51 protein-coding genes (1 of these 51 running past the window's edge) are annotated in these 56,478 nt (G+C 66.3%); 28 read left to right on the top strand and 23 right to left on the bottom strand.

What is annotated here, in order from left to right; all coding sequences use genetic code 11:
- On the bottom strand, positions 1 to 1,051 hold the 5' portion of the coding sequence (locus AC07NB_RS13325) for a hybrid sensor histidine kinase/response regulator (RefSeq protein WP_494571332.1). Its footprint begins 1,004 nt before the window's first position; only the first 1,051 of its 2,055 coding nucleotides appear in the window; the start codon lies at positions 1,049 to 1,051; its stop codon lies beyond the left edge, outside the window.
- Between the two features lie 503 nt (positions 1,052 to 1,554).
- On the opposite strand from AC07NB_RS13325, the gene AC07NB_RS13320 reads away from it, so the two are divergent.
- The 4 genes from AC07NB_RS13320 (at position 1,555) to AC07NB_RS13305 (ending at position 3,435) form a co-directional block, all read left to right on the top strand.
- Complete coding sequence (locus tag AC07NB_RS13320) at positions 1,555 to 1,818, top strand: DksA/TraR family C4-type zinc finger protein (RefSeq protein WP_494571333.1); 264 nt, start codon at positions 1,555 to 1,557, stop codon at positions 1,816 to 1,818.
- A 4-nt stretch (positions 1,819 to 1,822) separates the two neighbouring features.
- Positions 1,823 to 2,404: an alpha-ketoglutarate-dependent dioxygenase AlkB gene (locus AC07NB_RS13315; RefSeq protein WP_494571334.1), complete on the top strand. Its 582-nt coding sequence runs from the start codon at positions 1,823 to 1,825 to the stop codon at positions 2,402 to 2,404.
- 278 nt (positions 2,405 to 2,682) lie between these two features.
- Positions 2,683 to 2,901, top strand: coding sequence for a hypothetical protein (locus tag AC07NB_RS13310; RefSeq protein WP_494571335.1), 219 nt, complete (start codon positions 2,683 to 2,685; stop codon positions 2,899 to 2,901).
- A gap of 273 nt (positions 2,902 to 3,174) precedes the next feature.
- Positions 3,175 to 3,435 carry a thermonuclease family protein gene (locus AC07NB_RS13305; protein ID WP_494572585.1) on the top strand — a complete coding sequence of 87 codons (261 nt, stop codon included), beginning with the start codon at positions 3,175 to 3,177 and terminating at the stop codon, positions 3,433 to 3,435.
- 190 nt (positions 3,436 to 3,625) lie between these two features.
- On the opposite strand, the gene AC07NB_RS13300 is transcribed toward AC07NB_RS13305, so the two are convergent.
- The gene (locus tag AC07NB_RS13300) at positions 3,626 to 3,895 is read right to left on the bottom strand and encodes a hypothetical protein (RefSeq protein ID WP_494571336.1); all 270 of its coding nucleotides are present in this window, start codon (positions 3,893 to 3,895) and stop codon (positions 3,626 to 3,628) included.
- Between the two features lie 264 nt (positions 3,896 to 4,159).
- Here AC07NB_RS13300 and AC07NB_RS13295 point away from each other — a divergent pair, with 264 nt between their 5' ends.
- Positions 4,160 to 4,318: a hypothetical protein gene (locus AC07NB_RS13295; protein ID WP_494571337.1), complete on the top strand. Its 159-nt coding sequence runs from the start codon at positions 4,160 to 4,162 to the stop codon at positions 4,316 to 4,318.
- Between the two features lie 124 nt (positions 4,319 to 4,442).
- Here the strand turns inward: AC07NB_RS13295 and AC07NB_RS13290 are convergent, their stop codons facing one another.
- Positions 4,443 to 4,904, bottom strand: a complete 462-nt coding sequence (locus AC07NB_RS13290; RefSeq protein ID WP_494571338.1) for a hypothetical protein — start codon at positions 4,902 to 4,904, stop codon at positions 4,443 to 4,445.
- Between the two features lie 325 nt (positions 4,905 to 5,229).
- Here AC07NB_RS13290 and AC07NB_RS13285 point away from each other — a divergent pair, with 325 nt between their 5' ends.
- The 9 genes from AC07NB_RS13285 to AC07NB_RS13245 all read left to right on the top strand — a co-directional run bounded on the left by AC07NB_RS13285 (position 5,230) and on the right by AC07NB_RS13245 (position 12,632).
- On the top strand, positions 5,230 to 5,421 hold the full coding sequence (locus AC07NB_RS13285; protein WP_494571339.1) for a hypothetical protein: 192 nt from the start codon (positions 5,230 to 5,232) through the stop codon (positions 5,419 to 5,421).
- 243 nt (positions 5,422 to 5,664) lie between these two features.
- On the top strand, positions 5,665 to 6,069 hold the full coding sequence (locus AC07NB_RS13280; protein ID WP_494572583.1) for a hypothetical protein: 405 nt from the start codon (positions 5,665 to 5,667) through the stop codon (positions 6,067 to 6,069).
- Between the two features lie 175 nt (positions 6,070 to 6,244).
- Complete coding sequence (locus tag AC07NB_RS13275) at positions 6,245 to 6,949, top strand: hypothetical protein (RefSeq protein ID WP_494571341.1); 705 nt, start codon at positions 6,245 to 6,247, stop codon at positions 6,947 to 6,949.
- A gap of 263 nt (positions 6,950 to 7,212) precedes the next feature.
- Positions 7,213 to 7,620, top strand: a complete 408-nt coding sequence (locus tag AC07NB_RS13270; protein WP_494571342.1) for a BLUF domain-containing protein — start codon at positions 7,213 to 7,215, stop codon at positions 7,618 to 7,620.
- Positions 7,621 to 7,725: 105 nt separating this feature from the next.
- Positions 7,726 to 8,127, top strand: a complete 402-nt coding sequence (locus AC07NB_RS13265) for a response regulator (RefSeq protein ID WP_494571343.1) — start codon at positions 7,726 to 7,728, stop codon at positions 8,125 to 8,127.
- A gap of 62 nt (positions 8,128 to 8,189) precedes the next feature.
- Positions 8,190 to 8,405 carry a hypothetical protein gene (locus AC07NB_RS13260; RefSeq protein WP_494571344.1) on the top strand — a complete coding sequence of 72 codons (216 nt, stop codon included), beginning with the start codon at positions 8,190 to 8,192 and terminating at the stop codon, positions 8,403 to 8,405.
- 612 nt (positions 8,406 to 9,017) lie between these two features.
- Positions 9,018 to 9,632 carry a hypothetical protein gene (locus AC07NB_RS13255; RefSeq protein WP_494571345.1) on the top strand — a complete coding sequence of 205 codons (615 nt, stop codon included), beginning with the start codon at positions 9,018 to 9,020 and terminating at the stop codon, positions 9,630 to 9,632.
- A gap of 153 nt (positions 9,633 to 9,785) precedes the next feature.
- The gene (locus AC07NB_RS13250; RefSeq protein ID WP_494571346.1) at positions 9,786 to 10,889 is read left to right on the top strand and encodes a helix-turn-helix domain-containing protein; all 1,104 of its coding nucleotides are present in this window, start codon (positions 9,786 to 9,788) and stop codon (positions 10,887 to 10,889) included.
- Between the two features lie 60 nt (positions 10,890 to 10,949).
- Positions 10,950 to 12,632: a serine hydrolase domain-containing protein gene (locus AC07NB_RS13245; protein ID WP_494571347.1), complete on the top strand. Its 1,683-nt coding sequence runs from the start codon at positions 10,950 to 10,952 to the stop codon at positions 12,630 to 12,632.
- A gap of 210 nt (positions 12,633 to 12,842) precedes the next feature.
- Here AC07NB_RS13245 and AC07NB_RS13240 read toward each other — a convergent pair whose 3' ends face one another.
- The 4 genes from AC07NB_RS13240 to hxsB form a co-directional block, all read right to left on the bottom strand.
- The gene (locus AC07NB_RS13240) at positions 12,843 to 13,193 is read right to left on the bottom strand and encodes an ethanolamine utilization protein (RefSeq protein ID WP_494571348.1); all 351 of its coding nucleotides are present in this window, start codon (positions 13,191 to 13,193) and stop codon (positions 12,843 to 12,845) included.
- A gap of 250 nt (positions 13,194 to 13,443) precedes the next feature.
- The gene (gene hxsA / locus AC07NB_RS13235) at positions 13,444 to 14,436 is read right to left on the bottom strand and encodes a His-Xaa-Ser repeat protein HxsA (RefSeq protein ID WP_494571349.1); all 993 of its coding nucleotides are present in this window, start codon (positions 14,434 to 14,436) and stop codon (positions 13,444 to 13,446) included.
- Positions 14,433 to 15,584, bottom strand: a complete 1,152-nt coding sequence (gene hxsC / locus AC07NB_RS13230; RefSeq protein WP_494571350.1) for a His-Xaa-Ser system radical SAM maturase HxsC — start codon at positions 15,582 to 15,584, stop codon at positions 14,433 to 14,435. Before hxsC ends, hxsA begins: the two co-directional genes overlap by 4 nt.
- Positions 15,581 to 17,026 (bottom strand): His-Xaa-Ser system radical SAM maturase HxsB, encoded by a 1,446-nt coding sequence (gene hxsB, locus AC07NB_RS13225; RefSeq protein ID WP_494571351.1) that lies wholly within the window; start codon positions 17,024 to 17,026, stop codon positions 15,581 to 15,583. Before hxsB ends, hxsC begins: the two co-directional genes overlap by 4 nt.
- Positions 17,027 to 17,213: 187 nt before the next feature.
- Between hxsB and AC07NB_RS13220 the strand changes: the two genes are divergently transcribed.
- Positions 17,214 to 17,906: a potassium channel family protein gene (locus tag AC07NB_RS13220; protein ID WP_494572584.1), complete on the top strand. Its 693-nt coding sequence runs from the start codon at positions 17,214 to 17,216 to the stop codon at positions 17,904 to 17,906.
- 220 nt (positions 17,907 to 18,126) lie between these two features.
- Here AC07NB_RS13220 and AC07NB_RS13215 read toward each other — a convergent pair whose 3' ends face one another.
- Positions 18,127 to 22,965: a PAS domain S-box protein gene (locus AC07NB_RS13215; RefSeq protein ID WP_494571353.1), complete on the bottom strand. Its 4,839-nt coding sequence runs from the start codon at positions 22,963 to 22,965 to the stop codon at positions 18,127 to 18,129.
- Positions 22,966 to 23,315: 350 nt separating this feature from the next.
- Between AC07NB_RS13215 and AC07NB_RS13210 the strand changes: the two genes are divergently transcribed.
- Positions 23,316 to 24,209, top strand: a complete 894-nt coding sequence (locus AC07NB_RS13210) for an SDR family oxidoreductase (protein WP_494571354.1) — start codon at positions 23,316 to 23,318, stop codon at positions 24,207 to 24,209.
- Between the two features lie 679 nt (positions 24,210 to 24,888).
- Here AC07NB_RS13210 and AC07NB_RS13205 read toward each other — a convergent pair.
- Positions 24,889 to 25,185 carry an immunity 53 family protein gene (locus AC07NB_RS13205; protein ID WP_494571355.1) on the bottom strand — a complete coding sequence of 99 codons (297 nt, stop codon included), beginning with the start codon at positions 25,183 to 25,185 and terminating at the stop codon, positions 24,889 to 24,891.
- A 496-nt stretch (positions 25,186 to 25,681) separates the two neighbouring features.
- Between AC07NB_RS13205 and AC07NB_RS13200 the strand changes: the two genes are divergently transcribed.
- The 3 genes from AC07NB_RS13200 (at position 25,682) to AC07NB_RS13190 (ending at position 30,988) form a co-directional block, all read left to right on the top strand.
- Positions 25,682 to 26,596 (top strand): hypothetical protein, encoded by a 915-nt coding sequence (locus AC07NB_RS13200; RefSeq protein ID WP_494571356.1) that lies wholly within the window; start codon positions 25,682 to 25,684, stop codon positions 26,594 to 26,596.
- A 191-nt stretch (positions 26,597 to 26,787) separates the two neighbouring features.
- Positions 26,788 to 27,561: a Hachiman antiphage defense system protein HamA gene (locus AC07NB_RS13195; protein ID WP_494571357.1), complete on the top strand. Its 774-nt coding sequence runs from the start codon at positions 26,788 to 26,790 to the stop codon at positions 27,559 to 27,561.
- Positions 27,562 to 28,252: 691 nt separating this feature from the next.
- Positions 28,253 to 30,988 carry a DEAD/DEAH box helicase gene (locus tag AC07NB_RS13190; protein ID WP_494571486.1) on the top strand — a complete coding sequence of 912 codons (2,736 nt, stop codon included), beginning with the start codon at positions 28,253 to 28,255 and terminating at the stop codon, positions 30,986 to 30,988.
- Between the two features lie 489 nt (positions 30,989 to 31,477).
- On the opposite strand, the gene AC07NB_RS13185 is transcribed toward AC07NB_RS13190, so the two are convergent.
- On the bottom strand, positions 31,478 to 32,965 hold the full coding sequence (locus AC07NB_RS13185; RefSeq protein WP_494571358.1) for a hypothetical protein: 1,488 nt from the start codon (positions 32,963 to 32,965) through the stop codon (positions 31,478 to 31,480).
- 643 nt (positions 32,966 to 33,608) lie between these two features.
- On the opposite strand from AC07NB_RS13185, the gene AC07NB_RS13180 reads away from it, so the two are divergent.
- The 4 genes from AC07NB_RS13180 to AC07NB_RS13165 all read left to right on the top strand — a co-directional run bounded on the left by AC07NB_RS13180 (position 33,609) and on the right by AC07NB_RS13165 (position 37,538).
- Positions 33,609 to 34,733, top strand: a complete 1,125-nt coding sequence (locus AC07NB_RS13180) for an adenine-specific methyltransferase EcoRI family protein (protein WP_494571359.1) — start codon at positions 33,609 to 33,611, stop codon at positions 34,731 to 34,733.
- Positions 34,730 to 35,827, top strand: coding sequence for a GmrSD restriction endonuclease domain-containing protein (locus AC07NB_RS13175; RefSeq protein ID WP_494571360.1), 1,098 nt, complete (start codon positions 34,730 to 34,732; stop codon positions 35,825 to 35,827). The genes AC07NB_RS13180 and AC07NB_RS13175 overlap by 4 nt, the downstream gene beginning before the upstream one ends.
- 430 nt (positions 35,828 to 36,257) lie before the next feature.
- A complete protein-coding gene (locus AC07NB_RS13170; RefSeq protein ID WP_494571361.1) occupies positions 36,258 to 37,169 on the top strand; it encodes a HEPN domain-containing protein in 912 nt (303 codons plus the stop codon).
- 147 nt (positions 37,170 to 37,316) lie between these two features.
- Positions 37,317 to 37,538: a hypothetical protein gene (locus tag AC07NB_RS13165; protein ID WP_494571362.1), complete on the top strand. Its 222-nt coding sequence runs from the start codon at positions 37,317 to 37,319 to the stop codon at positions 37,536 to 37,538.
- A 212-nt stretch (positions 37,539 to 37,750) separates the two neighbouring features.
- Here AC07NB_RS13165 and AC07NB_RS13160 read toward each other — a convergent pair whose 3' ends face one another.
- Positions 37,751 to 39,793, bottom strand: a complete 2,043-nt coding sequence (locus AC07NB_RS13160) for a ParB/RepB/Spo0J family partition protein (RefSeq protein ID WP_494571363.1) — start codon at positions 39,791 to 39,793, stop codon at positions 37,751 to 37,753.
- A gap of 342 nt (positions 39,794 to 40,135) precedes the next feature.
- Here AC07NB_RS13160 and AC07NB_RS13155 point away from each other — a divergent pair, with 342 nt between their 5' ends.
- The gene (locus AC07NB_RS13155) at positions 40,136 to 40,366 is read left to right on the top strand and encodes a hypothetical protein (protein WP_494571364.1); all 231 of its coding nucleotides are present in this window, start codon (positions 40,136 to 40,138) and stop codon (positions 40,364 to 40,366) included.
- A 633-nt stretch (positions 40,367 to 40,999) separates the two neighbouring features.
- Here the strand turns inward: AC07NB_RS13155 and AC07NB_RS13150 are convergent.
- From AC07NB_RS13150 to AC07NB_RS13135, 4 genes are all read right to left on the bottom strand, one after another.
- Entirely contained in the window at positions 41,000 to 41,605 is a 606-nt protein-coding gene (locus AC07NB_RS13150; RefSeq protein ID WP_494571365.1) for a cysteine hydrolase family protein, read from the bottom strand.
- Positions 41,606 to 41,610: 5 nt separating this feature from the next.
- Positions 41,611 to 42,114, bottom strand: coding sequence for a YciE/YciF ferroxidase family protein (locus AC07NB_RS13145; protein ID WP_494571366.1), 504 nt, complete (start codon positions 42,112 to 42,114; stop codon positions 41,611 to 41,613).
- A gap of 152 nt (positions 42,115 to 42,266) precedes the next feature.
- On the bottom strand, positions 42,267 to 42,434 hold the full coding sequence (locus AC07NB_RS13140; protein ID WP_494571367.1) for a hypothetical protein: 168 nt from the start codon (positions 42,432 to 42,434) through the stop codon (positions 42,267 to 42,269).
- Between the two features lie 75 nt (positions 42,435 to 42,509).
- Complete coding sequence (locus tag AC07NB_RS13135) at positions 42,510 to 43,106, bottom strand: DUF4142 domain-containing protein (protein ID WP_494571368.1); 597 nt, start codon at positions 43,104 to 43,106, stop codon at positions 42,510 to 42,512.
- Positions 43,107 to 43,354: 248 nt separating this feature from the next.
- Here AC07NB_RS13135 and AC07NB_RS13130 point away from each other — a divergent pair, with 248 nt between their 5' ends.
- Positions 43,355 to 44,167 (top strand): TIGR02587 family membrane protein, encoded by an 813-nt coding sequence (locus AC07NB_RS13130; protein WP_494571369.1) that lies wholly within the window; start codon positions 43,355 to 43,357, stop codon positions 44,165 to 44,167.
- Entirely contained in the window at positions 44,167 to 44,550 is a 384-nt protein-coding gene (locus AC07NB_RS13125) for a hypothetical protein (protein ID WP_494571370.1), read from the top strand. Before AC07NB_RS13130 ends, AC07NB_RS13125 begins: the two co-directional genes overlap by 1 nt.
- Before the next feature lie 605 nt (positions 44,551 to 45,155).
- Here AC07NB_RS13125 and amaB read toward each other — a convergent pair.
- From amaB to AC07NB_RS13090, 7 genes are all read right to left on the bottom strand, one after another.
- The gene (amaB, locus tag AC07NB_RS13120) at positions 45,156 to 46,700 is read right to left on the bottom strand and encodes an L-piperidine-6-carboxylate dehydrogenase (protein WP_494571371.1); all 1,545 of its coding nucleotides are present in this window, start codon (positions 46,698 to 46,700) and stop codon (positions 45,156 to 45,158) included.
- Between the two features lie 125 nt (positions 46,701 to 46,825).
- Entirely contained in the window at positions 46,826 to 49,669 is a 2,844-nt protein-coding gene (locus AC07NB_RS13115) for a TonB-dependent receptor plug domain-containing protein (RefSeq protein ID WP_494571372.1), read from the bottom strand.
- Positions 49,670 to 49,765: 96 nt separating this feature from the next.
- Entirely contained in the window at positions 49,766 to 50,758 is a 993-nt protein-coding gene (locus AC07NB_RS13110) for a tetratricopeptide repeat protein (RefSeq protein ID WP_494571373.1), read from the bottom strand.
- Positions 50,759 to 51,318: 560 nt separating this feature from the next.
- Positions 51,319 to 51,765 carry an Lrp/AsnC family transcriptional regulator gene (locus tag AC07NB_RS13105; protein WP_494572582.1) on the bottom strand — a complete coding sequence of 149 codons (447 nt, stop codon included), beginning with the start codon at positions 51,763 to 51,765 and terminating at the stop codon, positions 51,319 to 51,321.
- Positions 51,766 to 52,365: 600 nt separating this feature from the next.
- Positions 52,366 to 52,641 carry a hypothetical protein gene (locus AC07NB_RS13100; protein WP_494571374.1) on the bottom strand — a complete coding sequence of 92 codons (276 nt, stop codon included), beginning with the start codon at positions 52,639 to 52,641 and terminating at the stop codon, positions 52,366 to 52,368.
- A gap of 109 nt (positions 52,642 to 52,750) precedes the next feature.
- Positions 52,751 to 53,080 carry a hypothetical protein gene (locus AC07NB_RS13095; protein WP_494571375.1) on the bottom strand — a complete coding sequence of 110 codons (330 nt, stop codon included), beginning with the start codon at positions 53,078 to 53,080 and terminating at the stop codon, positions 52,751 to 52,753.
- Positions 53,077 to 53,268 (bottom strand): hypothetical protein, encoded by a 192-nt coding sequence (locus AC07NB_RS13090; RefSeq protein WP_494571376.1) that lies wholly within the window; start codon positions 53,266 to 53,268, stop codon positions 53,077 to 53,079. Before AC07NB_RS13090 ends, AC07NB_RS13095 begins: the two co-directional genes overlap by 4 nt.
- 131 nt (positions 53,269 to 53,399) lie before the next feature.
- On the opposite strand from AC07NB_RS13090, the gene AC07NB_RS13085 reads away from it, so the two are divergent.
- Both AC07NB_RS13085 and AC07NB_RS13080 read left to right on the top strand, forming a co-directional pair.
- Positions 53,400 to 53,876 carry a thermonuclease family protein gene (locus AC07NB_RS13085; protein ID WP_494571377.1) on the top strand — a complete coding sequence of 159 codons (477 nt, stop codon included), beginning with the start codon at positions 53,400 to 53,402 and terminating at the stop codon, positions 53,874 to 53,876.
- Positions 53,873 to 54,091, top strand: a complete 219-nt coding sequence (locus AC07NB_RS13080) for a hypothetical protein (protein ID WP_494571378.1) — start codon at positions 53,873 to 53,875, stop codon at positions 54,089 to 54,091. Before AC07NB_RS13085 ends, AC07NB_RS13080 begins: the two co-directional genes overlap by 4 nt.
- A gap of 410 nt (positions 54,092 to 54,501) precedes the next feature.
- Here AC07NB_RS13080 and AC07NB_RS13075 read toward each other — a convergent pair whose 3' ends face one another.
- Positions 54,502 to 56,010, bottom strand: coding sequence for an integrase arm-type DNA-binding domain-containing protein (locus AC07NB_RS13075; protein ID WP_494571379.1), 1,509 nt, complete (start codon positions 56,008 to 56,010; stop codon positions 54,502 to 54,504).
- Between the last annotated feature and the right edge of the window lie 468 nt (positions 56,011 to 56,478).

Raw genomic sequence — 56,478 nt, 5'->3', positions numbered from 1 at the left:
GTCCCAGTTGATCGCCGGCGTCAGAAATGATCTGAACCAGACGAGCCTGATCCGCTGTGAGCGGAGAGGAAGCCAGCAAGCCGGAACAGGCGGTGACTCCATTCAGGGGAGTCCGCAACTCGTGGCTCATATTGGCCAGGAAGGCGGTCTTCGCCCGGCTGGACTCCTCGGCGCGCGCAACGGCTTCGGCGAGTTCACGCGCCTGATTGCGCCGCTCGGAGATGTCACGAATATGTCCATGCACCCGAGGCTCGCCCTCGTCGTGCGACACTGACATCCACAACTCGATATCGAGATCCGTGCCGTCTCGCCGCTTGGCCGGCAGTTCCAGCCGTCGGCCAAGGCGCGCGGCGCCGCTTTCGCGCCACCGCCGCATGCCGTGCCGGTGAGCCGTCCGATGCTCCTCCGGAATGATCAATGCGATGTCCCTGCCCAAGGCTTCAGCTTGGCTGAATCCGAAGAGCCGCTCCGCGCCCTCGGACCAGGTCCGGACGAGACCATCCGCGTCGCAATCCACGAGTGCGTCGGCCGACGCCGTCAGCGCCTGACGCAGCGCGCCCGTGCGATGGCGTTCGGCCAGTTCCGCCGCACAGGCCTTCCCGATCAGTTTCAGGCGATCGGAGAGAATATCGTCGAACGGCTTCGGTTCCTTGTCGAAAACACACAGCGACCCCACCATGCAGCCGTTCACACACAACGGGATATGCGCATAGAAGCGGATGAACGGCGCTTCGACGACATATCGGCTGCCTTCGAACCGCGGGTCCAGACGAGCGTCCGCGACCCAGAGAATGTCATCGGGCCTAAGGAGGGCGTAGCTGGTGAACGCGTCCCAACGATCGATCTCGACCGCCGCGACGCCCACCCCTCCCGCGACCCTGATGCGGTCGCTGTCGATCAGGCCGACAAAACCCGTCGGCGTGCCGGCGATATTGGCCGCGACTTCCGCCAGCGCCTTCAGACTCCGGTCCGGCTCATCGTCGGCGAGCCCAAATGACTGGAGCATGGCGATGCGGCGATGTTCGTGGTTTGGACCCGGAAAATCAGTCATTGGATGCTCCAACCGCAGCATGCGCTGAGCAGTGTTAAGAGATTGACCTGTGGTTGTGCGTCCATCCTCGGCTCGGGCCGTTCAACCCGCCGGGCGAAGGACAGAATTCGAACCGCGGCAGGATATCCTGCTCTCGGACTCTCGCCCCGGGCTCAGCGCCGGACGGCGGCCTTGTCGCCACCAGCCAGGGCATCGACCTCATCCTCGCTGACATTGGCGTTGTCGCCGGGCGTGGTCATGGCCACCGCTCAGGGCGCGAGGTCGATCCCGGGGCAGACCGGCGCCGCACCTATTCTCCTGGGTCAGGCCGAAGCCGTGCGTCACGGAGCGTCAACGACAGCGCCGCCCGCGCCGCAAGCTTCGGCCGTCCGGCCACAATCAGGCAAGCGCCGCTCCCGGTGATCGAGCCATGAGAAGCGCGGAACCCTGTACGGCCGCGCTTGGATTTCGGAACGAAATTCCCATCTCTCCCTCTGACACCCAGCGCTTTGATGGAGCTTTCGATGGCCGGGGGATGGACCCGCGACGGAGCCGTTCTGGATCAGATCGACGACACCGTCCTGGACGGCGTGCTCACCGCCCGCGCGCGCATGCCTTCCGGCGCGGGGACCGAGGACTGCATCGAATGCGGCGACCTCATTCCCGCGGCGCGCCGCCAGGCCCTGCCCGGCGTGACCACCTGCGTGCCCTGCCAGTCCGGACGCGACGCCCGCGTCGCCGTCGCCGGCGTCAACCGGCGCGGCAACAAGGACAGCCAGTTGCGCTGACGGCATGACCGCCTCCCTGTCGTTGTTTCCCGATCTGGGCCCTTCGCCCGCAGACGCCGTTCCGACGGGCCTGCGCTACGCGGACGGTATTCTCCCGGCGGATATGCAAGCCGAGTTGATCGACCGCGCCCGCACCCTCGCCTTCGCCCCCTTCGACTTTCGGGGCTTCAAGGGCCATCGTCAGATCGTCGCCTTCGGCTCGCGCTACGACTTCACCCATGGTCGGATCGGACCGGCCGATCCAATGCCTGACTGGCTGCGGCCCCTGCGCGCCAGGGCGGCGGCCTTCGCCGAAATTCCCGAGACCGATCTCGTCCAGGCCCTCATCACCGAATACGCCCCCGGCGCCGGGATCGGCTGGCATCGCGACCGGCCCGAGTATGGGAAGATCATCGGTCTGTCCTTCGCCTCGGACTGCGTTCTGCGCTTCCGCCGACCCGAGGCCGGCGGCTGGCGGCGCGCGTCGCAACCCCTGTATCCCGGCTCGGCCTATCTGCTCGACGGCCCCGCTCGAGAGGTCTGGCAACACAGCATCAGCCCCGGCGATCGCCTGCGCTATTCGGTGACCTTCCGTTCGATACGATAGGACGCGGGCCGGCGGAAAGGGCGCGAGCCGAGTGAGCCGGCTTCCAATCGCGTAAGCGGTCAGCCGCGACGACGCCCCGGCCGTCCCTCCCGCCACCCCGGCTCATTGGCGGATCCCTGGGTTTCGGACGGTCAGCCGAGGGGGCCGGCGACCGGCTTCGCCCCGTTGCGGAATTTCGCTCGACGGAGTTCGCTTAAGCATGGTTCCGTCGCTCAATGACGAGAGGCGAACGACGCTCAGGCAAGGTCCAGCGCGCCCTGCTGATCGCGGGGGGCTGTTTGGTCGCCGCGTTCGTCGTCAGCGCGACGCTCATCCTCCCCGGAATGATGTCATTGTCGCCGGGCGGTCTCGGCGTGGTCGCCACGGTCTGCATGGCGCTGCTCATCCGCCGAGGCCTGACGTCGCGGCGCTATGTCCGTGCATGGCTTGCCGTCGGGGCTACGCCGCTCCTCGCCGTCACCGGTTTCGCTGCCGCCTACGCATGGTCGTTTCTGTAACGCTGCGTCCGCTATCCGCTCATAGCGGAACGTCACCCCCGACCGCCCGGCGGCGTCGATGGGTTCTGCATGCTGTGGCCGCCAGCCAAGCACTCCGCCAAGGACTTGGGCGCAACTCCATCCGGCGCGCGACCCCACCCTGGGAACCCGGGTCCTGAACGCCGGCCACAGCCACAGCAACAGATTCGGTCCGCCTTGTTCACGCCTTGTGGATTGTCGGACGGCGGATAGGGTGACGGATGCTCTCCGCCCCTTCCTCCCGATCCGCCGGCCATCATCGGTCGCGCGGCGGCCGTCGACGGCGACACCCTGGAGATCCACAGCCAACGGATCCGGCTCTGGGGCGTAGATGCGCCCGAGAGCCGGCAGACCTGCACCCGGGGCGGCGCGGCCTACCGCTGCGGGCGGGAGGCGGCGACCAATCTTGATCGGCTGACGCGCGATCAAACCGTCACCTGCGAGCCCAAGGGGCGACCGGACCGCTATAGACGGATCGTCGCGCGGTGCACCACAGCGACACGGGCCGGTGGCTGATCGTCGATCTCGCCGCGGCGCAGGTCCGGGAGGGTCATGCTCTCGATTATCGACGCTACAGCGCTGGAGCCTATGCCGAGGCCGAAGCCACCGGACGGAATGCCGGGGCGGGCCTCTGGGCCGGGACGTTTCAGCGGCCTTGGGAGTGGAGGGCGAGGTAGGTTCGCCGGCCTCCACCCCGGCGTCGACGTCAGGCCGGCGCCAGCTCCCGGCTCACATTGAGCATGAGAGGGCGGTCTTGGTGCTCCACCGGGGCAAGAACGACGAAGCGGGCCGCCCGCTCGCCGCCGCGAAGGCGCAGCTCAAGTTCAACATCAGAGCCGTTCGCCGCCAACCGAAGCGCCAGGTCGCGCGCCGCATCCTCCGCCGCTCGACCGCTGGCGAACATCATGGGGTTGTCGATGGTCTCGACATTCACCGTCCAACCCCCGTCAACGGGCTCAACGATGACCTTCTGCATGGTTCTCCCTCATATCGCCGAAGGACCCCTCGTCCTCCGGAGGCGCGATTTGGGAACGGCCCCACGGGGGTCAAGGGGCCGTGGCGTGAAAAGACGAGCTGACCGATCGGCATGACGGGGCGGATCGAACCGCTGGAAGGCGCCGCGGGGGTCAGTCGCCTTCGCGCCAGAGTCGACGCCGGCGCCCGGGATTCAAAGCCGCGTGAGCGCGGAACAGCGGCGCGCCTTGCGCAGTTGCTTCAGGGTGTAACGGAGGAGCCGGCCATGACCGACGCGACCAACCATCCCGATCCAGTCCCCACCGATGACGACACCGCCTGGCCGGAGACCCGCGACCCCACCCGGCGCCCAGAGAACGATGAGGAGGAGGCGCTTGTTGACGACAACCTCGCCATAAACGGCGTCCCAACGCCGCCGGACTGACGGCGATGCGATCCTCACCTGCGCTTTGCGCGGACGGCCCCTGAGGGCATGAGCGGCGCCTCCATACCCAGGGAGCGCCGCTTCCTTTTGCCCCCGACCCTGCGTCGGCGCGGACACGAGCCCGTCAGCCGCCGGTCGCCTTGCGCGCGCTGGACAGCTTCCGGCGCAGCGTCGCGCGAGCACGCTCATGCCGATCAGAAGCCCGCCGGGCCTTGCGCTCCAGCAGGACCCGCGCCTCGTCCAGCTTCGTCTCCTCCGCCTGCCAGGCCAGGTCCAGTGCGGCGAGCTCAGCCTCCAGCCGCTTGACCTTCGCCCTCTGCGCCGCCGTCGGGCCGGTCGGCTGGCGGGATTTGCGGGCTGGGCTGACCTTGCCGACGTCGATGGTTTCCCCCCGGCGCATGACCTCGCCTGGAGCGGCCATCGCAGCCTCATAGTCGGGGCCCGCGGTCACCTCGCGCGCATATCCGGATTTGAACAGGTCCTGCTCCACGCCCCAGGCCGCCAGCGCCTTGGCGCGCGAACTGACCGCCACCGGATGGGCGTGGAAACCATCCGACCAGGTGAAGACCTTCAATCGCGGGGCCATTAGACGACCTTGAGCCAATTCTCGCCCCACCCCAAACCCGGTCCCGATCGGGTCCGTTCCAGATCCTGGAGCGCCATGACGACCCAGCGGTAGGCGAGCCGGCAGTTCCGGCATCGGCCGCGATCGCGTCTCACAGTCCTCTTCAATGCGGTTCCAGGGAAGGGCGGACGTTCGCTGATGCGATTGTCGTTGGGGTCAGACGGATTTTGCGATCCAGCGTCAGCATGGAACGGCGGCGGAGCGCCGAGATCTGACACCGACGAGGGCGGCAAACGGACCTTCGCGCCTGGCTTGCCCCCGTGAAAGCGCACGGTATCTTCCGCAGATGACCGACGCCGAACGCATTGAAGCCCTTTTGGACATTGTGGACGAAACGCGGTCGGAGGTCCGCGCTCGAAGTGAAAAGCTCGTCGTTCTCGGTTATGCGGAACGCCGGGGCAGGCAGGGTTTCTGGCCGAGCAATGCAGGCTGGAACCTGTTAGGCGACCGGGGACGTCCTTTCGGCATGAGCGCCTAGCCGCTTCGCGCCGGAAGGAGATGGGTTCGATGGCGACATACGAAGGTTCGAAGGGAGACGGCGGCCCGATCCCCTGAAAGCGTGTTTCACTGCCTAAGGTCAGGTTTGGCGAGGTGCGTTGAGGCTTCCGGAGGCTATGCTTGGAGGATGATCCCCGCACTTGTTCTCGCCGCCGCCATTCAGGTCGTTCCAATACCTCCCGCCTTGCCCGAGGATCCCGGGCCTGAGCGGAGAGCGGCGGCCGTGGCTCTTTTTCCCCGGGAGCCGTACATTTCGGAGTACAGCTGGGGCATCAACATTGCGGCCAGTCGGCTTTCTGGCGAGGTCCTGACCCAGCGAGGCGTCAACCTTTACGATCGGGACTTCCTTCTGTCGGATCGACTGATCGCCAAAGCCAAGGCGGCGCCTGACGGGATCATCGACGAGGCCATCAAGTGCGTTGCCGAACCCCTCGCCCAGCGTCTGTACGTCCCGGACCTCGTGGCCCTGAAGGCTTACGCCGCAAGCCCGGAGGGTCGAAATTTCTGGTCCTACTACCTCAGCACCCTGCCTTGGCGCGCCTGCATCGATGGACCCGTGAGGGCCTATCTTGAGCCATACGTTGAAGCGGACTTGGCGGCGGTGATCGCCGAGACGCCCGTCCGTTGATCGACCGCAACAGCGGGAGGCACGAGCAGCGTCTCCGCCCTGCGCCGTCGGTCTCGCCCGCCGCCGGCGCGGCATTATCGCATCCGCAAGCAACCCCTGACGCACCGACTGCCCTGGTCCATTGCGGAATGGCGGGGGCGCCCGCAATCTGGTCCGCAGCATAGAAAGTTCGCCATTGCGCATCCCAGCTTTGATCTTTGCGACCGCCGTGTCGGGCTGCGCCTCGGCAGGCCTTCACCCCGGCGCCGATACGGTCGCTCGCATCGAGACCGGCTTGGCCCTCATTCAGGATGTGCAGGAAGTGGGGGTGAGCGAGAGCAGCGGGATGACCAGGATGGCCCGCACGAGCGTGCGCAATCTTCAGTGCACAGCCCGCGAGCCCGCGATGGCCGATTGCACCTACGACGTCCGCCGTACGGCGTCCCCATCGCCATGGGAGGCGCGTCGGCGGACCTTCGTCAGATCGGACGGACTCGCCTCCGGCGCCGCGCAGGCGGACGGCTGGGTGTCGGCGTCCGAAAACGACTCTCTGGGACGGGGGCCAGCGTCCATTGACCTCGGTCTGTGGGATCCGCCGGACGGCCCCCAGATTCGGGTTGCGAATATCCCTCCGCCGATGGAGGAGCCGGGAGTAGAGACGCTGATCGCGCAAATGGCGCCCTCCGAATGGGCGAAGGCGCTCTCGTCTTCATCAGGCCGCGTCGTGCCGGCTGAGGCCATCAGGCGCGTTGAGTGCGTGGGTCTTGAAACGTCCTACATGCTTTGCGGGTGGGAGCAGCAATTCGGGAACGCCTGGCGACAGCGATCGCAGTACGCGGACATCAGCCAGATGGATGGCATCCCCATCCGGCTGATCGGCCAACCGGAGCCCGAATTGTAGCGGCGGCGCCGACGGCGGCCGACCATGAAGGTCACGAGCGGCCATTGGGCGAGCGCTGGGGCACGGATCTTCCGCGCACTGGCGAATTGAAGGACGGCGTCGGCCCCCGTGGCGGATGTCGTTCCGGCAGGCGAAAGCTCGTCCAGCGCCAGGGAGGTCTTGCCGACCAGGCGACCTTCGGGTCCTCGGTTCGGGCTGACCGGGTCATCAACCTTTAAGGTCCCATACTAGGCTTTGGGAATCACGCCCGTTTTGGAACCGCCATGTCGTTAGACCTAGACCGCGTTATCTATCTCAGCCGCGCGACGGGCAGTACGGGCTCTCTGCTCAACATGGTCGCGATTCTGGCCGAGTCCCAGCGCAACAACGCGCGTGATGGCCTGACCGGAGCCTTGGCCGCTCACGACGAGCGCTTCATCCAGGTATTGGAAGGGTCCCGTCAGACATTGGATGGCCTGCTGCGCCGGCTCGCCAAAGATCCGCGTCATAAGGACATCACCATCATCGACCGCCGACCAGTCAAAGAACGGCTGTTTACCGGGTGGGCGATGGCGAATGCCCGGTTCAGCCCGGACAAGGCGCGAGGCCTGAGCAAGCTGGTGGAAGCGCCGGGCGCACCGCCTGCGGAGATTTTGAGGTTGATGCGCGACGCGGTCGGCCCGCAGACTTGATGAACGACGGAGCAACGGCCGAGCCGGAAGAGATGAACCAAGATTAATCGGAATGTCGGCAACCGTACCGGGCGGCAGATGTTAAACTGGCGCTTGGAGAATGCGATGTCGGACACTGTCTGCGTCTTCGTCGTCGATGACGAAGCCCTAATCCTTCTCACCATCGAGCATGCGCTGGAGGATGGCGGTTTCGATCATCGCTCCGCGACCTCCGCCGCCGAAGCCAATAGTCTCTTCGAACAACACGGCGACAAATGCCGCGCCTTGATCACGGATGTGAATCTAGGCGGCGGCCAGACGGGCTGGGATGTGGCGCGTAGGGCCCGAGAGCGATTTCCGGCCTTGCCCGTCATCTATGTCACGGGCGACTCCGCTCATGACTGGGCTGCGCATGGCGTTCCGAACAGTATCCTCGTCAGCAAGCCCTTCGTCGCCGCGCAGATCATCAACGCGGTGGCGACACTGCTCAATGCGGAACCGTCGGGACCGCAGTTCGCCCCGCTGTAACAGACTAAGGCTTCGGAACGGCTACGCTAGACTTCGCATTGGGTTGGTGTTCATTTTCATGAATGCGTCGGCTGCTCGACAGATTTAGCCGGGATGATCCGGCCTTCCGCCTAGAGGCCGAAGGCGCCGGCGTCGTTCTCATCCGGCAGGACGGTCAGGCCGAACCTTTCAATGCGATCGCCCGAGATCTGATCAATGAGGCGGGAAACGACTTCCTCGTCTTTCCGACGACGGACGGAGCCGCCGGCTACGAGCGGGTCTTCATTCTTCCTCTTTAGCCGGAGCTGGGCCCCCAAGGCGTGCGCGTGAACGCTGTCCCTCCCGGCTGGATCATGACCGAGGGTACCGACGTCTTCCTCAACGGATCCAGGACGCCAACGGGGGTACGATCGAGGACGCGCGTCAGCTGGTTCTGGCCGGCCTCGGCGGGATATCCATCGGTCGCGGCGCCGAGCCCTTCGAGGTCGCCGAAGCCATCGCTTTCCTGGCCTGGATCGCGCCAGCTCGATCCACGGGTCAGAGATCGTCGTTGACGGTGGAACGGCGCCAACGGTGTAGCTCGAACACGTGGAGGACTCTCAGCAAGGGCGGGATCAGCCTTTCGGCGCCCGGCCTTCGCCCAAGCTCCCGTAAATGGCGTCCCGCAGCCTCTTCATGCGCGCGTTGGGATCGCCGAGTTCGGCAGGCGAGGCTCCAGAATGTTCAAGCAGGGCCTCGGCCAGGCAGCCCGCCCTGGCCTCGAGGGCGCGTACAGCGGGCGACAGAGCGATCAGCACCTGACGCTCGTTATCCGGATACTGCGGGATAGCGTTCCGATTGTTTCGCCGCTGCAATCCGGGTGAAAGACGGAAGCGGCAATCGCGTCCCGTTTCCCAGCATCGGAGATTCTCGTGCGCCTGATCCTGCCGGCCCTCGCCGCAACCGCCGTTCTGTTGATCTCCGGACCGGGACTGGCGCAGGATCTACGTCCGGCCGACAACCCCGAGATGGCCGAAATGCTGGCCGCCGACCAGGCGGTGCGTCACAGCGTGACGGCGGAGAGTCTCCGGGACCGGACCTTTCTGCAGACCATGATCGCCGGGGACGCCGAGCGCCGGCGACGCACCCGCGCGCTTCTCGAAGCCGGCAGCCTGCAGACCGCGGAGGACTATCGCGCCGCAGCCTTCGTCTTCCAGCACGGCTCCACGCCCGAGGACTACCTGCTGGCTCACAGCCTCGCGGTCGCGGCGTTAGCCAAGGGTGACGCCGAAAGCGCATGGATCGCCGCGGCGACGCTTGACCGCTATCTCCAGATGACAGGCAAGGCGCAAATCTACGGCACCCAGACCCGAAAGGCTCCGGATGGACCCGCCACGCTCGATCCCTATGACCGCGACTTGGTTCCTGATACGCTTCGCACCGCGCTGGACGTCCCCACGCGGGCCGATCAGGACGCGCGGCTCGCGGCGCTGAACGCGGCTGCAGCCGCCTCGACCGGGAACGCAACCGGCCCAGGCGGTTCTTGAATGCAATGGCGGCGATGCGCCGGAAGCGGACATAGCCGCCGATCCCAAGACGAGACGTCGGCGCACACGCATTTCACCCGGCCCTTTGGATCGGTGGCCGTTGACCCGCCATTGGACCAACGTCACGCTACGAGCTCGTGGCGAAGATCGTAAATGTGGACTGATCTGTTCTTGACCGCGGTCGGCGTGCTGACCGTAACGCTCAGCGTTATCCTGGCGACAGCCCTGCTTCTGGCCCGCCCGGCGGCGCACATGGCAGACCGGTTCCTGGCGGGTTTCCTGCTGGTGTCAGCCGTCGACCTACTGGGCTGGACCGCGCCGCTGATGCCGAGCGTAATCCCGCCATTGCTCGTCTTTCGTCTGCCCCTCGCCTTCCTGCAGATGCCCTTCCTGCTGGCCTATGTGCTGACCTTGAGCTCTGGCCTTTCCAAACACCGGTTCCATTTGTGGGCGGGGACGGTGTTGGTGATCGTCTCGGCGCTTAGCCTGACGCCACGCGCCTTGGCTATGGCGGACATTGATCCGGGCCTGCCGGCTTCGAAGGGAATTGACCTCCTTTGGAACGAAGCCGCGCTCCATCTGCAGTTCTATATCTACGCCGGCCTGATCGGCTTTACGGTCTTCTCTCGCGTCAACCCGATCATCGATCCGGGCGTCCGGCGGTGGCTGAAGGTTTTGCTGCTCGTGTCGCTCCTGGCCCACACGCTCGTCCTGGCCAAGACCGTGGCCGCCGTCGCTGGGGCACGGCACGTCTACGCCGTATTGAATGTCGCCGTCGGTGCGAACGCCGCGGCGTTGCTGGTGTCCCTGTTGATGCTGGTCCTGCTGAGAGGGGCCCTCGCGAAGCCGGCGGCGCCGGTCCGACCGCTGCGGGTCCGGACCGTTTCGGATGAGAATGAGATGGTCCGCATCCGGGAGATCATGGCGCGGTTGCAACTCCATCGTGATCCGCAGTTGAGCTTGAAGGCTCTCGCCCGTCGGGTCGGTTTGTCCGCGCGGGAGGTGTCGCGCCTCATCAACGACGTCGAGGGGCTTCACTTCTTCGACTTCGTGAACGAGTACCGCACCCAAAGAGCGGCCGATCTGCTGACCGATCCGGCCTGGGCCGATCGCTCCATCCTGGAGATCGCCTACGACGCGGGCTTCAACTCCAAATCCTCGTTCAACGCCGCCTTTCGCAAGCATCAGGGCGTGACGCCATCGTCCGTCCGTCGCGCCGCGATCGGCGATGGCGTTCCGGCGACCGACTTCGCGTAATCGGTCGAGACGACACTGCGGACGGGGCAGCGTGAGCGCTCCTGATCCACCGGATACGCCATGCGCCTGCTGTTGTTGCCCGCCGTTATCGGCCTCGTGTTCATGCTTGCCCCGGCCCCCGAGGCGCACGCCCGATCGGGACAGGACCGCGCGACGGCGGTCGAAGCCCTGGTCCATTCCGCCGCCAAACCCGACGAACCCGGGCTGGCGGTGGCGGTCCTGGTCGACGGAAGGGTGGCCGCCCGCGCGGTCGCGGGCCAGGCTGACCTCGAACACAGCGCGCCTGTCGAGGACGCCACGGTGTTCCAGGCCGCCTCCCTGTCCAAACAGGTCACAGCCTTCGCCATTCTCCTGCTGGAGCAGCAGGGCAAGCTGTCCATCGACGACCCCGTCTCGGCCTATCTGCCGGAAGCCAGGCGGTGGCCGCCGATCACGCTGCGGCGCCTGATGGACCATACCAACGGCCTAAGGGATGTCGGGGCTCTGTTGTCCATGGCCGGCTGGCGCGATGAAGACCTGGTCACGGATCAGCAGGCGCTGGACATGGTGTTGGCTCAGGACGGCCTGAACTTCGCGCCCGGCGCCGGCTTCCAGTACAACAACTCCGACTACGTCCTGCTGGCCGAGGTCGTGCGCCGCGTGTCCGGCCACAGCTTGGCCGACTTCAGCCAGACGAGGATCTTCGGGCCGCTGGGCATGACGCATACGCGGTTCCAGACCGAACTGACCACGGTCCGCCGGGGAGAGGCGCAGTCCTATGCGCCGGGGGCTGACGGCTTTGAGCGGCAAGTCCTGAACCACCTCCACACGGGATCCACCGGCCTTCACACCACGGCGGAGGACCTGCTCCTCTGGGCAGAGAATTTCGAGAGCGGAGAGGTCGGTGGTCCGGCCGTGTTCCGGCGGATGGAAGCCGTAGGTCGTCTGAACGACGGCGCCGAGAGCTTCTACCCCTATGCCCTGGGTCAGGAGCGGCGCGTCTACAACGGACGCCAGGTCTGGAGCCACGGCGGAAGAACCGGCGGCTTTCGCAGCTTCCTGCTTCGCATTCCGGGCGAGCGGCTGGCGATTTCGGTGCTGTCGAACCGCAGCGACCTGGACGCCTCCGCCATGGCCTACCGCATCGCGGACATCTATTCGCCCGCGACCGCGCCCGCGCCGCCAGAGCCCAGAACGGAACCCACGCCAGGCGATCTGGCCGCCTACGCCGGTGACTATGAACTGTTCCCCGCCGTGTTCCTGACCTTCACCACGGACGGCGAACGGCTGTTCCTCGCCGTCCGGGGGCAGCCCCCCGCCCCCTTGCTCGCTCTCTCGCCACGCACCTTCGAGCTGAACCCCAGAACCGGTCTATCGGTGACGTTCGACGAGGTGGTCGCCGGCCGGAGCCGAGGCCTGAAATACGTCATCGGTCGGAACGGCGCCCTGTCGGCGACGCGTACTGACCTGCTTCCCTTTGACCCCGCCTCTGTCCGGCCGGAAGACTATGCCGGACGATATCGCAGCGTGGAGCTGCGCACGGAGTATGTCTTCCAGGCGGTCGACGGCGATCTGGTCGCCCGCCACCCCCGCTGGCCTCCGATGCGAATGCGGGCCTATCTACCGGATGTCTTCGCCGGAGACGAAGGGCCGCTGTCGCGTGTGCGCTTCAAGCGGGACGCCGACGGTCGCGTCATTGGCTTCGAACTGTCTGGACCGGTGGCGGAGGGGATCGTTTTCGTCCGTGAGCCGCTTCAGGACTAATGCAGATCGGCGTCCCCGGCGAAGGGCCACATCCCTGCCCGCTTGGGACGGGGGGATTGGGGCGACAGCTGGTCCAACCCTGACACAGAGGTTCTGCTCCCAAAGGTCTCGAATGCGGCCGCAGCGGACTTTCGGGTCTGGCAGCTAGGTCGCGCGCACTGAGAGAACTGAAACAATGAGCCGCTTGCGCTTACGCGCCCGACGGAGTTGTTAGTCGCGCGCTGTGCGCCAATGCGGGTGAGTGACATAGGCCGTCACCGCGCCCTCTTTCCCAGCCTCTATCGTCACGGCCACGCCCTTCGGCATATGGACGATGCTTCCCGGACGGGCGGACACCACCTCGCCCTCCGAGGATACGGTCAGTTCCCCCTCCAGGACGATCATCACGTCGTCAACAGCCATGGTCTCGCTGAGGCTCGTGTTGGATCCCCAACGACCGTAGCCAATGGTGATCGGCGCCGCGTCCCTCTCGTCGACAAGGTTGCCGGTGAAGATCTCGCCCTCCTGATCTGGAGACCGTTCGAATTGAGCGTCGGCAAACGTGAAGCCCTGCATCCTCATGATCGTTTCCCAAAGGCGATTGGCTGCGGCCTTCCTGCTTAGTTCCAATCCCGTCCGTCAGTTCCCGGCGAGCTCCGCGGGCCGACTCCTGTCGTTGATCCACCACCGGCGCGCTTCAGGAGCGCAACGAACTGAACAACCCAGCGGATCACGTCCGAAGCGTCGGCCACGCGCCAGTAGCGGACATCGATTCCCTTGCCGGAAGACGTCATTCCGCAGGACATGATGACGACCGGTTACTCCCCTCCAGCTATATACTCGGCCAACTGACGATGATCTCGACCTCACGGCCCGCATAGGCGGCGTACTCGCCATCGACGCGCATCCGGTAGAGAGCAGCGGCCCGGACACCGGCCTGGCCATACCGGCTCCCCGGCGGGGTCTCGGACAGAGACTCGCAAGCGGTCAGGGTCCCATCGTCCAGCACAGAGCATTTCACGAAGGCATGGCCCGCTCGGCGATTGGCTGCACGGGGCCGAAGGCGTTCGAGATCTGCGGAGGTGGGCTGATCGAGCCATTCCGGCTCGGCCGGGATTGCGACAGGCTGTGGTGATTCAAGGGGGGCCGGGGATTGAACGACGACCGGGCCGGGAACAGCGGCTGACGGCGAAGCGCCGAGGGACGGCTCCGTTGTCGTCACCCCGAGGGCGTCCAGCGTCTCGAGGTCAAGGTAGCCGGTGACGCGCAGACGGTTGGCGGCCTGGAAAGATCGGAGGGCGGTCTGCGTATTGGACCCGAGCAAGCCGTCGACGCCGCCCGTGTCATAACCACGGACCGTGAGGGCGGTCTGGACCCGCCGAACGACCGTGCGAATCTCGCCCTGCGAGAAAGCGCGGCCGGACATCCGGTCGCTGGGGGCCGATAATCCGGAGGAGACAAACGGATGGCTGGTCGCCGGCGCCGGCGCCTGCGCTGGAGCGGGCGCCGCCGGCCGGTGCGGGGCCGGTCGCGAGTAAAGCGGCGCAGGGGACGTGTAACGCGGCGCGCGATAGCCGCCGCTGCCGGAATAGTGCGACCGGTGGGAACTGTGGCTGCGATGGCTGGAATGGCTGCGGTGTTGAGCCAGCTCGAGGAGCCGCTTGGTCTGGGCGGGATCGCGCCAGTAGGTCGCGGCGCGCACCAGATCGCTAGGATTCCGGTCAACGGTCTCCCCTGCACTGCCGGGTTGGGCGAGCGCCGGCTCGGCGGCGGCGAAAGGACTGGCGGCACCGAGCAACAGAACGAGATGATCACGCCATTTCATGCGGCGGTCTCCAGGGCTTTGAGGGGGCGGACGCCGCGGCTGCGCCAGGTCGGGCCGGCCGAGGCGAAGAAACCGCTGCAGGATCCGGCCAGCTCGCAGCCAGCGCATTCGGGCGCGAAGTCGTTCTTCCAATCGGAGATCGACTGGCGCGCATAGGGCCACAGCGCTTCCGGTAGGACACAGAGCGGCAGGTTGTAGATCGACACCGGCAGGCCGCGATGGGCCAGGTGGAAGACTGCGTCCGAAAGCTGGGGGATGTAGTCCAGCGGATCGATCCAGAGGCGGTCTCGGTTGGTCTTGGCGTAGCCCATGGGCTCGAGCCCCATCAGCGCCACATGCTCCACGAACGGCAGCCGCCGGTAGATGTAGGAGGCGAGCTGAGGCAGGCGATCGACGGTCATCCTGTGCAAGACCACACGGATCTCGACCTTGGCGCCGAGCCGACCCAGCTCGTACAGCCCCTGAAGGGTCTCTTCGAACGCGCCGGGCGCATCGACCACCTCATCATGCAGGTCCGCGACATCGCTGTAGAGCGGAACCGCCCAGGTCACCGCCGGATGACCACGGCGAGCCAGGCTTTCGGCGACGAGGCGATCGGCGAAGGTGCGGCCGTTGGTGAGGATGTGGAGGCTGGTGGCTGGCAGGTGCAGGGCGCAGGCGTCGATCAGAGCGCCGAGCGCCTCTCCGAGCAGGGTCGGCTCGCCTCCGCTGACGCCGAGCTGGGCCTCGTCCTTGTCGATCAATTCAACGAGCTTGAGCAACTCCGCGACGCGCCAGGAATCATCTTCATTCCTCGGCGGCTGAGAACACATCAGGCAGCGGCTGTTGCACTGTTCCGTGGCGAACAGGGTGTTGGCGCGCGAGTCGCGGCGGTAGAGCACCGAGACAAGATTGCTGCCGGGTCGGACGCGGATGACATCGCCGGGCTGGATGACCGCCGGGTCACGGGGATCGACGATCTCGACACCCGCCGCTCGGATCGGCGCCGCCGAGAGCGAGCCGACAAAGCCCGGCGCCTGAGCCTCCCATAGGATGACATCGGACCAAGCGAACACGCCCGACGCGGCTTCAGCCGGCGTGAGGACCTTGTAGAGACCGACCTCCTCGACGCCGGAGACCCGGGCGTGGGTATGGAGCGGCAGGCTCATCGGTCCACCCAGCCGGGCTGCAGGACCTCATGGCGCGGCTTGCGCAGCGCCCAGGCGGTGAAGGTCGCGAGGGTGTCGACATCGGCGTCGGCCAGCCGATTGAACAGCAGGGTGAACAGGGACGTGTGCTTGCGACAGAAGTCACTGGTGGCGCGGTCGCCGATCGGGTCGCCCTGGACGGTCGCATGATAGACGGGGTCGCTCCCGCAGAAGGGCACGAAGGCGCAGGTCGAACAGCCCGGCAGAGCCTCGGCGACGGCGCCGGTGGCGAGCCAGCGCATGGCCGGCGAGGTCATCAGGGTCTCGAAGGAATCGGTCACCCGACCGAGCGAGAAGCGGTCGTCTCCGGTTCGGGCGGCCATCCGGGCCTCATCGGCGGGATACACTTCCCCGTCGTAGTTGTAGACGAGCACGCCCAGTCCCGCCCCTGCCGGCGACCGAAGATCGACATAGCCCGAGTGGAACGGGGTCATGATGTGGCGCAGTAGGATGGAGGCGTAGGTTTCCTCGAACGTCTCGCCCGCCGCGTTGAGCTCGAGAATGTAGTCGAGCGCCTGCTCATAGAAGGCGGTGAATTCGGCGATGTCGTAGCCGATCGCCCGGCGGGTCTTGAGCGCGAAGCCGTAGGGGCTGATCGGCCGCAGGAAGATCGAGGGAAAGCCGAGCGCGCGGTAATGGTCGATCAGTCGCCGGGGGTCTCTGAGCGCGGCGCGGGTCAGGGTCGGCAGAGCGCTGACGCCGTCCTCGCCGAGAATGTCCTGGGCCCGACGCAGGGCGTCGATGGTCCGCGCCCAGCTGTCCCGGGTCGGATTGGGTCGGTGAGCGTCGTGCAGGTCGGCGGGCCCGTCGATCGAGGTCGATAAGCGGATCTGGTTGTCGCGGCAGAACACCAGGTCCGCGTCAGACAGATGGTGCAGCGTCGAGACCATGGAAAAGCCGAGGCGACGCCCCTCGGTCTCGTTGCGCCGCTGAGCCAACTCTACGATTTCCCGGACGAGGTCGAAGCGAAGCGCCGGCTCGCCGCCCTGGAATTCGATGGTCAGGTCCCGCGAGGGAGACTCGAACACCCGGTCGATCGCCGCCGCGGCATCGCGGCTCGACATGTCGAAGCCCGCCGCCCCGACGCCGGCCCGCGAGACCTGGCAGTATTGGCAACTATGGTCGCACCGCAGGGTGACGACGAAGATATGCAGCGACGGCCCCTCCAGAAGGAAGGCCTTGCGGGTGGCGTGGGCCGCGCGCTCAAGGTCGCTCCAGGCCTCTGGGCCTTGGTCCGCCAGCAGGCTCCTGGCTTCCAGGTCGCGATAGCGCTCGCCCAAAGCGTCAAGGCGCCCGTCCAGGAGCCGGGCGTGCGTGTCCGCATCGAGCACGGCGTAGTCGCCGAAGTCGTTGCTGACGAGCACACGCGCGCCGTTCGAGTCGAGATGGGTCGATCGTCGCAACAAGACCTCCCCTTCCCGTCACAGTTGCGACAGAACGCCGTTTCAGATTTAGGTGCAAGATCAATCTCTGCTGGACATGCATTCGGCAGGCGGGGGTGTGGAACCGATGAGCGACACGGCTGCGACGACGCTCCGGGCGCGGCTGCATAAAGCGTTGGATCCGCGCGCCCGGACCACGGGCTTGTCGATGCTGAACCGGTTGCTGGTCGGTTTCATCCTGGCGGCCGGCGTCCTCGCCGTTCTCGAAACCGAACCGACCCTGCGAGCCTATCAGCGGGCCTTCACTGGCCTCGAGACGGGGTTCGGTCTGGTCTTCGCGCTCGAATACGCCGCGCGCGTGTGGACTGCGCCGGAACAGGACCCGGCCCGTCCAGCCTGGTCGCAACGTCTGGGATTCATGGTCTCGCTCGCCGGCCTCGCCGATCTGCTCGCGATAGTCTCCTCGTTCGCCTTCGTCGGCGGCTCCGGCGCCTTGCTTCTTCGCGTCGTGCGGCTGGCGCGTCTGCTGCGCCTCGCGAAACTCGGGCGGATGTCGCGCGCCCTGGATCATATGATGGAGGCCGTCTCCTCCCGGCGGGACGAACTGTTCCTCAGCTTGGCCGCAGGCCTGGTCCTGATGGTCGCGGCCGCGACCGCCCTTTATCTGGCGGAAGGCGCCATCCAGCCCGACAAGTTCGGCAGCATCCCGAGGGCGCTGTGGTGGTCCGTGGCGACCATGACGACGATCGGCTACGGCGATGTCTATCCGGTCACGGCCCTGGGCAAATGCCTCGCCACGGCGGTCGCTCTGATCAGCATCGGCGTGATCGCGATGCCGACCGGGATACTGGCCGCCGCCTTCAGCGACGCCATGCAGAGGCGCCGCCGAAGCCCAAGTTGAGCTCAGGTCCAATCGGAGAAGCCAGACGGCGCCGGCGGCCTCTAATGACCGAAATCCCGGTCCCGAGCTCTGTCAGGACCCATAAGCGCGAAAGCGTCTCGCCGCCCGGAGTCCGAGAATAGTCGCAGCCTCATCTTGGAAGCCCCCCGGACGACAAGTCAGCAATGCGCCAGAAGCGGACATCGGCTCGCCGGCAGAAAGCGGACACCCGAAGAGTGCCCTATGCCTCAATCATCTCATGTGCCTTCAAAGCCAGATCGCTCATGACAAACGGCTTGGTGAGCACCTCCATCCCAGGTGCTAGCAAGCCATTGCCCACCGCCGCATTCTCGGCATAGCCGGTGATGAACAGCACCTTCAGGTCCGGCCGGGTCTCTCGCGCCGCGTCGGCAACCTGCCGCCCGTTCATTCCGCCGGGCAGGCCGACGTCCGAGATCAACAGGTCGATACGCCGGTCCGAGCGCAGGATCTCCAAGCCCGACGGCCCATCGGGCGCCTCGATCACGCGATAGCCGGCGTCGCCCAGCACCTCGGCGACCAGCATGCGCACGGTCTCCTCGTCGTCGATGATCAGGACCGTCTCGCCGTGCCCGCCCTCGGCCACGGGCTGATCGATCGGCGCGTCGCCGGCTTCCACATCCCCCAGGTGGCGGGGCAGATAAAGGCACATGGTCGTGCCCTTGCCGACCTCGGAATAGACTCTGACCTGACCGCCCGATTGTCGCACGAAGCCGTGGATCATCGACAGGCCCAGCCCGGTTCCGTGGCCCATCGGCTTGGTGGTGAAGAAGGGGTCGAACACCTGGGCCTGGATTTCTGGCGTCATGCCCGTGCCCGTGTCGGTGACGCACAGCGACACATACTGGCCCGGCGGCAGGTCGCGGTCGCGCGAGGCCCGGTCGTCCAGCCATTTGTTCGAGGTCTCGATCGTCAGCCGCCCCCCGTCCGGCGCCATGGCGTCGCGGGCGTTGATGCACAGGTTCAGCAGGGCGTTCTCCAGCTGCGACGGATCGACCTTGGTCATCCAGAGGCCGCCGGCGCCCACCACTTCAAGGTCCACGTCTGGCCCGATGCTGCGCCGGATCAGATCATCCATGCCGTTGATCAGCCGGTTCACGTCGGTCGGCTTGGGGTCGAGCGTCTGGCGGCGCGAGAACGCCAACAGGCGCTGGGTCAGCGACGCGGCGCGCTGGGCCGAGCCCTGGGCGGCGTCGATATAGCGCTCCATGCCGTTCAAGCGGCCTTCGGACAGTCGCTTGGACAACAGCTCCAGACTGCCCGAGATGCCGGCAAGCAGGTTGTTGAAGTCGTGGGCAATACCGCCGGTCAGCTGGCCCACCGCCTCCATCTTCTGGCTCTGGCGCAGGGCCTCCTCGGTCTCGCGCAGACGCGCCTGTTCGTTCAGCCGTTCGGTCACGTCATAGGCGAACTTGAAGGCGCCGATGATCCCGCCGTCGGCGTCGCGCAGCGGATACAGCCGGATTTCGTGCGGGCTCCGGGCCCGGGCCGGATCGCCGACCTCCATCACCTCGTTGACCGTGGCGCCGCCCATGGCGCGGCCCCACAGGGTCTGGAATCGGGCCACCTCCTCCGGCAAGTGCTCCAGGACTTCGAGCAGGGACTCGCCGACTTCGGGCCGCCGTCCGAAGACACGTTCGAATTCGTCGGCGGCGGCGCGGTTGACGGCCACCCAGCGGAAGTCCGGCCCGATCACCTGAACGAAGGCGTCAACCGACTCGACCACGTCGGCCAGCACCTTGCGCTCCGCCAAGGTCTCGGCGACCCGCTCCTCCAAGGTCGCGTTCAGTTCGCTTAGCTGGGTTTCGCGGGCGCGCAGGGCGTCCTCGATTTCGCGCCGTTCGTCGATATCGATGACCGAGCCGACATAGCCCAGGTACTCGCCGCTAGCGTCGAAGCGGGGACTGGCCGCGTCGATAGCCCAGCGATAGACCCCGTCGGCCCGCCGAAGACGATACTCGACCTTGAACGGCGCCTTGGCGGCGTTCGCCGTGACGAAGGCGTCCTCGGCCCGCGCCTTGTCGTCAGGGTGGGTGACGTCCAGCCACCCGTATCCCTCGGCCTCGCCCTCGGTCTGGCCGGTGAACTCGTACCAGGTCTTGTTCAGATAGGTGCAGTAGCCCGTCGGGTCGGTGACCCACATCATCATCGGCGTGTTGTCGGCCATGTTGCGGAAGCGGGCCTCGCTCTCGCGCAACTCGGCCTCGGCCCGCACCCGTTCGACGTGGGCCCAGGACCGCTCGGTGACCTCGCGGAGGGTGTCCAGCTCCTCCTCGGTCCAACGGTGCGGCCCGCGGTGATGCACCGCCATTAGCGCGGTCAGCCGGCCCTCCTTGACCAGGGGCATGCAGATGGTGGCGCCGATGCCGATGGCCTGGAAGGTCGCGGCCTCCTCCGGCGCGATCTCGGTCAGGTTGTCGTTGATGATCAGCGGCCGCCGGGCGCCCAGCTCCTGCACCGCCAGCTTGCCGAAGTCGGCCAGGCTGTAGTGACCGACAATGCTGGCCATGCCCGGCTCGGCCCAGTCGCCGCGAATGGTGAAGCCGTCCTGGTCCGCGTCCATGTCGGCATAGGCGCAGTTGGCCACGCCAAGATGCTGAGCGGTCATGCGCGTGGTGACGGCCAGGACCTCGTCGGCCTCGGTGACCTTGGCGACCTCCACGTTCAGGGCGTCCAGGAAGCGCAGGCGCTCGGCGTTGCGGCGCAGCGCCACGGTGGCGCGGGCGCGCTCCGTCGCTGTTCGCACACGCTCGGCTACTTCGCGGACCAGGGCGAGGTCGTCCGCGGACCAGTGGCGCGGCGCGGCGTTGTTGACGAACAGCAGGGCCACGACCTTGCCGCGCTCAATCAGCGGCAGGTTGATCAGGGCTCGAGCGCTGATGGTGTCCAGGGCCACGCCGCCGTCGGTCACCCGCGGGTCGCTGCCGGCGTCGTCGAACACCACCACGTCGCCGCGCGCCAGGTCTTCGATGTAATCGCCAAAGTCGCGGAAATGGATGACCCCGGCGATGCTCTGGACGCCCGGGGCATTGTAGTCCCGCTCGATGGTGACTGTCTCGGCGACAGTGTCCATCACGCCATAACCGACCCGACTGACCTTCAGGGCCTCGGCCAGGATGCGCGCGGACGCCTGGGCGATCTCGGCGGGGTCGGTCAGGTCGCGGATGGCGTCGTTCAGGTCCAGCAGCACCTGCTGGCGCAGCTCCAGACCCTTGCGGCCGGTGATGTCGTTGAACAGGATCGCGACGCGTCGATCCTCGGGTCGGCCCAGACGCAGCGCCTGCACGTCATACCAGCGGCCGAAGACGTCGGCGGGGTTCTCGAACCGGGCCGGTTCGCCGGTCAGGGCGACCTGGCCGTACAGGTCGAACCAGTGCTGCTCCAGACCAGGCGCGACCTCGGACACCCACTTGCCGTTGGCGCCGACCAGCCCGGTCAACTGCTCGAAGGCGGCGTTGCCCTCGACGATCATGTAGTCGACCGGCCGTTGCTCGGCGTCGAATTTCATTTCGATGATGCACAGGCCGGTGGTGCTGTCGCCGAACAGGGTGCGATAGCGCTCCTCGCTTTCGCGCAGGGCGGTTTCCGCCTTGGCTCGCTGGATGATCAGCGCGGCTATGAACGTGACGACGTCCACCTGCTCCAGGTCAGCGGGCGCGGGCTCGCGAGGCTCGCGGTAGTACATCGCAAAGGTGCCCAGTACGGCTCCCGACGCCGACCGGATGGGAATCGACCAGCAGGCGCGCAGGCCATGCGTTAAGGCAAGGTCCTTGAAGTCGGCCCACAGCGGATCCGTGGCGATGTCCGAGACATAGACGGGCTGCCCGCCATGCGCCGCCGTGCCGCACGAGCCGACGCCGGCTCCGATGGCGATCCCGTCGATAGCCTGGTTGTAGGCTTCCGGCAGGTTCGGCGCCGCGCCATGGCGCAGGTGCGTCCCGTCTTCGTCGAGCAGCAGGATCGACCCGACCATGCCTGACGGCGAATATTCTTCGACGATATGCAGCAACGCCTCGAGGGTGGTCGCCATCGAGGCGTCCTCGATCGCCAGTTCGAGCAGGCGGTTGTGCGCTTCGCGCAACTCGTCCGTCCGCTTACGCTCGGTGATGTCGAAGGTCACGCCCGGGAAACGCAACGGCCGCCCGTCCTCTGACAGCGTGGCGCGCCCCTCGGCGGCGACCCAGCGCACCTCTCCGCCCGGCTGGACCAGGCGGTATTCGGTGTTGAACACATCGCCGGTGCTCAGCGCATTGGCGATCAGTGCCTGCGTCGGGCCGACGTCGTCGGGATGGATCGCCTTGAGGAACTCGGCGATCGCCGCCCCTCGCCGCGCGATCTCCGGGTCGACGCCATACAGGCGCGCGAAGCGTTCGTCCGCGTAGACCCGGTCGCTGGGTACGTCCCAGTCCCAAGTGCCGATCCCGGCGCCGGCCGAGAGAGCCATATCCAAGCGTTCCGCCACCGCCCTTTTCTGACGGTCGGCCAGCACCCGCTCGGTCGTCTCGACCACCGTGGCGATGACCCCGGCCGGCTTTCCGTCCTCGCCTGGCACCGGCCAATAGTCGAGGTCCATCCAGACCTGTTCCGGCTCGCCCGAACGGTACAGGGTCAGTTCCTGGTCCTTGTAGGCCAGCGTGCCGCCAGCCAGGCCGACCCGCATGACATGGTCGTTGAAATCCGCGACCTCCGGCCAGCCCTCGCGGACATTGGAGCCCAGCAGGTCCGGATGCCTCCCTCCGGCGAAAACCGAATAGGCGTCATTGTAGATCATCACGCCGTCAGGGCCCCACAGCATGACAATGGGGATGGGCGCGGCAATGAGCAGGCCGGTGGCGGTCTTGAGGCTCTGCGGCCAAGTCTCGACAGGGCCCAGCGGGGTCGAGCCCCAGTCATGTCCCCGGATCAGGCGAGCCGTATCGCCCGTCGCTGCTGCCAGGAAGTCGCCGGGGTCCGGGTCCCTGGCGTGGTCGATGGCCTGTTCGTCCCAGTCTTTCAGAAGCTTGCTCCCCCTCCATCTCCACAGATGGCGCTCGTCGTTCAACGCGCGTGAACGGCAAAGGCTTCACGGTGACAGAGGCTGCCGGGCTGATCTGTCAAATTTCTGAGGAGCGGACCAACTCCGCGACCGATACGGACCTCGCCGGCCGGGATAGTCGCCCGGGTGTTGCGAAACCTCAGAATGCGAGGGCAATCTCCGCATCGCGCCAAAAGCAGTCATTCATAAATTGGCGGAAACGCAGGATTCCGACCACCAAGTCGGATCGGACGCTTGGCCCCGTCTAGGGACGCGGACGCTCGCCCACCTGTCCTGGCGCGGATCGACACCTGCGGCGGAACAGCAGACCCGGGGCCGAGTTTTCTGAGGACTTCCCGTCCAGAAAGCTGCCGACTATGAACAGCCGTCTTGTCCTTCAGGACCCCCGCGAACAGTATCCGCGCCCTCCTTTTCCCAAGCAGCCGCAGCCTGAGCCCGGTCTCGCCGCGAGGATGGAGCCCCAGCCCGACCATGGTGAAACGAGCTATCGGGGCGCCGGTAAACTAACGGGCCGCAGAGCGCTCGTGACCGGCGGAGACTCCGGTATCGGTCGAGCCGCCGCGATCGCCTACGCGCGTGAGGGGGCGGATGTCGCTATTTCCTACCTGCCTTCCGAGGGGACGGATGCGCAGGAGGTTATCGCCTTGATCGAGGCCGAGGGCCGCAAGGCCGTCGCCTTGCCGGGCGACATCACGGACGAAGCCTGGTGCCGGCAGATGATCGACACGACGGTGGCCGAACTCGGCGGCCTCGACATTCTTGTCATCAATGCCGGTCACCAGCAGTACCGCGAGGACGTGAGCGAGGTGTCCACCGAAGATTTCGACCGAACGATGAAGACCAATCTATACGCCTTGCACTGGATCGCGCAGGCGGCTGTGCCGCATCTTTCCGCCGGCGCCGCGGTCATCACCACAGCCTCGATCCAAGCCTACGAGCCGTCGGCGATCCTGCTGGATTATGCGACGACCAAGGCAGGCATCGTGGCTTATACCAAGGCCCTCGCGAAGCAGCTTATCAAGAAAGGCGTCCGGGCCAATGTGGTCGCGCCCGGTCCCTTCTGGACAGCGATGCAGCCATCCGGTGGCCAGCCACAGGAGAAGGTCATGCACTTCGGTGAGCAGAGCGAATTCGGAAGACCCGGCCAGCCTGTTGAGATCGCCCCTGTTTACGTCCTGCTCGCCTCACAGGAAGGCAGCTTCATCTCCGGCGAGGTGTATGGCGTCACCGGTGGGGCGGGCGTCGCTTGAAGCGAAACACCCATTGAGACCCTGGCCGCTGTTATCGTCATGAGTGGAAAATGACAGACATCTGGAAGGCCATCAGCTCCGCTATTCGGTGACTTTCCCGAGCCTGCAACCGTCGGCTCAACAGCAAACGCCAACCGTGACGGCGACTGCTATGCGCCAACAGCGGACATTAGCGCGCAGCCTGAAAGCAGGCATTCGAGCCGGGCTGAGGCCGAGGTCCGCTTTCGAACCATTGCGGACACTGGCCGCCAGTGCGACCGTCTTCGAATGATTAGAGCAACGATCCTGTTTGCCGTGTTCATGCTGGCGAGCTGCGGTCCTCGCACGATTGCACTGGCGGAGGGGCAATGTCGAACCTTGCAAGTCGGCGACCGGGTCGAAGGGGTTGCGACGTTGGACGCTTACAACGGCGGCATCTGCATAGAGTGCGGAGCAAAGCTGAAACAGTCCGGCTGTGCTGGAGAGATCGGATATCGCAACGCTAACGACGCAGTGGACCAGGAGTATCACCGCATTATCAGAGAGCTACCTGCGAACCCGGGCTATCAGACCGACGGGTTCGTCAGTGGTCGCGTGTTCGTATCAGGCGAGGTTGTCCCGAACGGCGCAGATGGAGGACCAACGCTAAACGCCGAAGTCATCAAGCGACCCAGCGAATAACGTCTGCGGCTCCGGACCCTTAGCGGACCTTCTCGGTCCAGTCTCGAAACGCCTCGAGAAGTGAACGGAGGGTGAGTGGCCCTCCCGCACCTTGGAAGGAGTTGTCTTCCGTCCAACACGTCCACCACTCCGTCTCGTGGTCTCGGTTGTGCCAGACCCGTTCGAGGGTGCGCCCGTCGCAATCGGTCCCGCTGAGATCGATCTTTATCAGCCACCCCGGATTGTCGATGGTCCCGATGGAAGGACCGAACCCATGCTCCCAGTCGCCATCGCACTGAGCTTCATACCAGTGGGCCAGCCAGTCCAGAACGTCCATGCGGCGAGCCTACAGAATCCGGACGGTATGAGAAGCAATGTCCGCTTTCCACCCTAGCGGACGTTCACGCTGCCTGGCTGATCAAGTCGGCGAAGCGCCATGACCGGACGTTGGCATCAGTCCCGAAAGCAGACGTTCAGCGGGTCGATTGTCGAAGGTCCGCTACGACGGCGTCCTGAACCGCGAGCGCATCCTGCCGGAGAACTGGCTGGAGTATGTCTCCACGCCGTCCGGCCCCCAGCCCATGGACGAGCAGGGTGCACCAGCGCTGGTCTACAATAAAAAGTTGTGTCAAGTTTCTTGCAGGTAAAGCGCGGGGGCGACTTTGATAAGACTGATTGGGTTGATGGCGGCCGCCTTGGCTTTGGCGTCTTGCACACACCTAGAGCCGCCGCCGCCGCTTATAGGGGCGTCCGAGGTTTATGGTCCTAATTCTTCCATATCCCCGGATTCGGGAACGGCGACGAAGTCCCAAGGCCAGGCTGACACCACAACCTTGCTGAACGACTTCGCACGGTCTCGTCTCGATGCATCTAACGCGCCAACTGACGGCATTAAGGCACAGGCCCTGTTGCGCTCGGGCGTCGAGGTCATTCGGACCCGGTGCGATCTGTATTTCCGGCGCTTGGGGGCGGGAACGCGAGATGTGCGGTCGCTGGACCGGCAGCTTAATCTCATCGAGACAGCGGTCGTCGCGGCCTTGGCGCTGGCCGACACCCCGGACGCCGACACCATCGCGTCCGTGCCCTTGGTTGCAGCGTTCTTGGGTGGAACAACGAACAATGTGGCCGACGCCTATCTGTTTTCGCCGGACACCCAGCGCGTAAAAGGTTTGGCCGATCGCGCCATGAACGTGATCGAGAACGAGTACAGCACCGGGCGCAGCCAAGTAGCGAGCTATCAGGACGCGTTGCGTGGGATCCGGATGGCGCAGGACGTCTGCACTGTTCACGGACTCAAATATCTGGTCGATCAAGCCGTGAGTGGTGGTGATCCCGTACCGCGATATGACACCACTGCTGACATCACGCCGCTCGCCGAAGTGAAGGCAAACGTCGGCAATCTGCTCGGGGGGATAGTCGTCACCGACGATATTCTCACCGCGGTCTATTGGCATGTGCAAGGGGTAGATGCGGCCCATGCACAAAGAGCCTGCGAGGCGCTTCCGGTGACTGCTCGAACAGCCTTCTGCCAGGGCACCCCCCTAGCGCCGAAGGCCTCGATCGACGCGACGTTACGCGCAGAACTGCTGGAAGAGTTCAACGAGGTTGAGCGGCGCTACCCTGGCGCGCTTCAGAGCGCGCTTGCGCGGGCGCAGCTACCAGCCGCGTTCGTCGCCGGGGTAGGCCTAGTGGGACTGCCACCATTGGCTCCGGCGCGTTCGTCGAGCTTTGTGCTGGACGTTCGGTAATCCGGGGTCGCGCGGCCCCTCGTAGAAAGGATAACGCCCCAGTGGCCCTTTGCGAGTCACATGGGTCGGCGTAGCGCCATAAGCGGTCGTTGGCCTCTCGGCAGAATTGCGACATTCGATCTGCTACAGGTTGTTGCGGAGCAGATGCACACGGCTGTGGCATATGAGACGGTTATGGAGCGGGGTTATCTATGTTTGACGAGTGGTGCCACACCACGGTCCAGAAGAATGGGCTGAAGCAGTACATCACCATCGTCGAGAAACCGGGCGGCCGGGCCGCCATCAAAGATGAGCTCGTGGAGGCGGTGCGAGGCCACTACGACGACCTGGAACGAATTGCGGACGATGTTGAAGCTCTCGGCTATGACGGCGCGGCGGAGATCCTCAAGGAATTGCTGCCCACCGGCGTGCGGGCGCGGGCCGGCGATCTCGGCGAAATCTTGGCGTCCGAACTGACGGTCGAACAACTGGAATTCGACGTGCCGGTGCGGCGCATGCGGTTCAAGGACGGCCGTGAAGTGCCCATGCGGGGCGACGATTTCATCGGCGTGAACTATGCGGCCGACGATGGCGGCCTCTGGCTTCTCAAGGGCGAATCCAAGAGCCGCCGGACCCTGGGCAAGACGACGATCACTCAAGCGCGCAAGGCGCTGCGCCGGGATGACGGTCGGTGCACGCCGTCGTCTCTCTTGTTCATCGCCAACCGGCTGCTGGAGGGCGACGACGAGCAGAAGGACTTGGGCCGACGCATCCGCAACGAAGTGGGCCGCAAGGCGCTGGCGAAGAACCGTATCGACCACGCGCTATTCACGATGTCGGGCAACGGTCCGATCCCAGCGTTGGTCGCGGACTACAACGACGCGGAGGCGGGCCGCAATCACGCGGTGATCAACCTGCACATCGCTGACTACGCCGACTTTATCTCCGAGGTTTTTATCGCAGCAGGCGACCTTGGAGACGCCTGACGAACTTCAGGCGTTCCTGGTCGAGATGATCCAGCCCGGGCTGTGGGGGCAACTCCTGGCACGCGGGTCGGCATGGTCGCTGATGCGGCAGGACGGCGTCTTGCCCGATGGGGCGCCGGCCTTCGGCAGGACCATCGACGCGGACTTGGCCGAATATGCGTTCTCAGTGCTGCGCGCCGCACTGGCGCTCAAGGAGACGGGCGAGGGTGACGAACTCTCCACCCGGGCTTTCGAACGCGCAGCGAATGCCTTTGAGTCACTGGTGCGCAACGGCGATGCCGCTTTCTCGGAGCGCGGCTTTTATCGCCTTCTAGCCGCCGCCGGCTATCACCTGGCTGGCTATTCGGCCATCGCTTTTTCGCTGTTCTCGGAGATTGAGGGGTCGCTCAACACGACCGTCGGCGAAGACGCCGTGGTTCGGCTGATCCTGCGCGACCTGCACGGGCTTCGCCGGTTAACACGCGACTGGCTGGAGGCCGAGGAGAATACGGACGACGCCATCACCGCGGGCTTGGAAGACGGTGAGATTGACGCCGACGACGCGATCGCCCTCATCCTGAACGGCGTGTTGTGCCGCAGTCTCGCCCATTACGATTTCGCCCTACAGACGGGGGACGGACGCCATTACGCCCGGGCCTTGGCGATCCTCGACCGTGGGGTGAGGTTGGCGAACCATGCGGCCAACGTCCCGATGTGGTGGGTGATCCGGATCTGCAGGGCGCTACTGTCAGACCTGTGGGGGCATTCGCTGCACCAGGTGCTGCCCGGCGAGCCGCCCGAGGGCGGGGCCGACCTCTACCCCCGCTATCGCGACCTCTTCATCCGCAGTCTGTACGGCCGTCGCGTGGCTGAAGTGGAACTTTGGCCCTCACAACGGGAGGCGGCCGCCCGCTCCACCGACCTGACCGACGACCTCGTCGTCGCCTTGCCGACCAGCGCCGGGAAGACCCGCGTGGCCGAACTCGCCGCCCTCATGACCCTGTCGGTGGGCAAGCGCGTCCTAATCGTCACGCCGCTGCGCGCGCTGTCGGCGCAGACCGAACGCTCCTTCCGCAAGACCTTCGCGCCCCTCGGTTTCAAGGTCTCATCCCTCTACGGCGCCTCCGGCGTCTCGGAAGGTGACGCGGATGCGCTGCGCACCCGGTCGATCGTTATCGCCACGCCGGAGAAACTGGATTTCGCCCTCCGCAGCGACCCGACGCTGATCGACGATGTCGGGCTGATTGTGTTGGACGAGGGCCATCTGATCGGGCCGTCGGAGCGGGAGATCCGCTACGAGATCTTGGTGCAGCGGCTCCTCCGGCGCGGCGATGCGGCCGACCGCCGGATTGTCTGCCTGTCGGCGATCCTGCCGGAGGGAGAAGCACTGGACGATCTGACGTCTTGGATCAGGAGCGACGCCCCGGGCGAGCCCGTCAAGTCGATCTGGAGGCCGACCCGGCAGCGGTTCGGCTCGCTCACCTGGCAGGGACACTCGGCGCGACTGGGGTTCGATCTCGAAGCGCAGGGACCGTTCGTCGCCCGTTTCGTCGAGCAGTTGCCGCCACGGGGCCAGGAGAAAAACCCGTACCCACGCAACGTCCAAGACCTCAGCGTCATGGCCGGCTGGAAGTTCGCCCAACAGGGCAAGCGGACTTTGGTGTTCGTCACCCAGGCCAATTGGGTCGAAGGTTTCGGCAAGGCGGCGCTGAACCTTGTTCGGCGCGGCTACCTGCCGCGCCTGGTGGAGGACGCGGCACCGCTGGCGCGGGCCTTGGAGGTGGGCCGCGAGTGGCTGGGCCCGGATCATTGCGCCGTGAAGGCGCTGGAGATCGGCGTCGCCATCCATCACGGAAAGCTGCCAAACCCGTTCCTGCGCGAGCTTGAGTTGCTGCTCGGCGAAGGGGTCATCAAGGTGATCGTGGCCTCTCCGACGCTGTCCCAGGGCCTCAACCTAAACGCGGCGGTGCTCCTGGCTCCGTACTTGGTCCGCTCCGGCCAGCCGATCACGGGCGAGGAGTTCGCCAATGTCGCTGGCCGGGCGGGTCGCGCGTTCGTTGACGTGGAAGGTCTGGTGGCCCACGTCATAACCGAGAATGCCGACTACAAGATGGAGCAATGGCGCCAACTCGTCGCGTCGGCGCGGGCGCGCAAGCTTGAGAGCGGCTTGGTCCAGGTCATCTCCGCCGTCATTGAGAAGTTGACCGCCACCGGCGTCTTCGCCCGTGCCGACGCATATGAATATCTGGCCAACAACCTGATGGGATGGCGTACCGCTGAGCAGCCTGCTGGCGCCGCTGGCCATGACGATGAAGAGACCGAGGACACCTTGCCGGTCCTGGTCGAGAAGCTGGACGCCATGGTGTTCGGCTTGGTCGAAGCCTTGGACGCCGACAGCGCCGAGCTGCCGAAACTCCTCGACGAGGCCCTAAACGGCTCGCTATGGGCGCGCCAGATCGCCCGGCTCGACGCCAACCAGGCCGACTGGCACCGGTTTATCCTGCGCACGCGAGCCGCCCTGATATGGGCGCACACCACGTCGGAGACCAGACGCGGACACTACGCCATGGGGGTCGGCCTGGACTCCGGGCTCGTCTTGGACGGTTTGGCCGAGGAGCTTGCTGTACTCATTGACCAAGCTGACTTGGCGGCGATCCAGGCCGACGCCGACACGCTCGGCGACACCCTAGTGGAACTGGCGAGCCGTATCCTTGTGATCCGTCCCTTCGCGCTCGATGGCGGCTTGCCGGTGGGCTGGCAGGCTATCCTGCGTCAGTGGATCTCTGGGGCGGATGTCGCCTTGATCGGCGCCGATCGGATGAAGACCGTCGAAGACGCGTTCGCCTACAAGCTGGTCTGGGCGCTGGAGGCGATCCGCACGCGGCGTGTGACCCAGGGCTGGGAGCCCGACCTGGTCGCTGGCGGAGCCGCCGCGGCAGTGGAGACCGGGGTCCCGAGCTTCATGGCGGCGATGCTGATCCGGGCCGGGTTGCCGTCGCGCCGCGCGGCGATGGCGGCCATCGAGGCCGGCGACGCGGCGTTCTTCGACCTCGACGGCATGAAGCTGTGGCTCGAAAGCCAGGAGATCGTGGCGCTCACGGCCCAAGCGGGTTGGCCGACAGCCGAAACCCAGGACCTTTGGCGCCGTTTCCACGCCGACGTCCTGGGCGCCGCAGCACCCGCCTGGCGCACGACGAGCGTTCGCCGTCGGCTACATCCCCAACCCGGCCAGCCGCGACCGGCCGATGGCGAATACCGACTGGAGATCGACCCGGCGACCCACTTCGCTTGGGTGTTGACGGCCGACTTCCGACGGCTGGCGCGGATCGAACGGTGGGTGATCGACGAGCACCCGGCGCTGTACCGCGTGTCCTTCATCGCCGGGGACAACCTTGCGCATGTCGAACGGGTCGGTCCCGGCTCGGCGACATGGGAGCCTGCGGCATGACGGCGGCAAAAGCTCCGCGCCTACCGCCCGGAAGTGGACAGCCCGAACTTCTCTTCGGAGTTAGGCGCGGTAGCTTGTGATGTCGGCGATGCGCCAACAGCGGACATTGACCCGCATCCCGAAAGCGGACGCCCACAGTCCGAAGGTCCGATGCCCGCTTCAGAGCTGACTGAGGACATTGCGAAGTCGTCGACGAGAACCCGGGTCGTGACTGCCAATCGTCACGCAAATTCGCAAGGACGCGACGGTACTGATCAGGCCGACCTTTCGGGGGGCCCGCATCGCGCCAAATAGACCGACCCAACCCTGAGCCACGAGGTTGACCTGCATCGTCTCGACTGCCGCTGCCCAGGCGACCCTCCTCAGGTGGATTGAGGCGGAGCCGGCGATCTCGCAACCCGTAGCATCCACTGTTCTGCGATAAACGGTCCTGAGGAAAACTCACCTTCTTCACACTTTAAGCAAGCGCATGGCCACAGCACTGGAAGCTCAGTCAAAATGCTTGCCCAGGTAGCCGATCCGGACCCTCGGAGACGTATCCGCTGTCGCGAAGTAGATCCGGACGCACAGTGGCGGAGCAACCCCGTCGCTCGGCTTGGCGTGGAGCTCGCAATAAGTCTGCTGGCCCTGAATGCTAAAGGTTCGCCGCTTCTGCTCCGCGCGACTTGCGCGGGTCGTACGGGACTCGCCGCTGGCGTCCACTCCCAAGTCGCGCAGCCACATGGGGATGGTGTTTCCGAGAGGACCGGCCTCTAACGCCCGAGAGAGTTCCGCCAGCGTATCGAGGTATCGCAAAACCTTGTCTGGCGGTCCCGCTTCGGCCTGAAGCGTCGTCACCGTCTCATCAAGCTGCTCACCGAAGACCAGCACGTCGCCATGTCTAGACCGCGCGATATTGAGCGCTTCTCGCACGGTCTCAGGCGGCGGCTCTTCCCGCACGCCTGCGCTCTCGGTCGGCCGGGACTGCAGCGCAATGGTGAGGGCCTCAACATTGGCGTTCAACGTCTCGATCTGACTGTCGCGCTGATCGAGGTGCTCTCTAAGTTCGGCGATCTCCTGTTGAAGCAGGCTGACCGGATCGCCTTCGTGATCGTTCGCTCGACCTTTCGCGGCGGCGGCACCCGCCTTCAGGAACTGATCCATCGCCCGATCGTCGGATAGGAAAGCTGACGCCTCCAGAAGCCGTTCGCGGAGCTGCGACCTCACTCGGTCCCGGGCTTCGATCGCCGAGCCGTCCCGGCGGGTCAGACTGTCGTAGGTCCACAAGGGGTGATTGCGGAACTGTTCTTTGTTAACCCGGAACGGCCAAAACAGACGCACCGCGCCGTTGTATACTGACCATTCCTTGCCGAGCCGTTCGGTGATTCTCCAGGCGGCGTCGGCGGACAATCTGACCACATGCCCTAAGCCGCATAGATCGGCGGCCAGTCGTGCGTCTAGGTCGCTGGCGAGCGTCTCGCCCTCAAACTCCGAGACCACAACCAGTGGCAGGCGCCTCTGCCTGAACTCAAGCAGTTGCAGGAACGTGTCGACTCCATCTGGTCCGATGTTGTGAACCCTGGCGGCCACGCCTTCTGCGGTCGGCGACGCTCGCCATCCAAGATCGAGCGCGATGATCTCCCGCACGAAGCGGGGAATGTGGAGGTCGATGTTCGGAGGAGCCAAGCCCCCATCTACCGATATCGAGAGCGTGCAGTTGAAGTGCAGGACGTCGGCCTTGGCCAGAACCCGCACATAGGTCCGTAGCTGGCCTCCCGTAACCGGCTCAAGCACCTCGAAGGAAGACTGGGCCATATCTTCGACGGCCTCATCACGGCGATCTAGTAAGGCCTCGGTCTGGGATTTGTTGATAAATGAAGCGCCGCTTGTGTCAGCCGTGAACTTCCATTCCGCCCAGGCATCTAGGACCGCCATGACCCGATCCCGCGCGCCTGGCGCATTCGGCGCGACCGCTTGAACCTTTCCGACAACCTGCATGATGATCCCCCACCAGCCCAAACCCTAAGCTGTATCCGTTTTCTACTTCGCTCAAGTGACTTGCACCGGCGCAATGGCGGGCGGTCTCGGTCGGGACTTCCCACACTCTATCCAACTCGCCTTAACCGCCACCTGTCGGTAATGCGCCATCCAACGCAGAGACGGACCACATCTGTGACGAACTCGCCAGCAGGCCTTTGGAACAGACGACCGGTGTCAATCATCTCAGGTCCACGCGACGTCGTTCGGATCTCTCGTTGCGCGCGCCTCCGAGTCCGCGCGACGTCGGTTCCGTTGTCGGACGCGAAGCCAGGGCGGATTGCGGCGTAAGCGGCTGGGAGCGATCGGTGATCTAGAGGGCAATCGCCTTGGAGGCCATCGAGCTTACGAGACAGTGGTGCAGCAAGAGCACTCTGAGGGTCAACGGCAAGAGAGGAATTGACGATGACGACTGATCCGTTCCGCCCCGCTGCCGAGACGGCCATGCGCCAGGAGCAGACCTTCAACCAAGTCCCCGAAACGGTAATCAACAGCGCGCAAAGAGCTATCCGCCGCCCTGTGGACATCAGGTCCGTTGTTGACCAAGGGATCCTGGTCGCTATCGTCCCCGCTCAGTCTGAGCGTGGGGGAATCGCAGACAACAATGGTAAGGCAAGCGGCTGCCCCAGCGACCCGAACGGCAGCGCTGGTTCGAGCGAGGCAGGGAAAGAAGGACGAGTTTTACACGCAGCTCGTCGACATCGAGCAAGAGCTGAAGCACTACCGCGAACAACTGCGCGGCAAAGTCATCCTCTGCAACTGCGATGACCCGTACGAGAGCAATTTCTTCAAGTACTTCGCCCTCAACTTCAATCTTTTGGGCCTGAGGAAGCTCATCGCCACGAGCTATGGCGGCTCGCCTCTCGCCGGGGGGCTTCTCCCTCTCTTGGAGATCGAGGGTCTGAAGCCTGAGGGCCGTGAGCCCTACGCCATCGAGATCGTCGAGGTGCCGGATTTCAAAGGTCGCGGCACCACAGACCTGACGGATGTGGAGTTTCTTCTTCGTAGCGACGCCAACACCTGCCGGATGATGAACCCGGATGGCGTCTATGCTGCTGGAGATTTTCGTAGCGAAGAAAGCGTCGCGTTCCTGAGGGAGGCCGACGTTGTGGTCACGAACCCCCCTTTCTCGCTGTTCCGCGAATACGTGGCCCAGTTAGTTGAGTACAAGAAGAACTTCATCATCTTGGGGAACGTCAATGCCGTTACCTACAAGGAGATTTTCAAGCTCATTCAGGACAACAAGCTTTGGTTTGGCGAAAGCATCCATAGCGGCGACCGCGAGTTCCGCGTCCCGGATCATTACCCGCTGGATGCAGCCGGCACCCGGGTCGATGAGAGTGGGAACAAGTACATCCGCGTGAAAGGCGTTCGCTGGTTCACCAACATGGATGTTCCCAAGCGCCACCAGACAATCCCGCTCTACAAGAAGTACACGCCGGACGAATATCCCACCTACGCGAACTACGACGCGATCGAGGTGGGAAAGACCGCTGAAATTCCGCGCGACTACGACGGCAAGATGGGAGTGCCAATCACGTTCTTGGACAAGTATAACCCCGATCAGTTCGAGATCATCGGGACAAGTCGAGCCGTTGGGCGGGCTATGTCAGAGATCGCGGAAAAGGGAACCTACGCCGCTGGTGGAACGCGCTTCTACCTCGACAATGGCGACGGCACCTACAAGTGCCAATACGACCGGATTGCGATCCGCAGGCGGGGCGCATGAAGATTGAAATGCATGAAGTGAAGGTCCGCGATCTGTTTGCGGGCTTCGTGGATGCAGGAGAGGAGGGCGTCCGCGGCTACAGCGGCAAGCTGAACATTCGTCCGAAGTACCAGCGCGAGTTCGTCTACGACCCAAAAAAGCGAAATGCGGTGATCGAGACCGTCTCGAAGGGCTTCCCTCTGAACACAATGTACTGGGCGGTCGCCGGTGACGAGTTCGAGCTCATGGACGGGCAGCAGCGGACGATCAGCATCTGCCAGTTCGTGAACAACGACTTCTCCCTCGAAATCGACGGGACCACGAAATATTTCCACAGCTTGTCGGAAAATCGGCGCGAGCAAATCCTCGATTACGAGCTAAGTGTCTACGTCTGCGAGGGCGCGGAATCCGAGAAGCTTGACTGGTTTAAGATCATCAACATCGCGGGCTCCCCGCTCACCGATCAGGAGCTTAGAAACGCGATCTACACTGGCCCTTGGCTGTCGGACGCGAAGACGTGGTTTTCAAAGACCGGCGCACCTGCTGCCGCCATTGGCGACAAGCTCGTGAACGGCACGCCTATCCGCCAGGAGTTGCTCGAACGATCGCTCGAATGGATTTCTGGCGGCAAGGACAACATCGAAAATTACATGTCGGCACATCAGTTCGATCCGAACGCCAAGCCGCTGTGGGATTATTTCGAAAACGTCATCGAGTGGGCCAGCGCGACCTTCCCCTACTACCGCAAGGAGATGAAGGGGCTGCCATGGGGCACGCTCTACAACGCTCACAAGGACAAGAAATTCGACCCTGAAGCGCTCGAAAAGCGCGTCTCCGTGCTCATGCAGGACCGCGAAATTACGAAGCCATCGGGCATCTATGAGTATCTACTTACCGGAAGCGAGCGCACGCTAAATCTTCGGGCTTTCGATGACCGGGACAAGCGCGGTGCGTACGAAAAGCAGAAGGGTATCTGCCCGGTCTGCACGAAGCACTACAAGTACGAGGAAATGGACGGCGACCACATCGAGCCCTGGAGCAAGGGCGGCAAGACGATCCCGGAGAACTGCCAGATGCTCTGCAAGCGGGATAACCGCCTGAAAAGCGGTTATTGATCGCCCAACAAATTCACGCTCCTGCCAGTTATAAGCAAGCGCGGAACCCACGCCGCCTGCCTCTGAGCCGTCGTTCCGAAAGTCGGGCACGAGTTTGAAGCGCGACCTCCCCCCTGCCCTCGCCGTCGCATGAGACGCTGGCTGGAAAGCGGACGTCGCCAACCGCCGCTTAGAGTCAAATGGAGACATCCTCCAGATAACGGGTGCGGGCGTTGGAACCTGTGTGGACAGGCCTGGAACTTTCAGGCGCCGCCGCACCGATTGTTTACGCCCTTTCGGATCGTGAACCCCTCGCTGATCCAGGCGGCGTCCTATGGAGCCAGCGCCCGCTCGGACAACCTATATCGGCTCTAATGGACAAGCCAAGATAAACACCCGTTCCGGTTGGTTTGGCCTTGCGCCAGTCCGAGGCTTCCCTGAGACTCGGATCATGAAACGCGCCCTGAGAAAGCTGCCGGCGAGCAAACGACGCGAGCTGGATCGCGCCGTGGACATCATCACGGAGAGCTTCGCGAAGGCCACGGCGACGCGCAAGGCGGACCGGCTGCGCGACGGCCGGATCCTGAAGGTCATCCTGTACGGCAGCTACGCGCGAGGCGACTGGGTCGATGATCCGGTCGGGCGCTATTTTTCCGACTTCGACCTGCTGGTCGTCGTCGATCATGAGGATCTGCTCGACGTCGACTTCTGGGAAGATGCGGAGAGCCAACTCCTGAACGAGCTGTCGTCAGGATCGATGCGGACGCCCGTGAGCCTGATCGTGCACAGCCTCGATGACGTGAACTGGAAGCTGGAACACGGGCGGAGCTTCTTCATCGACATCGTCCGCGATGGCGTCGTGCTGCATGACACTGACGGCGCGAGCTTCGTCCAGCCGCAACCTCTTCCCCCGCAGACCGCGCTTGAAGAAGCGACCGAACACTTCGCGGATTGGACGGAAAGCGTTCATGAGTTCCTCGAAACTGCAGCGTTCACCCAGGGACGTGGGTTCACCCGAAAAGCTGCGTTCCAACTCCACCAAGCCACCGAGACCCTTTACCAAGGCCTCCTGCTCGTCCTGACCCTCTACGCGCCTCGCGCCCACAACCTCGTGCGCCTGCGCAAGATGACGGAGCCTCTCGTTCCCCGTCTCGCCGAGGTCTGGCCCCACGAGACCAAGTTCCAGAAGCGCTGCTTCGAGCTGCTGCGCGCCGCCTACGTCAAATCCCGCTACTCGCGGCACTACCGGATCACCGACGAGGAGTTGGCCTATCTGACCGAGCGGATCGCGCTGCTGCGCGAGATCGTCCACGACGCCTGTGAAGCGCGTCTGACCGCCTTGCGCGAGGCCGCCGCCGGATAGCCGGGGAGCGCGGCGCCGACGTCGAGCCGCTTCGCACCTCAACGTCCGACGGCCGGCCTTCGCTGGAAAACGCGCTCATCGACTTGTGAGGTGCCCGAGCGTTGCGGTTCTGGTTTCCTGACGCGACCCGTCAACGGAGACTGACCCATGAACCACATCTTCGGCACCTTCGCCGTCGCCTTCGTCATGGCCACGGCCCTGATCAAATATCTCGAGTCCCGCTCCAAGCTGGCCCTCAAGCGCGAAACCGACCCGGCCCGCCTGGAAACGATCACCGCCAATCTGGATCGACAGAGCCACGGCGTGGCGGCCCTCGGCCTGGCCGCCGCGGTCGCGGCGGCGGTCGCCTGGATCGTCCAGTCGGCCTGATCGAGGTCGGCACGGAGGCTCTCGGGGAAGGATTCCCGTGCGCTGCAGGTCATGCGGGGTCCGGGGCGGGCGGCCCGAGGGCGTGTCCCTCGACGAAACAGCCCCCAAGCCCGCGTCCGCCGTCGCCGTGAGGGCGTTCCGCATGATCGCGCCGACAAAAAAAGCCGCGCGCCCCAAAGGGCGCGCGGCGCGTTTTCTCCCTCTCGGCGGGCCTATTCGGCGGCGAAGGAATACCCGTCCTCGGTCACCGGCGCGTCCTCCCCGGCCTCCTCCTCTTCGGGCGGCGTCACGCGCAACACCGCCGGAAGCCAGCCCTTCCCCTCGACCAGCCTTTCCGCCGCCTCGGCCATGTCGCTCTTCTTGAACCCAGCGATGCGGCCCGCCTCCTCGGCGCTGACCGCCTCGGCCACCGCCTCCAGCACCCGCGCCTTCGGAACCCGGCTGAAATAGCTCGCCGCCGTCGCGGACCACGTCCCGGCCATGTCGAGCCCGACCGCCGTCGCCAGCGTCTCGGCCTGAGCCAAGGCGCCGGGCCGCCGGTCGTGCGGATCGCGCACGGCGTAGAGGCCGACCCCGGCGCAACAGGCCATCAGGTCCAGTTGATCCGAGGGCGCGAGGGCGGCCACCACGGCCCAGAGGTCTTCCGGGCGCTCAGGCAGACGCGCGCCCCACGCCTCGCACCGGTCGCGCACCCGCCGACCGGCGGGGCCGTCATCGACCCCCGGCGCCAGCCGCTCCAGCCCGGTCGCCGTCAGCCGAAGCTGCAGCGGCGTCCAGACTCCATAGCCGGGATAGAAGACCTGCAGGGCGAGGGCGTGAACCACCGTCGCAAGCGCCGCAGTCACATCGGCCTGCACCGCGTCGCGCAGCCCCATGGTCTTGTGGGCGGTCAGATCGATGACCAGCCGGTCCGACAGGGCCGAAGCCGCCGCCTCGCCCGACGCCTCCGCCCCGAACGCCGGTCCAGCCTCCGGCCCGGCCCCGTCCCGCGCGCCGCTCTCCGCCCCGTCCTCCTCCCAGGGCGGCGGTTCGGCGACCATGTCCTCGGCGCGCACCAGCCCGCGCTCGAAGCGGGCCAGGCCGTCATGGCCGAGCATGACCATGACCCCGGCGCGGGCCTTGGCCTCGGCGGAATAGTCGAAGTCCGGACCGAAGGCCTGCAAGGCCTTGTCGATCGCCTCGAGCCGAGCGTCCGCCTCCGGCGACAGGCCCTCCGCCCCCGCTTCGGAGACGAGCCGGTCGTAGTCCTCGGAGAGGGCGGCGATCTCGGCGGCGTCCGCCTCCGAGCGCTCGACGGCGACCGCATAGACCCGACCGAACGCGGACACGTCCGGATACTCCAGACCGGCCTCGGCCCAGGCCCAGCCTTCGCGCTCGCGCGCCTCGTCCGCCAGACCGGCCAGCTTGTCGCCGACCAGCCGGTCCAGCAGGGCGACGTCCTCGAGCCAGCCGCCGCCGTCCTCGGTGAACAGGTCGCGCAGCACCGGCCCGCCCGCCGCCTCATAGGCCTCGACCCCGACGAAGCGGACGCGCCGGTCGTCGGCCCGCACCTTGGCCTCGGTCATGGCCCGCCGGATCGCATAGACCGGCATGTGCTGGCCGCCCATCTGCGCCAGCACCTGCCGCTGGCGGTCCCGGTCGTCGCTGACGCAGAAGGCCATCAGCTGGTCGAGCGCCAGCGTCCCCGCCCGATAGGCCGCCATCAGCTCGGGCGCCGCCGCCCCCAGCCGCAGCCGCTGGCGCACCACAGGGGCCGACACCCCGAACCGGGCGCCGATCTCGTCCGGACCATAGCCCCTCTCCACCGCCAGCCGCTGGAAGGCCTCGAACTGGTCGGCGGGATGCATGGCCTCGCGGGTCATGTTCTCGTCGAGGCTGATCTCATGGGCGTCGTTGTCGGCGTCCACGATGACCCGCACCGAATGGGTCCGCTTGATCGCCTTGCGCCGGGCCAGCAGCCGCAGGCCCTGACGGCGCCCCTCGCCGATGGTGACGAGGTAGTTCCCGGTTGGAACGCCCTCCCCGTCCCGCTCGATCTCGACCACGGGCGGCTGCAACACCCCCTTGGCCTTGATGGAGGCCGCGAAGGCCTCGATGGCCGCCGCGCTGTGCGGGGTCTTCCTCGCATTCTTCGGCGAGGCCTTGAGCCGGTTGAGCGGTACGACGAGCTCCGCGCCGTGCGCAGGCCCCTCCGTCCCGCCGGGCGCCGCGCGCGCGGCGCCCATCGCGGGGGTTTCGATCTCTTGAGCGGTCATGTCTGCCTCCTTTGGGCATGGGTTGCAGGCACGCGAACCGCGCGCCTGAAACCCTGCCCGTCGGCGAGACCGGGGTAGCAAGGGCCAGGGCGGACCGGCCGGAGGGGGATCGCCCGACCTGCACAAGCCTGACCCTGATGATCATCGTGACGGTCCTCGCCGGCGCGGAAGGTTGGGGAGACCGGCCGGTCCGGCGGCGCAGCCGCTTCACCCTGGCCCGCGCGAGGGCGGAGCCCTTAGCGCTCTGCCCGGCGTGCGGGCGGCGCTCCGGCGCCGCTCCCAAGGCGGGAACCTTGGACGATGCCCGTCGTTTCGGGCGCCGTCGTGAAAGGGAGGGGCGTGATGTCCTACTATTGCATCGTCAACCTGCCCGGGATCCCGGTCCGCGAGATCGCCGCTCTCGACGCGGCCAGGGATGAGACCGCGTGCGCCGACCTGGCCCGCCTGGCCGCGCGCTGGCCGGGCTATGAGACCATCCTCCTCTATGACGGCGAACGCCTGGTGACCGTCCTGGCCAACCCCGCCCTCGGCTTCACCCTCGACCCGCTGGAGCGCCCGGCCGCGGCCGCCTAGGGGCGCCCCAGCTCTCGTCCGCCGGCGGACAGTCTCTGCGGCCGGCTTCAACCCGTCGCATCCTCAACAAGGAGGGCGCCGGCGCGGGACCGCTTCCCCACCCCCGTGCAGGATGGAGACCGTCGCTCGCGCCGCCGTCCAGGCGGTCAACGTCGCTTTTTGAAGGTCTCTCCGATCACCCCGGCGTCGGGCCCGTCGGGACCCGCCTTGGTCGTGGACGCCCGCCCCACCTTGCGAACCTGATCGTCAGACGTGGCGGCGTCCGGCTTTCCGCCGGGACTCGCGCCATTGGCCTTGCGGCCCTCCGATTGCTCTCGATCCGCCATGGTCTTCCGCCTTTCTCGTCTTTCGGTCGTCTCGCCGGCACGGTTTCCGGGTCCTGGGGCCATCTCCCCTGATCCTGACGTTCCGGCGCGCCTGGTTGGTCCAAGTCCGCAATCGCGGACCCGTTCCATACGGCCACGGACGCAAGGCCGATCTCAGGGTTCCCCGCACGGGCCGAGGGGCTGATCGACGTCGGCTTCGACCATGGAGGACGGCTTGCGCCGGGGACGACGCTCTCGCGTTTCGGCCCCGACGCGGCGCCCCCAGGGCCGCAGGGAGCCGTCGGCAAGCTGAGCGGCGCCCGCGAAGTCAGGGCCAGTGGGCGAGGACTTCGGCGCTCTCCGCCGTTTCGATCTGCTGGCTGTAGCGATCGCGATAGAGGCCCAGCAGGGCGTCGTGACTCTCGTCGGAGGAACTGCACAGGGCGTCGGTGACGACGATCACTCGATAGCCGAGATCGACCGCCCCCAGCACCGCCGCCAGGACGCAGACGTCGGTCTCCGCGCCGGTGACGACCAGGGTGTCGACGCCGCCCGCCCGCAAGGCGTCATCCAGTCCGGTGCCGAGCCACGGCGAATAGATCCGCTTGTCGAGCACCCGGGCGGGCGGCGTGAGGGCCGCCAGGGCCGGGATCAGCTCGACCTTCTCGGCCCCCAGGCGGTCGAGGGTCATCTGCGGCCAGCGTTCCCAATAGCCCCGCCAGGCGCCCCGGCCCTCGCCGACGTCGGCGGCGGGAATGAAGCGGGTGAAGCATGTCCGCTCGGCCTTGCGCTCGCACAGCCCGACCACGACCGGCAGCACCCGCTCCATCCAGGGCGTCCTCCAGGCGGTGTCCTCGGCGAACATCCGCTGCATGTCGATGCAGAGATGAACCGCGGTCTCGGGGATCGCGCCTCGAATGAGCCCGTCAGCCACGGGGATCACGCCGCCGCGGCGCCTTGGGCCTTGGCGTTCGCGGCCGCGTCGGCCAGGGCCGTCAGGCTCTCGTCGGTGGCGGATTCCTGGCGCAGGGTCTCATCGAGCAGGGCCGCCGCGGCGTCGAAGCCGAGCAGGGTCGCCCAGCGCTTGAGGGTGCCGTAGCGGGTGATCTCATAGTGCTCGACCGCCTGGGCCGCCGCGATCAGGCCGGCGTCCAGCGCGTCGGTTCCGGCGTATTCCTCGAGGATCTCGTCGCCCTCGGCGAGGATGCCCTCGATGGCGTCGCAGGTCTTGCCCATGGCGCGCTTGCCGATGATGTCGAAGACCTGCTGCAGACGTTCGATCTGCCCTTCGGTCTCTTCACGGTGCTTTTCGAAGGCGGCCTTCAGCTCCGGCGCGTTCGCGCCGCGCGCCATCTTGGGCAGCGCCTTCACGATCTTCCGCTCGGCGTAATAGATGTCCTTGAGCGTGTCGTAGAACAGATTGTCGAGGGTTTTTTCGGCCATCGGGGCTCTCCACGTTGAAGGTGAGCCCGTAGAATTCGTTCGGCGCGCCGGCGTTCCAATGTCCGGTGGCGGACGCGAGGCCGCCTCGCCGACGCCCGTTTCCATGCCCGATCTGGAGGCGGTCCAGCCCCGAACACGCCCGCGATCAAGCGCTAAGACTTGGGCTTGGGCCGCACCGGCAGGGCCGCCGCCCGACGGCGCTTGGCGCCTTCCTGCGGCAATGCGCCGATGATGTAGAAACCTCGCTCGGCCAGTTGACGCGTGAGACCTTCGATCTCTTCCGGCGAGACGCCGGGTGTGTGACCTGCCTTCTGCTCCATCTCGCCATTCCCGAAGGGGAAAACGAACGTCCAACCTCCCGACCGTGCCCGCTTCGGCCGGGAGGTTTTCCGTCCTCAGCGCGGCGCGTCCGCATTCGCCTCGTCCGCCTGGTCGATCATCTGCTGGTGGTGGCGAACCACGGGCAGGGTCTTGGCCGCCCAACCCTTGAGACCCTCGTGGCCTCCCAGTCGTCCGTAGGACTCCAGCAGGGCGACCGTCTCGTTGTGCGCGGCTTCCTGCTGTTGAAGATAGACGCGATCGAAATCCTGGTCCGTCGCGTCGCGCAGGTTGTCGATCAGGCCTTGGCGCCGTTGATCCAGGGCGGTCGGCACGGCGAGGTTGGCGGCCGCCGCGATCGGCTTGAGCTCATCGCCGGCCTTGCCATGGTCGGTCACCATGGTTTGGCCGATCGCCTTGACCCGAGGATTGCGCGAGCGTTCGGCCGCGATCCGTCCGGCCTCGATCTCGTACATCCCGCCGATGGCGGCGTTGGTCACGAATCCGGCGTCGGTCGTGGCGCCGGCGGGGCCGGCCGCGGTCCCGACGACCCCGGCGGCGTGGTCCTGGACGGCGTTGACGGCCTGGTTCTGCTGGTCGGCGTCGCCGCCGGTTTCGCGCTGGCAGGCGGCGAGAGCGAGGACGCAGGCGCCGGCGAACAGGATCTGTTTCATCGAAGATCTCCCTCTGGATTGAGGCTGGAATGCGTTTCAACGAAAGCTGTTCCGTAGTCGCCTGACGCGTTCCGACCGGCAAGACGCGCTTCGCGGACCGTCTTGGAGGCGACCTCGCCAAGGCGCTGACGGCCGGATATGCGCACGCATGATCGCGCTGTGGTACGCGGAGAATCCAGGCGGCTTCGAAACGATCCGATGTCGCCGGATCGAGCGGAGCCATAGGCGCGTCCCGGCGTTCCGACGCCATGACCGCCGCACGGCCAGAACCGTTCACCACCGCGCTCGGCCGGGCGACCGTGGGCTCGGTCTTCTTCGCCTTCCCCCTGCTCATGACGATGGAGATGTGGGAGCTGGGCTTCCATATGGATCGCGTCAGACTGCTGATCTTCCTGATCGCGGGAACCGGTCTCATCTTCGGGCTCGCCTTCTACGCCGGCTTTCGCGAGACCCGCGGGCTCCGCAACGAGGTTCTGGACACCTTCGCCGCCCTGGCCCTCGGGTTCGGGGTGTCCGTCGTCCTCCTCGGCCTGTTCGGCGTCTACAGCCTCGGCGAACCCTTGAGCGCCTCCGTCGGCAAGACGGCGCTCCAGGCCATTCCCGCCGCCATGGGCGCCGTCCTGTCCCGGCATCAGCTGACCGGCGCGACGGCCAACGAAGCTTCGGACGCGCCGGGATCGACCTATGCGGGCGAACTCTTCCTGATGGTGGCGGGCGCCCTGTTCATCGCCTTCAACGTGGCGCCGACCGAAGAGATGATTCTCATTTCTTTCAGGATGAGCCTCGCCCAAACGCTTGCCCTGGCGGCGCTGTCGATCGTCCTCCTTCACCTCATCGTCTTCAGCCTCGGCTTCGCCGGCCAGGAAACCCACGAAGGTCACGGCCGGGCCTTCATCCACTTCAGCATTCCCGGTTACGCCATCGCCCTGCTGGTCAGCCTCTACGTCCTCTGGACCTTCGGCCGGACGGACGGCCTTTCACCCCACGAGATCGTCTCCACCATGATCGTACTCGGCTTTCCCGCCGCCCTGGGCGCGGCGCTCGCGAGGCTCGTCGTCTGATGGCCGCAGCGACATCCAAATCGAAGGATCGGCCGCACGGGCTGATGACATGGGTGGTGTCCGCGCTCGGCCTCGCCGTGATCGCGGCGTCTCTCGCAGTCGTCGTCATCGACGCCGCCGGTCGGCCGGCGCCGGCGCGGTTGACGGCGAAGGAGACCGGCCGCGTCGTCCTGGCCGGCCAGACCGCCGTGGAGATCGAGGTGCGCAATCTCGGGAGCGAGGCCGCGGGCGCGGTGGAGATCGAAGGCGTTCCACAGACCGGCGCGGCCGGACACGTCTCGCTGGACTATGTCGCCGGCCGGTCCGCGCGCAAGGCGACCCTCGCCTTCTCAGGGGATCCCGGCCCGGTCGCGATCGCGGTCCGGGGCTGGACCGAGCCGTGACATCCGAGCGAGCCGCCCGCCATGACGGCGGGAGACCGGGCTGAGACGCCTTGGGGACCGGCAAGCCCCTATCCGAAAAATCGCAGCGACCCGTTCGCCGGATCCGACCTGGGCCGTCCCGTTGTCCCGTTCACGTTGTGAAGTGCGGCATCGGGTGGGACCGGCCCTCAAAGCGTTGCCCCGGCTCGCGCGCCGGCGACGCCGACGCTGGGGGTCGCGACCGACCCCCTCGGGTCGTGCGACCCGGGCGGCCTGGGCCCGTCCCGCGCTCGCGGGCCTCATCGCGTTTCCGAGGCGAGGCTGACCGGCGCGGGCGGCCCCTACGGGACGGCGGTTCGAAGAGGGACGGCGCCCGCGCCCGCGTCGGAAGCCCACGCGCTTGACCTGAAATCGTCAGCCGTCTTGACGCGCATCGACGCGATGATCCCGGCATGCCAGCTTGGCCGGCATGAGGCGCCGCCCACCCCAATTCGATGGCGTTGAACTCGCCCTGATCGTGGCGATGATCGTCGTGCTCTGCGTCCAAGCCGCCCTCATCCTGGGTCCGATGCTCACCGGCGGCTAGGCGGCGGCCCGGGCCGGACGGCGCGGCGCCGCGCCCGACCTCAGACGGCGAAAACGACCCCCTGCGCCAGGGGAAGAGAGGCCGCGTAATTGGTCGTCTGGGTCTGCCGCCGCATATAGGCCTTCCAGGCGTCGGAGCCCGATTCCCGTCCGCCGCCGGTCTCCTTCTCCCCGCCGAAGGCGCCGCCGATCTCGGCGCCCGAGGTCCCGAGGTTCACGTTGGCGATGCCGCAATCGCTCCCCGCCGCGGCCTGGAAGCGCTCCGCTTCCCGAAGGTCGTTGGTGAACAGCGCCGACGACAGGCCCTGGGGGACGTCGTTGTTGCGCCGGAGGGCGTCGTCGAAGTCCCGATAGCGGAAGATGTGCAGGATCGGGGCGAAGGTTTCTTCCGCGACATTGTCCGCCTCGGCCGGATACTCGACCAGGGCGGGGCTCACGAACACGGCGCCCGGCGACGACGGAGCGGAGAGCCGCTCGCCGCCCATGATCGCCGCGCCCGTCGCGCGCGCCACGTCGAGGGCGCGCCGCATGCCGTCCCAGGCCGCTTCGTCGATCAGCGGACCCACCAGGATTCCGGGCTCGCGGGGATCCCCGATCGGGAGCGCGGCATAGGCGGCCTTCAGGCGCGCGGTGACGGCGTCATAGACGTCGGCGTGCACGAACAGGCGGCGCGTCGTCGTACAGCGCTGGCCGGCGGTGCCGGCGGCGCCGAACACGATCCCGGTGAGCGCCAGGTCGAGGTCCGCCGACGGCGCGACGATCACGGCGTTGTTGCCGCCCAGCTCCAGCAGGCAGCGGCCGAAGCGCGCCGCCACCCGGGGCGCCACCGCCCGCCCCATCCGGGTCGAGCCGGTGGCGCTGACGAGTTTGACAGCGGGGTGGTCGGCGAGGGCCTCCCCCACCCGGCGGTCGCCGATCAGGACCTGATGAAGTCCCTCGGGCGCCTTGCCGAACCGGGCGAGCGCGCGGTCGAGCAGCGCCTGACAGGCCAGGGCGCAAAGGGGGGTCTTTTCAGACGGCTTCCAGATCACCGGATCACCGCACACCAGGGCGAGGGCGACATTCCAGGACCAGACCGCGACCGGGAAGTTGAACGCCGAAATCACCGCGACCGGCCCCAGGGGCTGCCAGACCTCCGCCATGCGGTGCTCGGGCCGCTCGGACACGATGCTGAGCCCATGGAGCTGCCGCGACAGGCCGACGGCGAAGTCGCAGATGTCGATCATCTCCTGCACCTCGCCGAGGCCCTCGGAGACGATCTTGCCGGCTTCCAGCGTCACCAGGGCGGCCAGCTCGGCCTTGTGGGCGCGCAACTCCTCGCCCAACAGCCGGACCAGTTCCCCCCTCACGGGCGCCGGCGTATCGCGCCAGGCCGGAAACGCCGCCTCGGCGCGCGCGATCGCCGCGCCCACGGCGATGGCGTCGTGGCTTCGCAGATGCCCCCGCAGAACCCCGTCGATGGGGCTGACCACGGCCAGATCGCCTGTCGGATCGAGGTGGGCGGACAGGCCGAATACGGGGGCGACCTCGCCGTCGAGACCAGGATCCGCGGCGGGGCGGGCGGCGAAGGGGGAGAGGTCGTTCATCGGGGCCTGGGGTCCTGGACGCGCGGGATCGCCCCCGCGCGGTGTGGCGGCCCGGACATCGGGCGCGCGGTCTCTGGTGTCGGAAGGGAACAAGGCGGGCGCGCCGGCCCGCCTTGTCGTCAGGGTCAGAAGCGCACGGACAGGCCGGCGTAGAAATAGCGCCCGATGGTGTCGAAGGTGTTCGGATCGGTGTTGGACTCGATGGGCGAGGTCAGGAGCGGGGCCTGTTTGTCGAACACGTTCTGCACGCCCACGAACGCCTGGTAGCGGTCGCCGAAATCATAGGCGGCGTGCAGGTGGTGATAGAAGTAGTCCGGCACCGTGGGGTTGGTGATCCCGGCGCGCGGATCCGCCGCCCCGTTCAGGATCGCGGTGGCGTATTTGCGGTCCTTCAGGGACGAGATCCATTCGGTCCGCCAGGTCACGCTCAGGTCGTGGCTGGCCCAGGCCAGGCTTCCGGTCAACCGCCACTCCGGGATCGCCGCGGTGTCGCCGCCGACCGTCCCGACACGATCCACCTCGCGCGCCTGCGGATTGGGCTGGAGGGTGTTCTTGCTCACCCAGGTGCCCAGCAGGCTGGCGTTGAAGCGCGCGTCATCGCCGCCCCAGCCCAGCCGCTCGCTGGTCCAGCGGTAGGTCGCCGCGAAGTCCACGCCGGCGGTGTGGAGGCTGGCGACGTTCGCCAGAGGCACGCCCCAGTCGATGATCTCATAGGTCGTCGGCGACCGGGTGAAGGTCCGGCAGAAGGCGCTGTTGACGTCATTGCTCTGGAAGCAGGCGTTCAGGACCCCGCCCGGACCGCCGGCGAGGCGTTCGATCGCGTCCTCGATCTTGATATCATAATAGTCCAGCGTGAGGCTGAAGCCCGGCAGGGCGGCCGGGGTGAGCACGACCCCCGCGGTGATCGTATCGGAGGTTTCCGGCGTCAGGTTGACGTTCGACACGAGGCGGGCCTCCAGGGCGGCGCCGTTCTGCTGGTAGGAGCCGATGGCTCCGGCGGGCACGCCTTGGGCGATGCACAGCGCCGCCACGGCGCCGGTCGGGTTGGCCGTGCGCGAGCAGGGATCGATCAGGGCGGGATAGGTGTTCACCAGGCCGCCGAACAGCTCATAGATGTTGGGCGCCCGGGCGGCGCGCTGGTAGAGGGCGCGGAAGCGGACATCGCCGTTCACCTTGACCTCGCCGCCGGCCTTGTAGGTCCAGACCCCGCCCGCGGAGGTATAGTCGGAATACCGCGCCGCCACTTCCAGGCCGACGTAGTCCGCGAAGGGGGCGTCGCGGAACAGCGGGATGATGGCCTCGGCGTAGGCCTCGTTGACGTCGAAGCCGCCCTGGGTCGCGTTGCGCTCCCCGAAGCCCGCCGAGGAGAAGTCCAGCAGCACCGGCGCCGGATTGTCGGCGCTGTCCACGGACCGGCGCTCCACGCCGGCGGCGAAGCCGACCGGTCCCGCCGGAAGTTCGAACAGGTCGCCGGTGATGTTCGCCGCGAGGATGCTCTCGGTGATCTCGGTCGATGAGATGTTGTCGACCCGCAGGAAGTTGATGAGCTCGGGCGACCAGTTGGTCAGGCTGGTGATCAGGACGCACTGCGGGTTGTTGCTCGCGCAGCGGCCCGGATTGCTCGCGCTCGGCGTGGAGGCTTCGACGAAGGTGCGGCGCGAGATGTCGCCGCGCTGGACCTCCGTGGTCGCAAGGTGGCTGTAGCTGTAGGTCGCCGACCAGTCCCAGCCGTTCCCCAACGATCCTTCCAGACCGCCGAGCACCCGGTACATGTCGCGGCTGTAGGCGATCTGGCGCTCCGGGAATTCCAGCGGCGAGGCGATGCGCAGCGCGAACGGCGCCGTCGGATTGGGCCGGGCGGCGAGGAGCGCGGCCATCTGCGGGGTCACGAAGGAGGCGTTGTAGGGCAGGCCCGGCACATTGGTCGTCTCGCGGGCGTTCACCGCCGTGCGCGACAGCACGGCCGCCGACTCGATGTGGTTGAAGCTGATTTCGGCGAAGGCGCGCACGCCGTTCTCGAAATCATAGCTGCCCCGCCCGAACACATTGGTTCGCTTCAGCGGGATCTGGATGGCGTAGTCGCCGGTCAGGTCGAAATTGGTGTCCGTCGCGGGGTTGAAGACGCGAGGAACCCCATTGTCCAGGGCGTAGTTGACGTTGGTGAAGCCGCCGGCGCCGTTCGGGGTCTGGATGCCGATCAGGGTGCCGCCGAGCCGGCTGAGCGTGCCCGTCCGGTCGAACCCGGCGCCGGTGTCGATCAGGCTGTAGCGGCTCAGATCCCGGGCGTTGGCGCGGATCGCGTCCCGCTCCTCGTAGTTGACGTGCAGCCAGGCGCTGGCACGATCCGTGCTGCCGCCGATGGTTCCGGCCAGGCTGTAGGTCTGCCCGTCGCCCTCGCCCGAAAGGCCGTAGCGCGACTCCAGCTGCAGGCCGTCGAACCGGTCCTTGAGGATGAAGTTGACCACGCCGGCCATCGCGTCCGACCCATAGACCGCCGAGGCGCCGCCGGTGACCAGCTCGACCCGGTCCACCAGGGAGGCGGGGATGTTGTTCACATCGACGATGCCCTTCTGGCTGGACGCCATGAAGCGCCGCCCGTTGACGAGAACGAGGGTGCGCTGCGGGCCCAGGCCGCGCAGGTTCAGGCTGGCGGTGGCGTCGGATTCCCCCGTCACATTGGTGGATTTGGTGGAGCCGGCGACCAGCTGCGGCAGGGTGTTCAGATACTCCTCGACCGTGCCCGCGCTGGCGATCTGCAGATCCTCGCCGGTCACCGTCGTCACGGGGCTGGAGCTGACCAGGTCGGGCCGGCGGATCCGCGATCCCGTCACGACGACCTCGCCGATCTCGGTGGCCTCCTCCGGCGCGGCGCCGGGCGCCTCCTGGGCGAAGGCCGGAACGCCGGACATCAGGGCGCAGACCGCCGCCGATCCGGCGAGCATCAGGCGCAAGGGGGCATGCACTGTCATGAGTGGTCTCCAGGTCTTTGCGCCCCGCGGTCCCAAGGACGGCGCGGGTCGCGATGTCGGGAAAGGAGGCCGGCGCGCCGCCGGCCCAGGGATGTCTCAGGGGCGTTGGCGGCCGAACAGCTGAACCCAGTCGGCTTCAGCCTGGATGCGGGCGAAATAGCTCCAGGTGTCGGTGTTCAGCGCGCGCGCCAGATTCTCCCGCGCCTTCTCGCGCTCACCGATGAGGAGGTAGTAGTTCGCCAGGCTGTAGGCGGTGGACGCCTTGATGCCGTCGGCGGTGCTGAACGCCTTGCCGCCGTCGACCTCCGAGTAGACGTCGGCGGGATCGCGCAGGTTCTTGAACAGCTGGATGCCGTCGAAATAGTAGTTCGACTCGCGGTTGTCGACGAGGTCGAGGAGCGTCAGATCGAAGTCCGCCAGCAGTTGCTGGCCTTCGGCGTAACGGCCGCCGCGCGCCAGGGAGAGATACAGCCAGTAGGTGGCGGCCGTCTCGTCCGGCGCGCCGTGGACGCCCATGGCGACCTCCCGCGACTGCGCGAACCATTTGGCGGCGTTGCCGTAGTCGTGCTTGGCGAAATAGGCCTGCCCGAGATGGTAGTAGGTGTAGAACTGCACCACGTCCGGAGTGCTCGGGAAATAGTCCGGCCCGAGGCGCTCCCGCTCCAGCGGCTGGCCGGCGTAGAGCTCCGCGGACTTCAGCCCGTCGGCGATCGACTCGTCGAACTGGCGCAGGCTGAAATACCGGTGCGCGCGATGGCGCAGCAGCTTGGCGGAGTTCGGATGACGGCGCAGGCCGGCGGTGTAGACCTCGACGGCCTCCCGCATCAGGCCGTTGTAGCCGAGCGTGCGGCCGTACCAGGTGACGTTGTCGATCGACGGATCGGCCTCGTAGGCGGCGCGCGCCTCCCGCGTCGCCCGCTCGAGCGCCTCGCTCGGGGCCGCGTTCACCGGATTGCTGCCGATCGTCGTATGCATGGGATCGCCGAACAAGGTCCGGCCCTGGTAGCTCTGCTCCTGAGCGACGGCGGCCGTCGCGCAAGTCAGGGCCAGGGCGGCGATCCCGGAGACCAGGGTCATCTTCAACGTCATCTCTTCGCTCGCTCTCTTGCCGCACCTGAGACCAGGTCCGGGCCGGCGCGGGGCGCCATGGACGGAGGGATGGCGACAATGCGCGAAAGCGGGAGCGCCCTTGGCGGCGTGCGGCTCCCCATCCGCGACCTCGATTTCGACGCCCTCCACAACGTCGATCCGATTTGCGATTTAGAACATCAGTTTTAAGTTTTGACAAGCCGAAGACGGAAAATCTTACATCCTGTAACATTTTCTCGGGATACGTGTACATTTTGAAAAGACGCGCGCAGGTCTTCTGTTGAAAGTCGCTCAGGGGCGCGGTGCGCGGAGACCGTCAACTCGCCCGCCTTTTGATCGCTGCGGCGACCCATTGAGAAATGTCCGCCCGCCGCCTGGACGCGCCCGTCCCCGCGCCGCGGCGCCCAGGCCCTCAATCGCCCGTCCCGGATAAGAGTCGGCGGCGCCCGGCGCGGGCGCGCCGGAGCCTGAGCGCCGTCGAGGCGCGCCGCTAGCGATATCGCCATCCAGACGGATCCCGGGACGCGCCTGCCCCGGGTGTCCGGCGGGACAAAAGGAGCCTAGCCCCCCCGTGCGTGAGAGCGCTTCTCTCCCAGCACCATATAGGTCTGGGTGCGGACCACCCCGTCGATGACCTCGATGCCGTTCAGAATGCCTTCGAGATCCTCGTAGCTCTCGGCCGCCAGTTCCACGAGGACGTCGAACTGTCCGGTGACCGTGCAGACGTATTTGACGTGCGGGAACCGCCCCAGGACATCGACGATTTCGGCGGACTTCTTGGGGTCGCGGTTCAGAAGGACGAAGGCGCGGATCTGTGCATGGGCGAAGTCAGGCTTCAGTTCGACCGTATACCGGTTGATCGCCACCTGCTCGAGCTTGTCCATCATGTTCTGCAAGGTCGGCCTCGAAACGCCGAGTTGATCGGCCAACGACGTCACCGTTTCCCGGGCGTTGCTCCGCAGCAGATTGAGGAGCGCGTGCTCTTTTTCGGAAAGGATGGAAGCCATCGGTGCTCGCATTGCAAAATGGCACATATTTTGCGCGATTTTTTGCGCTTCGAAAAGCGACGCACCGCTAATATTTCGATTTTGCCGTCGCGTCTCGGTCGCGCTCGCCCTCATACGGCTGCGGTCGCCACCCAATCGACCTGAGGATCGCTCGGCGGCGGCCGCCCGGCTTGAGCGAGCGCCGGCAGAGTGATCGGGCCACGGTGAAGCCGCTTTACTCGCCCGCGCCAGGGTGGAGCCCTTGGCGCCTGATCATCGAAGAGCGCCCGCCTGCCGCGCCGAAGCCATTCACCGCCGCGCGGCGAGACCTCAGCAGCAGGCGCCGACCCGTCGGACGTTCAGCGCTCGCTCCACAGGTGGAGATCCGCTTCCCGCCCAATACGGTCCAGGGCGTCTCTTCAATGTGCGCCCCTGTTCCCATGCGTCTGAAGCGCAGCGGGACTTGGGCATGAGCTCGGCCTGGCTGCCATCCGGGGAAGAGGAGGATCGGGACGTCCCGAGACCGCCTGGATCTCGTCTCTGCCTCCGGCGTTGGAGCCACAACCCCATCAGTCGCCCTTGGCGCTCGATCGCCCCGAGCTTCCAGCCGGCCTGTAAACGCTAGGCCTCAACGCGCGCCGTCAGGTCGCGATAGGGTTCACCCCGCTCGCCGGCTTCGGCGCGAGACAACACCCGGGTTTCGAACGCGGAGCTGACCTGGATCTGGATGCTCCGATAACGGAGACCGTCGGTGAGCGACGCGCACGTCGCACGCAACAGCGACCGCTGCGCGCACCAGACATTGGCTTCGACCGTGATGAGGCCGGGCGCCTGATTCGGGCTTGCGGCCGCCTCCCCCATTTGGTCCAGGGCCGCATCGACCTCGTCTTGGGTCATGACGCCTCCTAGCTTGAGTCGCCGTCCATGCCGCCCGTTCGCGATCCGCGACGCCCCGATCCGAAACGACGCAGCCGCCTTGCATGAGGTCGGGTCGATGTGTTCACAATCAGCCTTGCACCTCCGCGTTCCGCAGGTCTTCGCGCGCGATGCGCCCGTCATCCGTGCGGGACATTGCACGCTCCGCCTTCGCCGGGAGGGGTGCGCCCTGCTTGTCGGCAACCTGTTCGATCACCTCGAACTTGCGCTTGCTGAACCAGCGCACGCGAAACCATGCCGTCTCGCCCTCGAAGTCAGGAAAGCGGTCCGGCGCCGGATAGCGCAAGACGCCATAGAGTCCCCCGTCATAGGTCACGTTGCAGAACAGGGTGTGTCCACCGGCGTCAGGCAGCGCCCGCATTCGTCGATAGTGGAGAATGACCTCGGTCGGCACGGTCAACCACGCATCGAGAGGCCCAAGGCCTGCAGTGAGAGGCGCGCGGCGCTGGCCTGGATCTCATTAGGCGCTTCCTCCTCGAGCTGGCGCATCACTGCGCCGAGGCCCGCGCGGCCGTCGGCGCTGGACAGGTCGAGGTCCGCCAAGCACTCGGTCAAGACTTGGGCGAGAGTCCGTTCGTCGGACATCATGATCGGTCTCCCATTGCGCGCCAACGACCCCGGGAAGGCGGACTCCTGAACTCCGGGCAAACCCTTGGCAAGCAATTTGTTCCGTATTTGTTCGCACCTTGTGGATCGCCCGACTGGAGATAGGGTGACGCATGTTCCCTACCCTTCCACCCGACCCGCCCGCCATCATCGGCCGCGCGTCGGTCATCGACGGCGACACCCTTGAGATCCACGGCCAAAGGGTCCGGCTCTGGGGGATAGACGCGCCCGAGAGCGGGCAGACCTGCGCACGTGGAGGGGAGACCTACCGTTGCGGCCGGGAGGCGGCGAACCGACTGGCCGCCATCATCGACATGTCAGGCGGAACAGTCACATGCACTGCCGAGGGCAGGCCAGACCGATATCGCCGCATGGTGGCGCGCTGCACCGTTGATGAATGGGGGGACTACGTCGGCGTACGTCCATTGTTGGAGCTCAACGCCCAATTGGTCGAGGAAGGTTACGCTCTGGACTTCCCCCGCTACAGCGCCGGAGCCTATTCAGCGCTGCAGGCTGATGCCCAGCACGCGCGCCGCGGCGTCTGGGCCGGGGAGTTCCAGAGGCCTTGGGAGTGGAGGGCGAGGAGATGACCGATCTGCAGGACGGGCGCGGCCCGACACGCGCGAAGGCGGCGGCCCTTGGATTGACCGTCGTGGCGATCGTTCTGCTGTGCGCCAGTTTCTTTGTTCAGGGGTTTGCCGGGCCGAAATGGGCAGAGCACGGGCTGACCGTTGGAGCGATCGTAATGCTGGCGCTCAGCGCTTGGGTCGGGGTGCGCGACCGGCGAGGTCAGAAGGGCCCCTGAGGGGACTGCGGAGGCGGGCGCAGCGGCGGCGACCTCAACGATGCGTCCCGTACCGATGGCTGCCGCGAGGGCTGCGATAAAGGCCGCCGCGATGGTTTGAGCCTCGACCGCCTCGATAGGTCCCGCCATGCGAGCCCCGATGGCGGCCGCCGCCATAGTGGGGACGGGAGTGGGATGGGTGGTGGCGGCCGGTGGCGGCGGCGGCCGACGCAACAGCAAGCGCGAACGCAGCGAAAATGATGCCGATGGTCTTTGTGTGCATCTCGACGCTCCTCCCCAGCGACGGCTTCACCTGGCCGGCAACCGAGACGGAAGTCAAAGCGGCGTGACCGCTGGAGCCCGAGCGACTGACGCGGCGCTTCGGGGCCGTTGCAAGCCTGGGAGCGTTCCCGCCGCGGCCCGGCAGAATTTCAATCGACGGACAAGGCTGTGGCCCGCGCCTGCGCCCTACCCGCACGGCTTCTTCGAGAGGGCGCGTCGATCAGGACCGACGGCAGCGCATGGGTCGCCAGACGCGCCGCCTGCACCTCCAGCTTGCGGATCGCCGCGCGCGGGCCGGCCTTGAGCCGGACGGTGTCCGGGTCTTCCGCCATCAGATCGTCCAGCACCGTGCGGCTCGTGCTGTTCAGCCAGCGGCTCAGATCGTCGCTCGGCCTGCGACCCCGCCCGATGGCCGTTGCCAGGAAGAACACCGACAGCCGGTCCTGCTGCGTCCGCAGGTGGTCGCGCATGAGCTTGGAACGGGTGATGTATCCCGAGTTCACGCCCGGCAGGGCGTGGTTCATCAGCAGGTGCATGTCGACCTCGGAGACCTCGGCCGCCTGGGCGAGCGTCCGGTAGGTCTGGCGAAGATCATTGCCCCAATGGCTCAGAAGCGACCGATCTTCCTTGTGCTCGGTCATGTGGCCGCAGGGGGCGTCGCTGGGGAACAGCCACACCCGGCCGCTGTCCGGATAGATGATCGGGCCGATCCGCCGGAGCCGGAAGATGGACTCCATCATCGCCCGGGACATTGGAATGTCGAAGGCCTTCATCTCCCCGCCCTTGGGCCGGACCATGTGCATGACCCGGTTCTTCAGATCGAGGTCCGTGACCCTGACATTCTTGAGCGCCTCCGGACGCGAGCCCGACAGCAGGGTCATCAGATGGAACTCGCGCCGGATCGGATTGGCGATCCTGGCGAGTTGCTCGAACCAGCCCGGCAGGTCCGTGACCCCCATGGCGGTGTCCTTGCGCTGCTCGGGATTCCAATCGACCGCCGCGACCGGGTTCTCCGGCGGCAGGGCACGGCAGGTCTTGCGCGCATGGTTGTAGACGGCGCGGAAACTGCGCATGGCCCCGTTGGCGATGGCGGGTCCGTTGTCGGCGCTGATCAGGTCGTGGCGATCGGCGAGCAGGCGCGGCGCGTCGCCGAGTTCGGAGAGCGGCCGGTCGAGCCAGTCGGCGAACAGACGCTCCATGTGATCGGTGTAGCCGCGGATGGTGGCGGGGCTGCGCTTCTTGCGTTCGAGGTGGGAGATCCTGAACCGGGACCAGGCCTCCCTCAGCGTCGGAATGCCCGCCGGCGCCCCGCGCTCCGCCTCGGCGAGCGCCTGGGCTTCCCTGGCTTCGGCCAGGAGGACCGACTTCTTCTTCGGCCGCGGATCCTCGCCCGAGGCGATCCGCGCCATGAGCCCCCGCGCCCTGGTCCGGGCGTCACGCGTGTTCAGTTCGCCGACCTCGCAGACCTTCATCTTGATGGTCGAGCGCGTGCCGTCCTCGCGGCGCAGATCGGCCTGGATCATGAAGGTTTTGGTGGCCGCTCCGATCCTGACGAAGAACCCGGGCTGCTCGGTGTCGCGCACGACCGTCTGGCCTGTGCGGGTGAAGGCAAGACCGATCAAAACCTTGTCGGTGAGGGCGAGACGCTGGTCTGGCATTTGCTGACGTTTTCGGCGTTAGGACGGTACGAAAAAGTCCAATTAGGACGGTGATTAGGACGGTGAACTCGCCCTCGGGAGTCTGCTTCCCGAAATACGAGGAACACGCCGAACCTACGTCAGATCTAAAAAATATCAACTATTTCAATTGCTTGTTCGCACCCTAGCGCGCAATCGGCGAGGTCTGGAAAACCGAAGAACGGCATCTCTTAATCAGCGGGTCGTAGGTTCGAACCCTACATCACCCACCATCGTCCCCTTTAAAATCAATCATTTACAGCTCCGCGGCCAGGTCGACCGCTCGGCGTGACCCTCAGGAACGGCGTTCAGCGCTGCGCGCTCGGCCGCGCTGCGCCACCTCCTCCGCCCGCTGATCGCGCGCTGCACGACGATGCGCCTCAGGGCGGTTGAAATACGGAAACTGAAACATATACTGTTTCTGTTGCGATCCGTCGTGACGATTCCCTG

Source organism: Brevundimonas sp. GW821-FHT09G01, assembly GCF_059416065.1.
This window is presented reverse-complemented; position numbering and strand designations above follow the sequence as displayed.

Excerpts from the sequence above, each read along its gene's own strand:
- AC07NB_RS13320 (WP_494571333.1), top strand. The coding sequence starts at position 1,555 with ATGGCCGGGGGATGGACCCGCGACGGAGCCGTTCTGGATCAGATCGAC.
- AC07NB_RS13315 (WP_494571334.1), top strand. The coding sequence starts at position 1,823 with ATGACCGCCTCCCTGTCGTTGTTTCCCGATCTGGGCCCTTCGCCCGCA.
- AC07NB_RS13300 (WP_494571336.1), bottom strand. The coding sequence starts at position 3,895 with ATGCAGAAGGTCATCGTTGAGCCCGTTGACGGGGGTTGGACGGTGAAT.
- AC07NB_RS13295 (WP_494571337.1), top strand. The coding sequence starts at position 4,160 with ATGACCGACGCGACCAACCATCCCGATCCAGTCCCCACCGATGACGAC.
- AC07NB_RS13290 (WP_494571338.1), bottom strand. The coding sequence starts at position 4,904 with ATGGCCCCGCGATTGAAGGTCTTCACCTGGTCGGATGGTTTCCACGCC.
- AC07NB_RS13285 (WP_494571339.1), top strand. The coding sequence starts at position 5,230 with ATGACCGACGCCGAACGCATTGAAGCCCTTTTGGACATTGTGGACGAA.
- AC07NB_RS13270 (WP_494571342.1), top strand. The coding sequence starts at position 7,213 with ATGTCGTTAGACCTAGACCGCGTTATCTATCTCAGCCGCGCGACGGGC.
- AC07NB_RS13265 (WP_494571343.1), top strand. The coding sequence starts at position 7,726 with ATGTCGGACACTGTCTGCGTCTTCGTCGTCGATGACGAAGCCCTAATC.
- AC07NB_RS13260 (WP_494571344.1), top strand. The coding sequence starts at position 8,190 with ATGCGTCGGCTGCTCGACAGATTTAGCCGGGATGATCCGGCCTTCCGC.
- AC07NB_RS13250 (WP_494571346.1), top strand. The coding sequence starts at position 9,786 with ATGTGGACTGATCTGTTCTTGACCGCGGTCGGCGTGCTGACCGTAACG.
- AC07NB_RS13245 (WP_494571347.1), top strand. The coding sequence starts at position 10,950 with ATGCGCCTGCTGTTGTTGCCCGCCGTTATCGGCCTCGTGTTCATGCTT.
- AC07NB_RS13240 (WP_494571348.1), bottom strand. The coding sequence starts at position 13,193 with ATGAGGATGCAGGGCTTCACGTTTGCCGACGCTCAATTCGAACGGTCT.
- hxsA (WP_494571349.1), bottom strand. The coding sequence starts at position 14,436 with ATGAAATGGCGTGATCATCTCGTTCTGTTGCTCGGTGCCGCCAGTCCT.
- hxsC (WP_494571350.1), bottom strand. The coding sequence starts at position 15,584 with ATGAGCCTGCCGCTCCATACCCACGCCCGGGTCTCCGGCGTCGAGGAG.
- AC07NB_RS13220 (WP_494572584.1), top strand. The coding sequence starts at position 17,214 with ATGCTGAACCGGTTGCTGGTCGGTTTCATCCTGGCGGCCGGCGTCCTC.
- AC07NB_RS13210 (WP_494571354.1), top strand. The coding sequence starts at position 23,316 with ATGAACAGCCGTCTTGTCCTTCAGGACCCCCGCGAACAGTATCCGCGC.
- AC07NB_RS13205 (WP_494571355.1), bottom strand. The coding sequence starts at position 25,185 with ATGGACGTTCTGGACTGGCTGGCCCACTGGTATGAAGCTCAGTGCGAT.
- AC07NB_RS13195 (WP_494571357.1), top strand. The coding sequence starts at position 26,788 with ATGTTTGACGAGTGGTGCCACACCACGGTCCAGAAGAATGGGCTGAAG.
- AC07NB_RS13190 (WP_494571486.1), top strand. The coding sequence starts at position 28,253 with ATGTGGTGGGTGATCCGGATCTGCAGGGCGCTACTGTCAGACCTGTGG.
- AC07NB_RS13185 (WP_494571358.1), bottom strand. The coding sequence starts at position 32,965 with ATGCAGGTTGTCGGAAAGGTTCAAGCGGTCGCGCCGAATGCGCCAGGC.
- AC07NB_RS13180 (WP_494571359.1), top strand. The coding sequence starts at position 33,609 with ATGGTAAGGCAAGCGGCTGCCCCAGCGACCCGAACGGCAGCGCTGGTT.
- AC07NB_RS13175 (WP_494571360.1), top strand. The coding sequence starts at position 34,730 with ATGAAGATTGAAATGCATGAAGTGAAGGTCCGCGATCTGTTTGCGGGC.
- AC07NB_RS13170 (WP_494571361.1), top strand. The coding sequence starts at position 36,258 with ATGAAACGCGCCCTGAGAAAGCTGCCGGCGAGCAAACGACGCGAGCTG.
- AC07NB_RS13165 (WP_494571362.1), top strand. The coding sequence starts at position 37,317 with ATGAACCACATCTTCGGCACCTTCGCCGTCGCCTTCGTCATGGCCACG.
- AC07NB_RS13160 (WP_494571363.1), bottom strand. The coding sequence starts at position 39,793 with ATGACCGCTCAAGAGATCGAAACCCCCGCGATGGGCGCCGCGCGCGCG.
- AC07NB_RS13155 (WP_494571364.1), top strand. The coding sequence starts at position 40,136 with ATGTCCTACTATTGCATCGTCAACCTGCCCGGGATCCCGGTCCGCGAG.
- AC07NB_RS13145 (WP_494571366.1), bottom strand. The coding sequence starts at position 42,114 with ATGGCCGAAAAAACCCTCGACAATCTGTTCTACGACACGCTCAAGGAC.
- AC07NB_RS13140 (WP_494571367.1), bottom strand. The coding sequence starts at position 42,434 with ATGGAGCAGAAGGCAGGTCACACACCCGGCGTCTCGCCGGAAGAGATC.
- AC07NB_RS13135 (WP_494571368.1), bottom strand. The coding sequence starts at position 43,106 with ATGAAACAGATCCTGTTCGCCGGCGCCTGCGTCCTCGCTCTCGCCGCC.
- AC07NB_RS13130 (WP_494571369.1), top strand. The coding sequence starts at position 43,355 with ATGACCGCCGCACGGCCAGAACCGTTCACCACCGCGCTCGGCCGGGCG.
- AC07NB_RS13125 (WP_494571370.1), top strand. The coding sequence starts at position 44,167 with ATGGCCGCAGCGACATCCAAATCGAAGGATCGGCCGCACGGGCTGATG.
- amaB (WP_494571371.1), bottom strand. The coding sequence starts at position 46,700 with ATGAACGACCTCTCCCCCTTCGCCGCCCGCCCCGCCGCGGATCCTGGT.
- AC07NB_RS13115 (WP_494571372.1), bottom strand. The coding sequence starts at position 49,669 with ATGACAGTGCATGCCCCCTTGCGCCTGATGCTCGCCGGATCGGCGGCG.
- AC07NB_RS13110 (WP_494571373.1), bottom strand. The coding sequence starts at position 50,758 with ATGACGTTGAAGATGACCCTGGTCTCCGGGATCGCCGCCCTGGCCCTG.
- AC07NB_RS13105 (WP_494572582.1), bottom strand. The coding sequence starts at position 51,765 with ATGGCTTCCATCCTTTCCGAAAAAGAGCACGCGCTCCTCAATCTGCTG.
- AC07NB_RS13100 (WP_494571374.1), bottom strand. The coding sequence starts at position 52,641 with ATGACCCAAGACGAGGTCGATGCGGCCCTGGACCAAATGGGGGAGGCG.
- AC07NB_RS13090 (WP_494571376.1), bottom strand. The coding sequence starts at position 53,268 with ATGATGTCCGACGAACGGACTCTCGCCCAAGTCTTGACCGAGTGCTTG.
- AC07NB_RS13085 (WP_494571377.1), top strand. The coding sequence starts at position 53,400 with ATGTTCCCTACCCTTCCACCCGACCCGCCCGCCATCATCGGCCGCGCG.
- AC07NB_RS13080 (WP_494571378.1), top strand. The coding sequence starts at position 53,873 with ATGACCGATCTGCAGGACGGGCGCGGCCCGACACGCGCGAAGGCGGCG.
- AC07NB_RS13075 (WP_494571379.1), bottom strand. The coding sequence starts at position 56,010 with ATGCCAGACCAGCGTCTCGCCCTCACCGACAAGGTTTTGATCGGTCTT.